Annotated in this window: 49 protein-coding genes (2 of these 49 cut by a window edge); 25 read left to right on the top strand and 24 right to left on the bottom strand. The window is 37.7% G+C overall.

The window, feature by feature from the left end:
• Both ubiE and EGI26_RS08845 read right to left on the bottom strand, forming a co-directional pair.
• Positions 1 to 373, bottom strand: partial view of a bifunctional demethylmenaquinone methyltransferase/2-methoxy-6-polyprenyl-1,4-benzoquinol methylase UbiE gene (gene ubiE, locus EGI26_RS08850; protein ID WP_255077774.1) — the 5' portion only. 353 nt of this gene lie to the left of the window's left edge; 373 of the gene's 726 nt are visible here — the first part of the coding sequence; the start codon lies at positions 371 to 373; the stop codon falls past the left edge of the window.
• Positions 370 to 1,398 carry a quinone-dependent dihydroorotate dehydrogenase gene (locus EGI26_RS08845; RefSeq protein ID WP_255077773.1) on the bottom strand — a complete coding sequence of 343 codons (1,029 nt, stop codon included), beginning with the start codon at positions 1,396 to 1,398 and terminating at the stop codon, positions 370 to 372. The genes ubiE and EGI26_RS08845 overlap by 4 nt, the downstream gene beginning before the upstream one ends.
• 307 nt (positions 1,399 to 1,705) lie before the next feature.
• On the opposite strand from EGI26_RS08845, the gene EGI26_RS08840 reads away from it, so the two are divergent.
• The 5 genes from EGI26_RS08840 (at position 1,706) to EGI26_RS08820 (ending at position 9,207) form a co-directional block, all read left to right on the top strand.
• Complete coding sequence (locus tag EGI26_RS08840; protein ID WP_255077772.1) at positions 1,706 to 2,302, top strand: TetR/AcrR family transcriptional regulator; 597 nt, start codon at positions 1,706 to 1,708, stop codon at positions 2,300 to 2,302.
• Between the two features lie 5 nt (positions 2,303 to 2,307).
• On the top strand, positions 2,308 to 3,648 hold the full coding sequence (locus tag EGI26_RS08835; protein ID WP_255077771.1) for a TolC family protein: 1,341 nt from the start codon (positions 2,308 to 2,310) through the stop codon (positions 3,646 to 3,648).
• A gap of 22 nt (positions 3,649 to 3,670) precedes the next feature.
• The gene (locus EGI26_RS08830) at positions 3,671 to 4,810 is read left to right on the top strand and encodes an efflux RND transporter periplasmic adaptor subunit (RefSeq protein WP_255077770.1); all 1,140 of its coding nucleotides are present in this window, start codon (positions 3,671 to 3,673) and stop codon (positions 4,808 to 4,810) included.
• 152 nt (positions 4,811 to 4,962) lie between these two features.
• Complete coding sequence (locus EGI26_RS08825; protein ID WP_255077878.1) at positions 4,963 to 8,319, top strand: efflux RND transporter permease subunit; 3,357 nt, start codon at positions 4,963 to 4,965, stop codon at positions 8,317 to 8,319.
• Positions 8,320 to 8,658: 339 nt separating this feature from the next.
• The gene (locus EGI26_RS08820) at positions 8,659 to 9,207 is read left to right on the top strand and encodes a pyridoxamine 5'-phosphate oxidase family protein (protein WP_255077769.1); all 549 of its coding nucleotides are present in this window, start codon (positions 8,659 to 8,661) and stop codon (positions 9,205 to 9,207) included.
• A 102-nt stretch (positions 9,208 to 9,309) separates the two neighbouring features.
• On the opposite strand, the gene EGI26_RS08815 is transcribed toward EGI26_RS08820, so the two are convergent.
• Positions 9,310 to 11,115, bottom strand: coding sequence for a MutS-related protein (locus EGI26_RS08815; protein WP_255077768.1), 1,806 nt, complete (start codon positions 11,113 to 11,115; stop codon positions 9,310 to 9,312).
• Positions 11,116 to 11,189: 74 nt separating this feature from the next.
• Between EGI26_RS08815 and recG the strand changes: the two genes are divergently transcribed.
• Together recG and EGI26_RS08805 are read left to right on the top strand one after the other, a co-directional pair.
• Positions 11,190 to 13,286, top strand: a complete 2,097-nt coding sequence (recG, locus tag EGI26_RS08810; RefSeq protein ID WP_255077767.1) for an ATP-dependent DNA helicase RecG — start codon at positions 11,190 to 11,192, stop codon at positions 13,284 to 13,286.
• A 228-nt stretch (positions 13,287 to 13,514) separates the two neighbouring features.
• Entirely contained in the window at positions 13,515 to 14,888 is a 1,374-nt protein-coding gene (locus EGI26_RS08805) for a Gfo/Idh/MocA family oxidoreductase (protein WP_255077766.1), read from the top strand.
• Positions 14,889 to 15,004: 116 nt separating this feature from the next.
• Here EGI26_RS08805 and EGI26_RS08800 read toward each other — a convergent pair whose 3' ends face one another.
• The 5 genes from EGI26_RS08800 to lipB form a co-directional block, all read right to left on the bottom strand.
• A complete protein-coding gene (locus EGI26_RS08800; RefSeq protein WP_255077765.1) occupies positions 15,005 to 17,137 on the bottom strand; it encodes a peptidylprolyl isomerase in 2,133 nt (710 codons plus the stop codon).
• A gap of 132 nt (positions 17,138 to 17,269) precedes the next feature.
• Positions 17,270 to 18,274 carry an SMP-30/gluconolactonase/LRE family protein gene (locus tag EGI26_RS08795; RefSeq protein WP_255077764.1) on the bottom strand — a complete coding sequence of 335 codons (1,005 nt, stop codon included), beginning with the start codon at positions 18,272 to 18,274 and terminating at the stop codon, positions 17,270 to 17,272.
• Between the two features lie 119 nt (positions 18,275 to 18,393).
• The gene (locus tag EGI26_RS08790; RefSeq protein ID WP_255077763.1) at positions 18,394 to 18,885 is read right to left on the bottom strand and encodes an META domain-containing protein; all 492 of its coding nucleotides are present in this window, start codon (positions 18,883 to 18,885) and stop codon (positions 18,394 to 18,396) included.
• 169 nt (positions 18,886 to 19,054) lie between these two features.
• Positions 19,055 to 20,065, bottom strand: coding sequence for a dipeptide epimerase (locus EGI26_RS08785; RefSeq protein WP_255077762.1), 1,011 nt, complete (start codon positions 20,063 to 20,065; stop codon positions 19,055 to 19,057).
• A 4-nt stretch (positions 20,066 to 20,069) separates the two neighbouring features.
• Entirely contained in the window at positions 20,070 to 20,762 is a 693-nt protein-coding gene (gene lipB, locus EGI26_RS08780) for a lipoyl(octanoyl) transferase LipB (protein WP_255077761.1), read from the bottom strand.
• A gap of 101 nt (positions 20,763 to 20,863) precedes the next feature.
• Here lipB and EGI26_RS08775 point away from each other — a divergent pair, with 101 nt between their 5' ends.
• From EGI26_RS08775 to EGI26_RS08760, 4 genes are all read left to right on the top strand, one after another.
• The gene (locus EGI26_RS08775) at positions 20,864 to 21,214 is read left to right on the top strand and encodes a YraN family protein (RefSeq protein ID WP_255077760.1); all 351 of its coding nucleotides are present in this window, start codon (positions 20,864 to 20,866) and stop codon (positions 21,212 to 21,214) included.
• Between the two features lie 93 nt (positions 21,215 to 21,307).
• Positions 21,308 to 23,194, top strand: coding sequence for a DUF1800 family protein (locus tag EGI26_RS08770; protein WP_255077759.1), 1,887 nt, complete (start codon positions 21,308 to 21,310; stop codon positions 23,192 to 23,194).
• A 3-nt stretch (positions 23,195 to 23,197) separates the two neighbouring features.
• Positions 23,198 to 24,712 carry a DUF1501 domain-containing protein gene (locus tag EGI26_RS08765; protein WP_255077758.1) on the top strand — a complete coding sequence of 505 codons (1,515 nt, stop codon included), beginning with the start codon at positions 23,198 to 23,200 and terminating at the stop codon, positions 24,710 to 24,712.
• 5 nt (positions 24,713 to 24,717) lie between these two features.
• Positions 24,718 to 27,081, top strand: a complete 2,364-nt coding sequence (locus tag EGI26_RS08760) for a PA14 domain-containing protein (RefSeq protein ID WP_255077757.1) — start codon at positions 24,718 to 24,720, stop codon at positions 27,079 to 27,081.
• Here the strand turns inward: EGI26_RS08760 and EGI26_RS08755 are convergent.
• Positions 27,078 to 27,347, bottom strand: coding sequence for a hypothetical protein (locus tag EGI26_RS08755; protein ID WP_255077756.1), 270 nt, complete (start codon positions 27,345 to 27,347; stop codon positions 27,078 to 27,080). The genes EGI26_RS08760 and EGI26_RS08755 overlap by 4 nt on opposite strands.
• Positions 27,348 to 27,416: 69 nt before the next feature.
• Complete coding sequence (locus EGI26_RS08750; protein WP_255077755.1) at positions 27,417 to 28,124, bottom strand: 2-phosphosulfolactate phosphatase; 708 nt, start codon at positions 28,122 to 28,124, stop codon at positions 27,417 to 27,419.
• A gap of 124 nt (positions 28,125 to 28,248) precedes the next feature.
• On the opposite strand from EGI26_RS08750, the gene EGI26_RS08745 reads away from it, so the two are divergent.
• A complete protein-coding gene (locus EGI26_RS08745; RefSeq protein ID WP_255077754.1) occupies positions 28,249 to 28,638 on the top strand; it encodes a VOC family protein in 390 nt (129 codons plus the stop codon).
• On the opposite strand, the gene EGI26_RS08740 is transcribed toward EGI26_RS08745, so the two are convergent.
• Positions 28,632 to 30,110: a zinc-binding dehydrogenase gene (locus EGI26_RS08740; RefSeq protein ID WP_255077753.1), complete on the bottom strand. Its 1,479-nt coding sequence runs from the start codon at positions 30,108 to 30,110 to the stop codon at positions 28,632 to 28,634. The two genes, EGI26_RS08745 and EGI26_RS08740, sit on opposite strands and share 7 nt — an antisense overlap.
• A 131-nt stretch (positions 30,111 to 30,241) precedes the next feature.
• Between EGI26_RS08740 and EGI26_RS08735 the strand changes: the two genes are divergently transcribed.
• Complete coding sequence (locus EGI26_RS08735) at positions 30,242 to 30,859, top strand: thioredoxin family protein (protein ID WP_255077752.1); 618 nt, start codon at positions 30,242 to 30,244, stop codon at positions 30,857 to 30,859.
• A 1-nt stretch (position 30,860) separates the two neighbouring features.
• A complete protein-coding gene (mazG, locus tag EGI26_RS08730; protein ID WP_255077751.1) occupies positions 30,861 to 31,676 on the top strand; it encodes a nucleoside triphosphate pyrophosphohydrolase in 816 nt (271 codons plus the stop codon).
• Between the two features lie 62 nt (positions 31,677 to 31,738).
• Here mazG and EGI26_RS08725 read toward each other — a convergent pair whose 3' ends face one another.
• The 5 genes from EGI26_RS08725 to EGI26_RS08705 all read right to left on the bottom strand — a co-directional run bounded on the left by EGI26_RS08725 (position 31,739) and on the right by EGI26_RS08705 (position 34,798).
• Positions 31,739 to 32,104: a DoxX family protein gene (locus EGI26_RS08725; protein ID WP_255077750.1), complete on the bottom strand. Its 366-nt coding sequence runs from the start codon at positions 32,102 to 32,104 to the stop codon at positions 31,739 to 31,741.
• 42 nt (positions 32,105 to 32,146) lie between these two features.
• On the bottom strand, positions 32,147 to 32,515 hold the full coding sequence (locus EGI26_RS08720) for a DoxX family protein (RefSeq protein WP_255077749.1): 369 nt from the start codon (positions 32,513 to 32,515) through the stop codon (positions 32,147 to 32,149).
• Positions 32,516 to 32,564: 49 nt separating this feature from the next.
• On the bottom strand, positions 32,565 to 32,969 hold the full coding sequence (locus tag EGI26_RS08715; RefSeq protein ID WP_255077748.1) for a transcriptional regulator: 405 nt from the start codon (positions 32,967 to 32,969) through the stop codon (positions 32,565 to 32,567).
• A gap of 169 nt (positions 32,970 to 33,138) precedes the next feature.
• Positions 33,139 to 33,801, bottom strand: coding sequence for a hypothetical protein (locus EGI26_RS08710; protein WP_255077747.1), 663 nt, complete (start codon positions 33,799 to 33,801; stop codon positions 33,139 to 33,141).
• A 61-nt stretch (positions 33,802 to 33,862) separates the two neighbouring features.
• The gene (locus EGI26_RS08705) at positions 33,863 to 34,798 is read right to left on the bottom strand and encodes a carbohydrate kinase family protein (RefSeq protein WP_255077746.1); all 936 of its coding nucleotides are present in this window, start codon (positions 34,796 to 34,798) and stop codon (positions 33,863 to 33,865) included.
• 94 nt (positions 34,799 to 34,892) lie between these two features.
• On the opposite strand from EGI26_RS08705, the gene EGI26_RS08700 reads away from it, so the two are divergent.
• A complete protein-coding gene (locus EGI26_RS08700; RefSeq protein WP_255077745.1) occupies positions 34,893 to 35,381 on the top strand; it encodes a GAF domain-containing protein in 489 nt (162 codons plus the stop codon).
• A 158-nt stretch (positions 35,382 to 35,539) separates the two neighbouring features.
• Positions 35,540 to 36,040 carry a hypothetical protein gene (locus tag EGI26_RS08695; RefSeq protein ID WP_255077744.1) on the top strand — a complete coding sequence of 167 codons (501 nt, stop codon included), beginning with the start codon at positions 35,540 to 35,542 and terminating at the stop codon, positions 36,038 to 36,040.
• Positions 36,041 to 36,101: 61 nt separating this feature from the next.
• Here the strand turns inward: EGI26_RS08695 and EGI26_RS08690 are convergent, their stop codons facing one another.
• Together EGI26_RS08690 and EGI26_RS08685 are read right to left on the bottom strand one after the other, a co-directional pair.
• Complete coding sequence (locus EGI26_RS08690) at positions 36,102 to 37,823, bottom strand: M3 family oligoendopeptidase (RefSeq protein ID WP_255077743.1); 1,722 nt, start codon at positions 37,821 to 37,823, stop codon at positions 36,102 to 36,104.
• Between the two features lie 75 nt (positions 37,824 to 37,898).
• Positions 37,899 to 39,101 carry a pepsin/retropepsin-like aspartic protease family protein gene (locus EGI26_RS08685; RefSeq protein ID WP_255077742.1) on the bottom strand — a complete coding sequence of 401 codons (1,203 nt, stop codon included), beginning with the start codon at positions 39,099 to 39,101 and terminating at the stop codon, positions 37,899 to 37,901.
• Between the two features lie 175 nt (positions 39,102 to 39,276).
• Between EGI26_RS08685 and EGI26_RS08680 the strand changes: the two genes are divergently transcribed.
• The 3 genes from EGI26_RS08680 (at position 39,277) to EGI26_RS08670 (ending at position 40,592) form a co-directional block, all read left to right on the top strand.
• A complete protein-coding gene (locus tag EGI26_RS08680; RefSeq protein WP_255077741.1) occupies positions 39,277 to 39,792 on the top strand; it encodes a YceI family protein in 516 nt (171 codons plus the stop codon).
• A gap of 216 nt (positions 39,793 to 40,008) precedes the next feature.
• Complete coding sequence (locus EGI26_RS08675) at positions 40,009 to 40,224, top strand: hypothetical protein (protein ID WP_255077740.1); 216 nt, start codon at positions 40,009 to 40,011, stop codon at positions 40,222 to 40,224.
• Positions 40,209 to 40,592, top strand: a complete 384-nt coding sequence (locus tag EGI26_RS08670; RefSeq protein WP_255077739.1) for a type II toxin-antitoxin system VapC family toxin — start codon at positions 40,209 to 40,211, stop codon at positions 40,590 to 40,592. The genes EGI26_RS08675 and EGI26_RS08670 overlap by 16 nt, the downstream gene beginning before the upstream one ends.
• A 33-nt stretch (positions 40,593 to 40,625) precedes the next feature.
• Here the strand turns inward: EGI26_RS08670 and prfB are convergent.
• A protein-coding gene (prfB, locus tag EGI26_RS08665; RefSeq protein WP_255077738.1) for a peptide chain release factor 2 occupies positions 40,626 to 41,703 on the bottom strand; the annotation gives its coding sequence in 2 pieces (ribosomal slippage) (positions 40,626 to 41,651 and positions 41,653 to 41,703; 1,077 coding nt in all).
• A 321-nt stretch (positions 41,704 to 42,024) separates the two neighbouring features.
• Between prfB and EGI26_RS08660 the strand changes: the two genes are divergently transcribed.
• Together EGI26_RS08660 and EGI26_RS08655 are read left to right on the top strand one after the other, a co-directional pair.
• On the top strand, positions 42,025 to 42,369 hold the full coding sequence (locus tag EGI26_RS08660) for a hypothetical protein (protein ID WP_255077737.1): 345 nt from the start codon (positions 42,025 to 42,027) through the stop codon (positions 42,367 to 42,369).
• A gap of 37 nt (positions 42,370 to 42,406) precedes the next feature.
• A complete protein-coding gene (locus tag EGI26_RS08655) occupies positions 42,407 to 42,691 on the top strand; it encodes a DUF2442 domain-containing protein (RefSeq protein ID WP_255077736.1) in 285 nt (94 codons plus the stop codon).
• A 6-nt stretch (positions 42,692 to 42,697) separates the two neighbouring features.
• Here EGI26_RS08655 and pbpC read toward each other — a convergent pair whose 3' ends face one another.
• From pbpC to EGI26_RS08640, 3 genes are all read right to left on the bottom strand, one after another.
• Positions 42,698 to 44,998, bottom strand: a complete 2,301-nt coding sequence (gene pbpC, locus EGI26_RS08650; protein ID WP_255077735.1) for a penicillin-binding protein 1C — start codon at positions 44,996 to 44,998, stop codon at positions 42,698 to 42,700.
• An 86-nt stretch (positions 44,999 to 45,084) separates the two neighbouring features.
• Positions 45,085 to 50,451 carry an alpha-2-macroglobulin gene (locus tag EGI26_RS08645; RefSeq protein ID WP_255077734.1) on the bottom strand — a complete coding sequence of 1,789 codons (5,367 nt, stop codon included), beginning with the start codon at positions 50,449 to 50,451 and terminating at the stop codon, positions 45,085 to 45,087.
• Positions 50,452 to 50,617: 166 nt separating this feature from the next.
• Complete coding sequence (locus EGI26_RS08640; protein ID WP_255077733.1) at positions 50,618 to 51,409, bottom strand: YegP family protein; 792 nt, start codon at positions 51,407 to 51,409, stop codon at positions 50,618 to 50,620.
• 267 nt (positions 51,410 to 51,676) lie between these two features.
• On the opposite strand from EGI26_RS08640, the gene EGI26_RS08635 reads away from it, so the two are divergent.
• The 4 genes from EGI26_RS08635 to EGI26_RS08620 all read left to right on the top strand — a co-directional run bounded on the left by EGI26_RS08635 (position 51,677) and on the right by EGI26_RS08620 (position 55,637).
• Positions 51,677 to 52,252, top strand: coding sequence for a bifunctional precorrin-2 dehydrogenase/sirohydrochlorin ferrochelatase (locus EGI26_RS08635; RefSeq protein ID WP_255077732.1), 576 nt, complete (start codon positions 51,677 to 51,679; stop codon positions 52,250 to 52,252).
• Positions 52,249 to 54,354, top strand: a complete 2,106-nt coding sequence (locus EGI26_RS08630; RefSeq protein WP_255077731.1) for a PQQ-binding-like beta-propeller repeat protein — start codon at positions 52,249 to 52,251, stop codon at positions 54,352 to 54,354. The genes EGI26_RS08635 and EGI26_RS08630 overlap by 4 nt, the downstream gene beginning before the upstream one ends.
• Positions 54,355 to 54,397: 43 nt before the next feature.
• Entirely contained in the window at positions 54,398 to 55,192 is a 795-nt protein-coding gene (locus tag EGI26_RS08625) for a 2-oxo acid dehydrogenase subunit E2 (RefSeq protein WP_255077730.1), read from the top strand.
• 271 nt (positions 55,193 to 55,463) lie between these two features.
• Positions 55,464 to 55,637 (top strand): hypothetical protein, encoded by a 174-nt coding sequence (locus EGI26_RS08620; protein WP_255077729.1) that lies wholly within the window; start codon positions 55,464 to 55,466, stop codon positions 55,635 to 55,637.
• Between the two features lie 84 nt (positions 55,638 to 55,721).
• On the opposite strand, the gene EGI26_RS08615 is transcribed toward EGI26_RS08620, so the two are convergent.
• Together EGI26_RS08615 and EGI26_RS08610 are read right to left on the bottom strand one after the other, a co-directional pair.
• Entirely contained in the window at positions 55,722 to 56,435 is a 714-nt protein-coding gene (locus EGI26_RS08615; RefSeq protein WP_255077728.1) for a hypothetical protein, read from the bottom strand.
• Between the two features lie 46 nt (positions 56,436 to 56,481).
• A protein-coding gene (locus tag EGI26_RS08610; RefSeq protein WP_255077727.1) for an RNA polymerase sigma factor crosses the window boundary here: on the bottom strand, positions 56,482 to 57,671 show its 3' portion. 49 nt of this gene lie beyond the right edge of the window; 1,190 of the gene's 1,239 nt are visible here — the last part of the coding sequence; its start codon lies off the right edge, out of view; the stop codon is at positions 56,482 to 56,484.

Here is a 57,671-nt window from a genome sequence, read left to right as displayed (position 1 = left end):
AAGTATTGTCGTTGAAGAGCAATTTCTCCGAATCGCCCATCTGAAGTTCTATTTTGTTGCTTAATCCAAGTTTTTTGATTTTCTCTTTGCCAACATTGAGCATTCCTTCAGAAATATCAACCCCAATAATCTTATCAACTTTCAAGATTTTATTGGCTTCAATGGCCAGGTCGCCCGTACCTGTTGCTATGTCCAATACCAAATCGTTTTTTCGGTCTTTTATCATACCGAGGGCCTTTTTTCTCCAATAAATATCAACACCTCCGCTTAGCAGTCTATTCAGAAAATCGTATTTACCAGATATGCTGTCAAACATGTCCGCTACCTGTTCTTTTTTGCTGTCGTTACTATCTTTGTAGGGTACTACACTCATTGTATTAGTTCTTTATTGATATTTTTTGCTATTGCTGGTCCTTCATAAATAAATCCCGAGTATACTTGCACCAGACTTGCACCGGCTTCAAGTTTCTCTTTGGCATCTTCGGCATTGTATATTCCTCCTGCACCAATTATGCCAAACATACCACCGCTTTTTTGGCTTAAATATTTGATTACCTGAGTTGAACGATTTTTTAATGGTTTGCCTGATAATCCCCCAGCTCCAATGTTTTCTACCTCAGTGCTGTCTGTTTTTAAGTTGGCTCTCGACAAAGTGGTATTTGTGGCTATTACGCCGGCAATTCCAGTTTCTGTTACTATTTCCACAATGTCATCGAGTTGAGAATCTGTGAGGTCGGGAGCTATTTTAAGTAAAACTGGTTTTTTGTGCTTTTGGTTTTCTAATTGTAATGCAGCGAGTATTTTCTTTAGCGGTTCTTTTTCTTGTAAATCCCTAAGTCCCGGTGTATTTGGCGAAGAGACATTCACCACAAAATAGTCGACATGATCAGCCAATCCTTTGAAGGCAATCAAATAATCGCTAAGAGCATCTTCGTTTTCGGTCAATTTGTTTTTACCAATATTTCCACCAACAATTATTTTAGAATTTCGCTTTTTCAGATTTTTAACCACTTCTTCCACACCACCATTGTTAAAACCCATACGGTTTATAAGGGCTTCGTCCTTTTTTAGTCTGAATAGTCGCGGTTTTGGGTTGCCATCTTGGGGCTTTGGTGTAACAGTACCTATTTCTATAAATCCAAAGCCTAGACAATCCAATTCGTCTATCCAAAGAGCGTTTTTGTCAAAACCAGCCGCCAATCCTACAGGGTTTTTGAAATCTAAACCTAAAAAATTACGATGTAAACTCGCAGATTTTACTTCTAAATTGCCCTTTAAAATATTTTTTACTCCCGGGATTTTGCAAACAAAACTCAAACAATCCATTGCAAAATAATGAATTCGTTCAGGGTCAAACTTGGTAAGAACAGGAAAAACGAGATTTTTGTAAAGCGACAAGATTTTTGATTGGTTTAATTGACAAAATTAATTCTAAATCGTGGTAATGGCAAATTGACAGATTCTGGATGCTTTTAGGAATGTTATTCTTTAGATAAATTTAATAATATCTTTAAATAGTACCATTTAATAAATATTTGGATAAAATTCTGATTTTGAAACATCAACCATTTACGCCTGAAAATTAGCCTTTTATATATTTCTGATTTCGGATTCAAGATATAGGTATAAAATTGCACGATAATTGTGTCTAAAAAAAATAATAAAAACTTTGAACCTTTTGAAAGTTTCCTAAGTTTTCATCGGTATGCAGCAAAGAATTATTGATACCGCAGAGTCTATGTTTTTTCGTTTCGGAATCCGAAGCGTTACTATGGACGACATTGCCAAGGAGCTGGGTATTTCTAAAAAAACTATTTACCATTATTTTACAGATAAGGACGATTTAGTAGAGAAAGTGACCTCGCATTCTTTAAGCAGCGAAATGTGCAAAACAGAACTCATATACGAGCAATCGCAGAATCCGATAGAAGAGATGATAAACTCTACCAAGATGATGCGAGAAATGCTCCAAAACGTAAACGCTGTACTGTTTTATGACATGAAGAAATACCACCCGAAGTCTTGGGCAAAGTATGTGGAGTTTAAACAAGGTTTTTTGGAAATTGTGAAAAGAAACCTCTCAAACGGCATAAGTCAAAAGCTCTACAGACCTGATATCGACGTAGACATACTTGCCAAACTCAGGGTAGAAATTGTAGATCTGGCATTCAATATAGAATATTTTCCACCTAGTAGTTATAATCTCCTCAATGTACAGCTAGAAAGCATAGACCATTTTATGCGGGGAATCGTTACCACAAAAGGACTAGAAATTTACGAAAAAACACGTTTAGCAATTTAATATTTATGAAAAAAACAAAACTATTACTACTGGCATTTATGGCGATCTTGATTGCAACAAATGCCCAAGCACAGTCTGCCTTTTCGATAGAGGAAGCGGTGGATTATGCTACAAAAAACCACCCGAATGTAAAAAATGCAATAATAGGTACTCAAGATGCTGAGTTGCAGATAAAGGAGATTAAATATGCGGGTATGCCGCAAATCAATGGGCAATTTGGCTATACTTACAATGCAATTGTGCCAACCCAATTGATTGATGCTAAAAACTTCAACCCAGAGGCGGCTCCAGGTGAGGTGGTAAAGTTTAAGTTTGGTGTGCCTTGGGGTGGCCAGGCGGGTATTGGTGTTAATCAGTTGATATTTGATGCAAGCTGGTTGGTTGGTTTAAGAGCTGCGGATACTTACAGATTAATGGCAAGTCAAGATTTAACTAAGTCTAAGGTTACTGTGGCAGAGAATGTCATTAAGGCTTATTATTCAGCTCTGGTAGCTGAGCAAAGGGCTAAGATTTTGGATCTGAATATTTCTAGAATGGACTCGGCCATATATCAGACGGAACAATACCTGAAACAAGGATTTGTGGAGAAAATTGATGTCGACAGATTGAATGTTCAACGAAATAATCTCATCACCGAAAAACAAAAACTCAATAACTTGATAAGCCTGACTTACCAATTGTTGAAGTTTCAGATGTCTTACCCACAAGACGCCCGTATTACTCTCAAAGAAAAACTGAACAACGACGACGTGAAAATCCTCAGAAATCTGGTTGGCGAAGAGGTTAATCCTGAAAATAGGATAGAGTTTTTACAACTCCAGACATCAAAAAAACTGACACTTTTAAATGTAGAAAGAATGCAGAAAGGCGTATTTCCTTCGGTTTCATTTAGTGGTAGTTTGGGTGCTGGTCACAGTAATACCGTTTTTAATCCTTTCGAAAAATGGTTCGGTTCGTCGGCTCTTACGTTGGGAGTTAGAATTCCAATTTATGATTCGGGAGTGAGAAAGGTTCAGATCGAACGTCAAAGATTAAACGTAATCAAAATTGATAATGGAGTTGAGATTCTGAAGGAGTCATTCAAACTTGAGAACGAGCAAGCAAAAATCAATATTAAGAACGGTTTTGAGGCATTGGATATCCAAACACGTAACATGGATTTGGCTGAGGAAGTTGTGAGAGTTACTAAAATCAAATACCAACAAGGCCTAGGAACAAACTTGGAGATTGTAAACGCTGAGTCGGACTTGAAACAAGCTCAAAACAATTATTTCAGTGCATTATATGACGTGCTTATAGCCAAAGTAGATTTGGATAAAGCACACGGAAAATTAATAAAACAATAAAAACTATTATATCGAAAATAAAATGAAAAAAACATTCACTAGCATACTATTAATGAGTCTGATGGTTTTTGTCACCGTTTCTTGTGGCAAAAAAGAAGACAATTCGTTGGCAGGTAAAAAAGCCCAATTGGTAGAACTTCAAAAGCAAGCCACTACACTTACAAGCAAAATACAAGCCTTGCAGAGCGAGCTTGACAAACTTGAGCCAAATAAAGAAGAGAAAATCAAAACGGTATCTGTTACTCCAGTTATTACCCAAAACTTCCAGCATTTTGTGGAGGCTACAGGAAGACTTGAAGCTGAAAATAATGTTTTTGTAAGCCCGCAAACAGGCGGAGCACTTACCAAAGTATTTGTAAAAATTGGAGATTTTGTATCTAAAGGACAAAAAATAGCGACAATTGATAACTCAATACTTAGAAACTCGATGCAAGAAGTGGAGATCCAGCTAGAGACTGCAAAGACTATTTTTGAAAGGCAAAAAAATCTTTGGGATCAGAAAATCGGTACAGAAGTACAATATATACAAGCAAAATCTGCGGTAGAATCTCTTGAAAGGAGAATCAATACCCTTAAATCACAAGATGTGCTAAATGTAGTCGTAGCTCCAATATCTGGAGTTGTGGATGAAGTTAGGTTAAAAGCTGGCGAAATTGCTGCCCCTGGGGTAGGTATATTGAGAATAGTGAACTTCAACGAATTGAAAGTGGTTGCCAATGTGCCAGATACTTATGCAGGAACAATAGCAAAAGGCGATATGGTTAAAATCAAATTCCCTGACCTACAGAAAGAAATCTCAGCTAAACTTTCTTATGTAAGCCAAACTATCAATCAGGTTTCAAGAACTTTTACTGTAGAAGCTAAAGTGCCCATGACAGACAAATCTTTTAAGCCAAATCTTACGGCTTTGGTAACTATAAACGACCAGTCGACAGGCGGAGCAATAGTTATACCTCAAAACTATATTCAGAACACAGAGCAGGGTTCTATAGTGTATATAGCTACAACAGAAGGCAACAAAAAAATAGCGAGAGCCAAAATAGTAAAAACTGGACTATCGTATGATGGTAAAATTGAAATAAAATCAGGCCTAACTGTGGGGGATGCTCTGATAACAGAAGGTTACCAAGAAATAGTAGATGGCCAAGCCATCAATTATTAAGAAAATAATCAAATCCGAATTCAAGGCATCTATCGTTTTGCGAGAGTTTTGGGTGGAGATTTAACAAAATTAAATAATATTTTAAAATGACTGATAACAACAACATGCACGATTCGGATCAACTTCCCGAAGGCAAAGGGTTTATCTATAATATGATTGGAGGTTTGTCCAAAAACAAAACCACTGTCTATTTGATAACATTTTTGGTGACAATTGCAGGATATTTTATATTCAACGGCCTTCCTAAGGAGCAATTTCCAGAAATCGTTGTGCCCCAGATAGTTGTTCAGACTGTTTATGCGGGAACAACTCCAGTAGATATAGAAAACCTAATCAATAAGCCACTTGAAAAACAGCTCAAATCTGAAAAGGGAGTAAAAAGTATAAAATCAAATGCCCTTCAAGATGTATCTGTAATAATTGTCGAGTTTGATACTGATGTAGAAATACCAATTGCTAAAGAACGAGTAAAAAGTGCAATAGATAAGGCAAAGCGTGACTTGCCAGCAGACCTTACCCAAAATCCTACCGCCGCTGAAGTAAATTTCTCGGAGTTTCCTATCATGAATATTAACTTATCGGGCGATTTTCCACTTGATAAATTGAAAAAATATGGTGAGCAGCTGCAAGATAAAATTGAGGCAATGACAGAAATCACACGTGTAGACATAGTGGGAGCACTAAACCGTGAGATTCAAATTAACTTAGATGTAGCCAAAATGAAGTCTTATGGCATAACTTTTTATGACATTCAAGCAGCTATTCAGGGCGAAAACGTGAATATTTCAGGGGGAGAACTGAATGTTGACAATGTTCGTCGATCGTTACGTGTAGCAGGAGAATTTAAGAGTATGGCTCAGATTCAAAACGTAATCATACGCTCAGGTCAGGGAGCTACTGTAAGGTTGGGTGATGTAGCAGAAGTAGTTGATTCTAATGCTGAACGCCAAGATTTTGCAAGATTAGATAACAAGTCAGTTGTTACTTTAAATGTAATTAAGCGTGGTGGAGAGAACTTGGTTATAGCTTCTGAAAAAATAGAAAAAGTATTAGAAGAGTTTAAAAAAGGCGAAATGCCAGAAGGTATAAAAATAGCCATTACAGCAGATCAAAGCGAAAGAACAAAGGGAGATATAAACGACCTAATCAACACGGTGATATTAGGTTTTATATTTGTGGTATTGGTATTGATGTTTTTTATGGGTGTAAAAGACGCCATTTTTGTAGGTTTGTCTGTACCGCTTTCTGCCTTATTAGCTTTCTATCCACTATTGTTGATGGGTTTTACATTAAATACAATGGTACTTTTTGCATTTTTATTGGGTTTAGGTATAGTAGTTGACGACGCCATTGTGGTCATCGAAAACTCACACCGCCTATTTAATAAGCATAAAGAGCTCACCATTGTGGAAGCCGTAAAACTGGCTGCATCTGAGGTTTTTGTGCCAGTTCTTTCGGGTACGCTTACCACTATTGCACCGTTTTTCCCGCTTTTATTTTGGGACGGACTCATAGGTGAGTTTATGAAATACCTGCCTTATACTTTAATATTTACACTAATAGCTTCTTTGATTGTAGCTTATGTAATGAACCCAATCTTCGCCATATCATTTATGAGACGTGAAGAAGAGGAGAAAAAGGAAAAAGTAAACTGGGCAGCTATAAAAATGCCTTTGATAGTATTGGGTGGAATAGCCATTTTGTGTTATTTAATATCTTTTGGTGGGAATACACTTTTCAGAGGAGTTGCCAACTTTACTGTATTTATAATAATACTTTATATTTTTAATCATTTTATTCTTACTCCAAAGGTCATCATCCCTTTTCAAGAAAGACTTTTGCCAGCCCTAAAGAACAATTATAAAAAACTGATTACTTGGCTTATAAAAGGCTGGAGGCCAGCATATGCCGTTTTAAGTATGGTTGGGCTCTTATTCTTCACAGGTTTTATGATGGGCGTAGTTAAACCTGAAGTTATATTTTTCCCTAGTGCTGAGCCAGACTATATATACGTTTACAATGTAATGCCAATCGGAACGGATGCCGTAAAAACCGACCAAGTTACTCGAGAAATTGAAAAGAGAGTTTTTGAAGTTATAAAAGAAAATAAGGCCGAAATAGCTATTAACTCTGTAATTTCTAATGTGGGTAAAAATGCCGGAGACCCGATGTTACCTGACCGCTCAGCTACACCTCACAAGTCTAAAGTGACAGTAGCATTTGTAAGTAAAGGCGAAAGAAATGGTATTTCGTCTCAAGAATTGCTAAACAAAGTTCGTACGAAGCTGGAAGGCATACCTGGCACTGAGATATCTGTACAACGTGAAAACAATGGACCACCAACGGGTAAACCGGTATCAATAGAGATAGTAGGTAAGGAGTTTGACGAAATGCTTAATATCGAAAAGCAAGTTAGAGCCAAAATTGCTGCAGCAGGTATCAAAGGTATTGAAGAGCTAAAGTCTGATTTGGTAACCAACAAACCAGAAATTATAGTAAATGTTGACAGGGAAAAAGCGTCTCGTGAAGGTATAAGCTCATCTCAAGTAGCTATGGCTATTCGTACTGCTTTGTTTGGTACAGAGATTTCTAAGTTCAGGGATTCTGACGAAGAATATCCAATACAACTTCGACTGAAGCAAGAGGATAGAAATCAGGTTGAAAAATTGTTGAGCATGAACATTACTTACCGCGACATGAACATGGGTGGAGTATTGCGAAATGTACCTCTAGCATCAATTGCCGACATAAGCTATACCACTACGTTTTCGCAAATAAATCGCAAGGACAACGAGCGAATCATCACCTTGGGTTCTGATGTTATATCGCCTTTTAACGCTACGGAAGTGAATACTCAGATTTTTGATGCTATAGGTAGCATTGAATTACCTTCTGGCTATACGATCAGACAAGGCGGCGAGCAAGAAGAGCAAGCCAAAACTGGAGCGTTTTTGGTTTCAGCGTTTGGCGTGGCCTTAATCATGATTTACCTCATATTGGCTGCTCAGTTTAACTCTATTATTAAACCAATTATCATATTCGTGACCATTTTGTTGAGCTTAATAGGTGTAATGATAGGCTTCATGATAGCTGGCAAAACGTTTTCTGTACTAATGTCGGGGGTTGGTGTAATCGCACTCGCGGGAATAGTAGTGAAAAACGGCATATTAATCATCGAGTTTACTGACGAGCTACTAGCTAGAGGATATAACCTAAAGGATGCAATTGTTGAAGCAGGAGCTACACGTCTTACTCCTGTATTGCTTACCGCAGCCTCTGCAGTACTTGGTCTTATTCCGTTGGCGTTTGGTCTTACAGTTGATTTCGGAGCCATGTTCGTCGACCTTAACCCAGTAGTACACACAGGTGGAGATAGTGCCGTATTCTGGAATATATTGGCTTGGACTATAATTTATGGCCTTACATTTTCTACTATACTTACCTTGCTTATAGTACCTTGTATGTATTACATCAATGAGCGTTTGAAAGTTAAACTTTGGAAAAAGTAATAGTCAAAATCAATATTATTAGAAAGACCTCTCATCTGAATGGGAGGTCTTTTTGGTTTTCAGGATTCTTTCAGAGTATAAAACACTTTTGAGCTTTCTGAATATTTTTGTTTTGATTTAATTCATTTTCAGTTTATGCTACTTGATATTTACTGCAGAATAATCTTATTATCTTAAGAGAGACAAGCTAGATAGAACTATGATTTCATAGGAATTGAATATTTAAGTTGTTTTTTCTGGATGGAGAAATCTATAAGTTGATTTTTTTAATTTCATTAGCTGCAATAAAGCAAATTTTGTGAAAAACTCTTAAATTGTGTCCTTAACCAATATAAAAGTATGGGCAAATTTCACGAAACAATAAAACCGTCTCACAAGGAGTTCATCGAAAATCAGCATATATTTTTCGTTTCAACAGCTCCTTTGAGCGAAAACGGGAGAGTTAACCTTTCGCCTAAAGGCCTTGATTGTTTTCGGGTTCTGGGAGAAAACAAAGTTGGGTACATGGATTTGATTAGTAGTGGAAATGAAACATCGGCTCATACGCTCGAAAACGGGAGAATTACCTTTATGTTTTGTTCGTTCGACAAGAATCCATTGATAATGAGGCTTTATGGAAAGGCTTTTACAGTTGTGAAGGACTCCGAAAAATGGGAAGAATACGCCCCAAACTTTGAGATTTACCCAAGTACAAGACAAATTATTGTTGCAGAAATAGATTTAGTCCAAACTTCCTGTGGATTTGGTGTGCCGTTTTTCGATTATAAGGGTGAAAGAGATATCCATTTCAAATGGGCTGAACAACAAGGTGAAGATGGGCTAAAGGCTTATATACAAGAAAAGAACTTAGTAAGTTTGGACGGATTACCTACAGACATTAGTTTGTAGTTTTTGAGTTTTTTTTTGCAAAAACATTTCAAGACAGCGGTGCATCGTTGTCAAATTACTTTTAACTTTTAGCTGAATGATACGAATTCTGCAAAAATATGCTTAAGACATTCTCAAACCTATGGCTTCTAAAAGTAAAGATGCATTGAAGCTTTTGCACACACCTTCTTTTATAAGATAATCAAAAATAAGCTCTCCGTTGGCTGTGGAGTATTCAAAATAAAAGTTTTTAACCTTATCGGTATATTTTGCGGAAATTTCCGACAACCTCAAATCATGGGTAGCGAGCAGTGCGATGGCGTTTTCGTTAACAAGTTTTTCAAAGAGAGCCATCGAGCCTTTTAGTTTGTCTTCGGAGTTGGTTCCTCTCAGCATTTCGTCTATCAGAAATATGTGCAGTTTGCCATTATTCAGTGCTGCGAGTACCAGTTTTATACGTTCTATTTCCGCCTTGAAAGTGGAGGCATTTTCGAAGATGGAATCCGTAATTCGCATATAACAAATGGGCTCCATTCCGAGTCGCAAACTTAATTTTCTGGCAAAAACTGGTGCTCCCATATTGGCCAATATCAAGTTTATGCCTCCCGTTCTTAAAAATGTGCTTTTGCCTGACATATTGCTGCCGGTGATCAGGTTTACCCTGTTTTGATCATTGAGTTCAAAATCATTGCAGACGGTTTTGTGACCTTTAATGAGCGGATGGCCTATTTGAGTGGCAGAGATGAAACTTCGGTCTTCTTCATGAAAATCGGGTAAACACCATTCTGGATTATTGAAATGCAAAGTCCCAAGGCTTGCGTAATACTCTAGCATGGCGATGGCCCTAAATATCTCATTAAAAAAATTGGGGTTTCGTTCTATCCATTCGCCCATCTTCAGAGTTTCTATGGGTTCAAAAGGTCTCGCACTTATCAAAAAGAGTGAGGCAATCATGTTTTTACGCATCTCCAAACGCTTCACAATCAACGAAAAGTTTTCTATTGGATTTTTAGATTTCAAGTCAGCCCTTGGAAAATCTTTTAGAGCTTCTTGTAAAATTTTGGAAGTAAATTCTTCATTGGCAATTAGTTCAGCTGCTTTTGAGAAACTCTGCAAAGCTCGACAAGTTACTGATATTTGTTCGAGATAAGGCTCCGTGATTTTCTTATTGAGGCCATTCAGATAAAAATGAAAAAGGACCAAACCCCCAATTCCAAAACCAATTCCTTCGAATTTTAGAAAATAAAAACCCACAAACAAGGCCAGCCAAACCAATGTAACGATTTTGCCATAATATTTCAAAAAAGTACCAAATGTCAATTTTGGCGGAACTGAAATTTTGGATATTTGATGAGAAGAATCAGCCTGTGAAATTGGAATATGAACCAAAGAAGCCAAGAACTTCAGTCGCCAAGTGGTTTTTTCTTTTAATTCTGTTGTCGCTTCTTGTTTTTTTTGCAAAACCTCTCCATCGGATTCTATCTCCAACATGTTTTTTGCCAATAACTCTAATCCCCATCTGGTTTTTGCACGATTTAGGAGCTGAAAAAGTGAGTTCTGGCCAAATAAATCTAAATCTGCAGAAAATATATGATGCGGGTTTGAAAAATCGCTTCCATCTCCATAAACCGAGTTAGCTTCGTTGTTTACAATGCCAATTTCATTCTTAATTAAAGCCTGTTGATTATCATTTAGGAGTAAATCTTCTTCAGTTTTTTCATGATATTTTACCAAATAATAAAATCCACCCAAAAAAACGATTAATGCGATGACGCCCAAATAGGGATTAATGGAAAACGCTTTTATCAAACCAAGCAAGCCGATAATCAGGAAAACCAGACGATAGGAGGAGGTTTTATTATAGGTTTTTTGTAGAACTTCTTTGTTTTCTAATAGTGACTCAAGTTGTGTTTGGTAGAACTGTATCATTGAATAATCGGGTTGAAAAGGCAAAAATAATTGAGAATTAATCAAATAACGGCTCAAATGTCTATTTTTGTTCCATGTCTTCCTTTTTTGAAACCAAAATAGAATCCCTACGAGGCGTTGGCCCACAAAAGGCCGAATGGCTAAACAAAGAGCTGGGAATATTTACCTTCGCTGACTTGCTCGAATATTATCCGTTCAGGCACGAAGACCGCACTGCTTTTCACCGAATAGCCGACATAACAGAGGATATGTTTGCGGCACAAATAGTTGGAAGAATAGCTTCTATTGAACTGATTGGAAGCGGCGTGGGCAAACAACGACTGGTAGCGACTTTCAGAGATTCTACCAGCCACATGGAGTTGGTGTGGTTCCAGAGCATCACGTATTTTCAGAAATATCTCAAAATAAATGCCGAGTACGTGGTGTATGGCAAGCCCGTTTGGTTTGGCGGAAACTACTCCATAACACATCCAGAAATAGAACTTCTCACGCCGAGCAATACTAAAAAAGGCTATTTTCAGGCGATATATTCTCTTACTGAAAAACTCCGTAAAAGATATATTGAAAGCAAGTTGATAAGTATTTGGGTCAAAAATCTTTTGGACATTGCGGATCCATACATCAACGAAACCATTCCAGACTCTTTACTCACAAAATATAGGTTGGTAGCAAAAAAGCACGCTTTGAGGTGGTTGCATGTCCCGAAATCTCAGGCCGAACTGCACCAAGCACAACGTAGATTAAAGTTTGAAGAGCTTTTTTATAATCAGCTGAGACTTATAAAGTTGAGTTTGGTTCGAAAAAACGATTATGCAGGTCAAGTTTTCCAAAAAACGGCTTTAATTACAGAATTTTATAACAATCACTTACCCTTTGATCTTACGGGTGCCCAAAAAAGGGTCATCAAAGAAATATTTCTCGATTTGAAATCGGGCAAACAGATGAATCGTCTGATTCAGGGTGATGTTGGAAGTGGGAAGACTATTGTGGCGTTTATTTCTATGCTTATGGCCATTGACAGCGGTGCACAGGCTTGTATGATGGCTCCAACTGAGATTTTGGCTCAACAACATTACGCCAATTTGAAAAAATATGGCGATTTGTTGGGGGTAAGCATTGAAATCCTGACGGGTTCTTCCAAGAAAAAGGAACGGGCCGTAATTCATGAAGCTTTGTTGAATGGCGAATTGAAAATACTGGTAGGCACTCATGCACTTTTGGAAGACATCGTGCAGTTTAAAAATCTTGGACTTTGTGTTATCGACGAGCAACACCGTTTTGGCGTGGCACAGCGGGCTAAACTTTGGGAGAAAAATAAGAATTTCTATCCCCACATGATGGTCATGACAGCCACGCCGATTCCGAGAACTTTGGCCATGACGCTTTTTGGAGATTTGGATCACTCTGAAATAGACGAAATGCCACCAGGTAGAAAACCGATTATAACGGTGCATCGCTATGATGCCAATAGGCTTAAGGTTTTTGAATTTATGCGAGACGAACTCAAGAAGGGCCGCCAGATTTATATGGTTTTTCCACTCATTGAAGAATCAGAAAAGTTGGATTTAAAGAATCTTTATGATGGTTATGAATCCATAGAACGTGCGTTTCCAGGTGTTCCGTTGAGTATTGTCCATGGCAAAATGAAGCCTAAGGACAAAGAATACGAAATGCAACGCTTCAAAAAAGGAGAAACCAAAATAATGGTGGCCACCACCGTGATAGAAGTTGGAGTTGACGTACCCAATGCCAGCGTGATGGTGATAGAAAGTGCCCAACGATTTGGTTTGTCTCAGTTGCACCAGTTGCGGGGTAGAGTGGGTAGGGGAGCAGATCAATCGTTTTGTATTCTGATGACTGACTATAAACTTTCAAAAGATACCCAAAAACGTTTACAAACCATGGTGCAAACCGAAAACGGTTTTGTGATTTCTCAAGTGGATCTTGAACTCCGTGGACCGGGTGATATGGGAGGAACCCAACAAAGTGGCCTTATAGACCTTAAAATAGCCAACCTAGCCAAAGATGAAGGAATCTTGAAAATAGCTCGTGAGGAGGCATTTAAGATACTCAAAAGCGACCCTGAACTCGAAATGGCAGACCATTTGCCCATTAAACTTCATATTGACAAAATCAAGAACAAAGAATTGAGCTGGAATAGAATTAGTTGAGTTCCAGTTAGGACACGGATTTATACAGATTCGACACGGATTGAATTTTTAATAGACAATTGAATATCAGTTTGAGCTAATAAATTGTTCAAGTTTATTAAATGAGCATTCATTTAAATATTATTAAATAAGTCATTCCCTCTAATTAAACATAATCATTGGTGGCTTAAAACTATTTTTGAAACTATTTTTTCTATATTTACAAACAAAAAATATTCAACCCAATAAATGAAAACTTTCAATATCAATCGCCGCCATTTTCTTAAAGGTGCGGCTGCAACACTTGCTTTGAGCCACTTTGGTGCAAACGCCATGGACATTCTGAATCCCAACAAAACCTACCGTGTGGCATTGATTGGTACAGGTTGGTATGGCAAAAGCGACCTTTTTCGACTTATTCAAGTGGCTTCTGTAGACGTTGTGGCACTTTGTGACGTAGATAAAAACATGCTCAATGCCGCTGCCGACTTGGTTTCTAAAAGACAAAGCTCTGGCAAAAGACCAAAACTTTATGGCGATTATCGTAAGCTTTTGAAAGAGAACGAATTGGACATCGTGCTCATCGGTACACCAGACCATTGGCACTCATTGATGATGATAGATGCTGTGAAAGCTGGAGCTAACGTATATGTCCAAAAGCCTATCAGTGTGGATGTGATGGAGGGCGAAGCAATGGTAGCTGCTGCCCGAAAATACAACAAAGTAGTGCAAGTAGGCACACAACGAAAAAGTACACCTCACCTGATAGAGGCAAAAAAGAATATTATAGACGCTGGAATGTTGGGCAAAATAAAACATGTAGAAATGTGCTGTTATTATTCAATGAGAAACACCTCCAACCCTCCACTGGAACCCGTTCCAGACTTTTTTGACTATGAAATGTGGACAGGGCCTGCTCCATTGCGTCCTTACGACGGCATTCCGCACATACGTTGGTGGAGAACATTTATGGAATATGGCAACGGTATCACGGGGGACATGTGCGTACACATGTACGACACCGCCAGATGGATGTTGGGATTAGGTTGGCCGAAAAAAATAAGTGCAGTTGGAGGAATTTATATGAACAAAGAAGCCAAATCAAACATTGCGGACACACAAACCGCTGTTTTTGAGCATGATGAACTGAATTGTGTTTGGACGCACCGCTCTTGGGGAACTCCTCCTGACCCAGATTATCCTTGGGCATTGTTTATTTACGGCGAAAAAGGTACTCTAAAGGCATCAACCATGCGGTATGATTTTATTCCGAATGGAAAAACCAATGGAGAAAAAATACACAAAGATGTGGTTTTTGAAAAAGAAAAATATCCTGAAGATTTGACCGAAGAAAGAATTGAGCTTAATGCCGCCCCAGCTACTAGGTTACACATGTTGGATTTTCTGGGAGCTATAGAAAACAAAACAAAACCTGTTGCTGATATCTTGGAAGGGCATATATCTACTGCAAGTTGCATTTTGGCCAATATTTCGATGGAACTGGGTCGTCCGGTAGTTTATGACCCTGTAAAGAAGATTATCGTTGGTGATAAAGAAGCAACAGCAAAATTGACTAGAAAGTATCGTCAGCCTTGGGCTCATCCTGATTACAAGAATGTTTAGGATCTCAAATTGTCATTAATAACAGTTGACAACTTTCTAAAAGTTGTCCAACTGTAGGCAAAAAAAATACCTTCGATGCGAATCGAAGGTATTTTTATAAATATTGATTTCAGATTTTAGAACAATTTTGCTCTATTATCTACGATTTTAGCACTTTCTCTGAGTATTTGTTCTCCTATCATGCCCATGCGGCCCATTCCTGTTCTTTGCTCTACTTGGAGTTTAAACGCAGTATAGTCAGAAATGGCTGGTGCTGGTGTTTTTGCTGTAGTTTCCATCACAAACACACCTGACTCACCTGCGAAAACCTTACTTCTTTGCCCTGCTTTCAAACCAAACAATTTGCCCAAAGCTATAGCATCAAAACCTGCACTGTTCAACATTCCGCTAAAGAAGTTTACATCTGTAACTGTTTCTACCAATGCACCTGCACCATATTTTTTAGAAAGAGCTGTTAGGTCACCTTTTCCATCACCTAGTTTGGCAACGATTTTTTCAGTTTTCTTCTCGTTTCTTACTTTTACAGTAATGGCATCTTTGAAATCCATTGCTTCAGGATTTTCTTTGTCGGCAGAAGCTTTTAGAGCAGCTATAACGTAGGTTTCTCCCAAAACAAAAACTCTATCAGAAACGTCTCCATCCTCGGCATCTTTGCTGTATGCCCAGTTAACGATTTCTCTGGCGTTTTGAATCGTATTTACGTTGGTGCTGTTTGGCAATAAGTTTTCAGCATTCAAAAGCGTCAAAGAATTGTCCTTTTTAACGGCCGCTTCTAAATCTTTTATAGTTTTCGCACTTGCTCTAAGGTTTTCAGCTTTTTGGAATATTTCGTTAGCGGCTAATTCGCCTACTTGAAGTTCTTTGTTAATAGAAGCTAATTTGTATTTGGTGTTTGTCTTTGGCTCGGTAACTTTCACGATGTGATATCCGAAGTCTGTAGTAACAAGATTTGGTATAACACCTGTACCAGAAAAAGCAAATATGGCAGACTCAAACGGCTTAACCATAGCTCCATTATTTTGGAAAGAACCCAAATCTCCACCATTTTGTGCTGTACCATCTGTACCATTTTGGCTAGCAAGCGTTGCAAAATCAACTCCTGATTTGGCTTGGTTCAAGATATCTTGAGCTTTTGTTCTTGCTGCTGCTTTTGCACTGTCTGACATTGTAGAGTCAGATCTAATAAGAATATGACTTGCTCTCACTGTATAAAGAGAATCAGTGTCTGTTCCTTCAAATTTATGAATGCTGTAAGTATTACCTTCTTTAAAAGGACCTACCAATCCTCCTACTATGGCTGTAGAAAGGGCAGCTTTTAGGTCTGGGCTAATTTCATTGGCAGATCTTAAGTATGGAGTTCTGATGTCTGTATTTGAGCTTGCATAAGCTTGAGCGTTGGGTGCTGCGGCAAGGCCTTTGGCTAAAGTTCTGATTTCGATATTCAAGGCAGCACTGTCGTCTTTGGTAGGCGACAATTGGTAAGCCACATAGGTTATGCTTCTGCTGTCAAATGGCGTGAACTCGTCTGTGTGTTTGCCATAATAATCTTTAATTTCGCTGTCCTCTACTTTAATTGTGGAGTCCTGAATAGAGTAAAAAGGTACAAACAAGAACTTACCACTTGCTTTTTCGGTGTTGGCTACATATTCTGCTTTGGCTTCTGCTGTAGTTACAAAAGAGGCTTTGTTCAGAAGATTTGAGTATTTTTCTCTCATTCTGATGGTTTTCAACTCTCTTTTGAAATTATCCCACATGGCTTTTTGAGCGGCAGGCATACTTCCACTTGTATATGATCTTATGAACTCAGCATGCTGAGCGGCATTGAAGTTTCCTTGTTGATCAGAGAATTGTTGTTTCACGTAAGGGTGCATGTTTTTTGCACCTTGAATCAATTCTCTCAATTCATCGTCTGATACAGTGATACCCAACTTCTCGAATTCTTCAACATAAACGTTTTCAAAAATTAGTTTTTCCCAAATCTGCTCTCTTATTTGAGCAATTTCCTGCTCGTTAGCAGATCTTCCTGTTGAGCTTTCCATTTGTAATTTTTGTGCTTCAACTAGGGCCACATATTGTTGATAATCGATTTTTGTGCCGTTTATTTCACCTACTTGATTGGCCGATGAACCAAAAAGTCCTCCGCCTTGGTTAGAAAAAATATCTCCACCCACAATGAATAACAATAATGCTACGGCGATAACCGCTACTGCTATTCCTGATCTTTCTCTGATTTTGTTAACTATTGCCATTTTATTTTTTAAAAAATACTGATTTTCAATTCTTTTTTATTGTGAAAATTTTTTGAGGTGCAAAAATAGGAATATTCCCATTGATTATCAAAGTTTTCTAATTTGTTTTATTTTTTACAAAATTAGTGCCACTCAAAAGTTTGCCCCTTTTGTTTTGGTTTTTATTTTTAAGAGGTACATATCGGCAGTTATAAATAGTGTGCTGCCGTTTTCGCCCCAAGCCAAATTGGCAGTGGCAGCACCAGTTTCAATCCTTCCTAAAAGCTTGCCTTCGGGGCTTAGGATGAGCACGCCACCTGGACCAGTTGTGAATATATTTCCATTTTGATCTACTTTTAGGCCGTCAGGAGCTCCTTGAAGTCCCTGTTGGTTCAGATAGGAAGCATCAAAAAGTAGTTTTCCTTTGCCAACACCTCCGTCTGAATTGATGGGATAGCTCATGATATAGGCTTTAACGTCAGACTGAGCCACATAAAGAGTTTTGTGGTCGGCCGAAAGAGCCACGCCATTCGGTCTTGTCAAATCTTTTATTTCGAGCGTAACTTTTCTGTTTGGAGAAACTCTGTAAACACCGAAGTATTCAATTTCGCGGCTTTTGTCGTCCACAAAGTCTGGAAGTCCGTAAGGTGGATCTGTGAAATATATTTGGCCCGATTTGGATTCGACTACGTCATTTGGACTGTTAAAACGCTTTCCTTCCCAAGAATCGGCCAATGTAAATTTTCCTCCCTTTCCTCCTAAAGGCATTTTTGTGACTCTTCTGTCACCATGTTCGCAAGCTATGAGGTGTTTGCCATCGTTACTAATGGTGAGGCCATTGCTACCAGGTTCGTTGCTATAAGGCATTATTCCGGTATAACCCGAGGGATTGAGGAATTCAGTGATTTTTTCACCTTCTTTCCATTTATAGATAATGTTCGTGGGGACATCAGAAAAGAGCAAATAATTACCGTCTTTTATCCAAACTGGCCCTTCGGACCATTCAAAGCCTTCTCCTAACACTTCGAGTTTGTCTTCAATGTTTAAGAGTTTTGCTAGTTCTGGGTCGTTTTGGATAATCTTGCCGATGGTTTTTGTTTGACCAACAGCTGAATAAGTAATAATAGTTGCAGACAAAAGAGACATCAATTTTTTCATTTTTAAGGTTGATTTTTTAAGGTCTTCGAAATCAAAATTAACGTTTTTTTATAGAATTAAAACAAAAATGAGGAATACCAGTGATTGATATTCCTCATTTTACTCGATTCGATTCTATTTTATTTTGCCTTTTCGTAAATAAAATATGTTCCACCATCTCTTGAAGGTGCAGTGTCTTTTTTAAATCTTCCCACATGCAATTGCCCTTCTTGTATTCTAAACTCAGCAGATTCATTGAGCATATTGAAGTACCCCGTTTCGCACTCCATTAGCTCTGGAGCTCCGGCCATTTTAGTGCTTCCAAGTGTACTTATTTTCATAGAACCTATCCCAGTGTTAGTGTCGAAACCCGTGATAGTTAGTCCACCAAAATACATATTTACTGCGGAATTTCCTGTTATTCTTAGCTCATTTACGTCGTTGGATTCAGTATTGTCAGTCACTTCTAGGGTTATATCACGAGCGTTTGTAACGGCATAACCACATGGAGTGTCTATGGCATCGCCAAGAAATCTGTGTTTCAGAACCCATTTGCCTTCTAAGTTAATGGCAATGGCGGTGTCTGCTTGTACTTCTACTTTGGTACAAGAGTCTATTCTTAAAATTGGCATCAAAAGGCAAATTAATAGTGCTTTGTAAATCATGAAAATTGTTATTTTTATTTTAGACCAATATTTACATCAAATGGTTGCAATAAAGAAGAAATAATTATGTTTTTTTAGTAACCAAAAAGTTAGTAACTATTTGGTTACTAAAAATCGGTTACCTAAATCAAGTATTTTACTTCAAATACGCCCCAATTCCATTTCTTTCGCTATAAATTATCCTGCCTTTTTCGAGTTTTACACCTTCGGCGGGGTCGTTGGCTATGAGCATGGCTCCATCCATGTCCACATAGTCAAGCATAGGCAAAAGTTGGGCAATGGCTGAAATGCCGATACTGGATTCGGTCATGCAGCCCATCATTACTTTCATTTTGGCGGTTCGTGCGGCCTTAATCATTCTAAGAGCTGGGGTTATTCCACCACATTTGGCTAGTTTGATATTTATACCTGAAAAATGACCAATACACTTTTCTACATCAGCCTCTACCACACAACTTTCGTCGGCAATTATTGGTAATTTGGTGTGTTTTATAAGCTCTTTGATGCTGTCAAAATCGTCGGCTTTAAGCGGCTGTTCTATAAACTCAACACCCAATTTTACTAGTTCCTCGGAGTTTCTGATGGTTTCTTCCATTCCCCAGCCAGTGTTGGCATCAACTCTAAAAATAGCTTCAGTCTCCTTTCTGAGGGCCTTTACTATTTCTATGTCGTTGGGCGTGCCTAGTTTTATCTTATAAATCGGGAAATCAAATTCCTTCATTTTTTGAATCATCACGGGTATCTCGTCTATACCGATGGTATAATTCGAAAACGGCACTTTCGAATTGTCCAAACCCAGCATTTTGAATACAGGCTTGCCATTTCGTTGTCCCCAAATGTCATAGGCGGCTATGTCTATGGCACACTGCACGAAATGATTATGCCCAATAAATGGATTCAATGCTTCCCAATATTTAGCAGGATTTTCCCAAACTATGTTTTCTATCATTTCGCGGTTTTCGGCAATTACAGCATCCATAACTTCGGGTGTAATGCCATAATATGGAACTGGCGTGGCCTCTCCGAAACCCGTGATTTTTTTGTCCGATAGCTCTACTATAAAAGTATCTGTCTCGTGTCTGACACCGTGAGCGATTCTGAACGGATATTTGCTTTTGAGAGAGATGGTATGGGTTTTTATTTTCATTGAATCAGATGAGTTCCATTTCAAAAAGATTAGCCAAATGATTTTTCAGTTTCTCGGCTACATCTTGCTGATTTATGGGTATTTTCAATTCGTTTTCGAAAGAAGTTACAGCTTTGTCGTCTATTCCACAAGGCACAATGTTGCTAAAATAGGACAAGTCGGTGTTGACATTTAAGGCCAAGCCGTGCATAGTTACCCAGCGGCTAGATTTCACGCCCATAGCACAGAGTTTCCTTGGGTTGTCGTCGTTTATCCAAACGCCTGTTAAGCCATCTATTCTTCCTGCTTTTATACCAAAATCGGCACAAGTCTGTATCACGGCTTCTTCTAAAAAACGCATGTATTTGTGTATGTCAGTAAAAAAATTGTCAAGGTCGAGAATGGGATAAACTACCAACTGCCCTGGCCCATGATAAGTGATATCTCCGCCCCGATTAATTTTGTAAAAACTGGCTTCCTTCTCGTCCAGACCGGCTTCGTCTACCAGAAGATTCTCCATTTTGCCGCTTTTGCCCAAGGTATATACATGTGGATGTTGGCAGAAAATGAGATAATTAGGAGTTGTTTCTTGGGTTTCGTTGGTGCGATTTCGTATTTTTATATCCACTACCTTCTTGAAATATTCTTCTTGAAAATCCCAAGCTTCTTTGTAGTCAATTAATCCTAAATTTATGAATTCTACTTGTTTGTTTTTCATTATAAAATATGAAGTATTATCGGCTCGTAATAAGGCTTTTTTTGCTGTTTTTTTGAAATAAACTGATTATAAAATACCTTTGAGCCAAAGCAAACACAAATATGAGCGAAAAACTCGACAAAGGAAAAGAAGGTGAGGATTACGCCGTAAAATATCTGGCTGACAAAGGCTTTTTAATAAAAGAACGAAATTTTACCTCGCACAATTCCGAGATTGACATTATTTGCTCGAAAGGAGACATGTTGGTATTTGTGGAGGTCAGACTGAAAACGAACGCCGACTACGGATTTCCAGAGGGAACTATGGGAAAAGGTAAACAAAATGCCATAAAGCGAGGAGCAGAGGCGTATTTGCATAAATTTCCTTGGCACGGAGAGGCTCGCTTTGACTTTATTTCTATAATCGAAAAACCGAAGTTCGAAATTCTTCACTTCGAGGATGCGTTTTTTTAAGGTGCTTTTAATATAATTTTAACCTGTTTTTAAAGTGTGGCAACGAAATTGCATATAATCTGAAAGGTTTATTACCCATTATATGCTCTGCCGATGAAAAACAATTTACTCTTAGCAACGCTTTTGCTGTGCTTTCAGACTTCGATTGCCCAATCTACCAAGGTTTTTGGAAAAGGAAATATAAAGGGAGTTACTGTAAATGCCAGCTCCAATGCTTCAAATGGAATAAAAACCCTCATGAGTACGGGCTATATGCCCAATCCCAAAGCCAGTTCACGATTTCTTTCTCAAGCTACCTTAGGTCCAAAATTGTCTGAAATCCAAGGGATTCAGAATCAGGGGATTGAATCTTGGCTGGATAGTCAATTTGCTATGAATCCTAGTTTCAACCTACAGAATTATGTGCAAAACATGCACCAAAGTATGGTGGATTCTTTATATCTAAAAAACCCTACAGGAAATTATACTTTAAGCAATGTATTTATTGATGATTGGGCCTTTGATGTGGCTTGGTTTCAAGCCAACATGGTGTCTTCTGACAGACTTCGCTGGAGAGTAAGTCTGGCTCTAAGTGAGATATTTGTAACTTCTAGAATTTCGGCTTTTGATAATAATCCTTACGCATTGGCGAGCTATTACGATATGCTGAATAAGAATGCTTTTGGAAACTATAGAAGTTTGATTGATAGCGTTACTTATCATCCTGCAATGGCCGTTTACTTAACCTATTTGAATAACCATGCTACGGATACTTTGGGAACAAAACGGGTTTTTCCTGATGAAAATTATGCACGAGAAATTATGCAATTGTTTTCGATCGGTTTATTTGAGATAAATAATAACGGAACAGAAAAGAAAGATATAAACGGAAAGTCAATTCCAACTTATGACAACGATGATATAGGTAACCTTGCAAAAGTTTTTACGGGATTGTCTTGGTCTCATAGCAGATATCTTGGTGATAATAATAATGTTAATGACTGGAGTTATACCAAACGATTGAAGTTTTTTCCTGTAGACTCCAGCGAAAAATATACAAGGTGGTGGGCAAACCCTACCACGTGGAGAATTGTGAATGGTCATGAGCCAGGTTCTAAGACTTTTCTAAATCAAACCATTCCAGCCAGACCATTAGCTGATGGCGAACTTGATATTCGGGATGCTCTAGATATTATTTTTAATCATCCAAATGTTGGTCCTTTTATTGCAAAAAGGCTTATTCAGCATTTGGTAAGTTCAAATCCATCTCCTGAGTTTATAGACAGGGTAGCCGCGATTTTCAATAATAATGGAGCTGGGGCAAGAGGAGACCTGAGGGCCGTTGTGAGAGCAATTTTACTTGACCCCGAGGCCAGAGATTGTTGTGCTGAAAAAGAAAACACAGCCTATGGCCACTTAAGAGAGCCTTTTTTGAGATACATGAATCTTATAAATGGTATGGGATTGACCAATCAAAGCGGGATTTACAGAAACGTAATGGTGGATTTGTATGATAGAATTGAACAAAAGCCACTTTATTCACCTTCCGTATTTAATTTTTATCAGCCAGGGTATGTTCCTGGCGGTCCTTTACAAGCTGCAGGAAAAGTTGGGCCTGAGTTTCAAATGCTCAATTCCTTATCTTTTTCAAATTATATGAATGCTTTGCATAAATGGATAATTTCTAATGATCCGGTAGAATATTGGAGCATTTTTAGCGGCGAATTTTATAAGTCGGATCAAGAACCAAGATTTGATATCACAGCAGACTATATACTCGCTAAAGACAATCGCATTAAAGAATTTTTGGATAAATACAACCTCATTTTAGCACAGGGAAGAATAAAGTCAGAAAACATGTCTATTATACAAAATGTCCTTCTTTCAATGCCAATCACTTTTGATGTAAATGGTGTTCCTGATCCAACTTTAGCAGATAGAAGACTTAGAATGGGGATTTTTCTTATAATGATTGCTCCTGATTACCTAATAAACAAATAATAAATGAACAGAAGAAATTTCATTAAGAATATGGGATGCGGTGCTATGGGGAGTACTACACTTCTTAGTTCATTGACGAGTTTAGGTGCCTTGAATGGACTCACAACATTTAATAAGAATGCTCCGGGAGAGGATTATAAGGCTATAGTTTGCATCCTTTTTTCTGGTGGTATAGATTCTTTTAATATGTTGATGCCTACAGGTACTACTGTTAATGGCGATAATGGTTTTTCTGAATATTTAGCCCTCAGAACAGACCTTGCTGTGGCACAGACGCCTGCAAGTTTTTTAGCACTAAATAATCCACAATGCTCTAGTTTTAGAGGGCAAACGTGTGCTTATACAGCGTTTGGTGTACATCCACAAATGGGTGGCGTTAGAGATTTGTTCAATGCCGGCAAATTGTCTTTTACGTCAAATATTGGTACTTTGATAGAACCTATACTTACACCAAATGAGTACAGGAACTCACTTAAGAAAATTCCATTAGGTATTTATTCTCATTCTGACCAAATAATGCAATGGCAAACATCTGTCCCGCAAAGCCGGGATGCATTAGGAGTTGGAGGAAGAATGGCTGATTTGTTGAATGCCAACAACGCCAACAATGGTATTTCAATGAATATTTCTCTAGCAGGCAAAAATATCTTTCAAAGAGGGCAATCGGTTTCAGAATATTCCATAAGCGATAATGTGGATCCGAATAATGTAGGTTTGCAGTCATTTCCTAGTTGGTGGGGAAACCAAGGCTTGTTGCAAGAAATGCGGACAAATGCTATTGATAGTCTTGTTGGGCAAACGTATTCAAATTTGTTACAAAAAACATATTCTGCCACAGCCAAGGAAAGTATGGCGTCTTTTGAACTTTTCAAAGAGGCACTAAAAAGAGTTCCAACTATTACCACTCCTTTTCCAAATACGTCTTTGGCTAGCGACTTGGCAGCAATTACAAAAGTGATGAGCGTTAGGCAGCAGCTTGGTACAAAACGTCAGATATTCTTTGTAAACTACGGGGGTTGGGATATGCATGATGGCCTGCTTGGAGGGTTAAATAGTAAATTGCCAGTAGTAAGCCAGGCTATGAAAGCCTTTTATGATAGTACTGTGGAGTTAGGGATTTCTGAAAATGTAACAACTTTTACCATTTCAGATTTTGCCCGAACGCTTACGTCAAATGGAAACGGCTCAGATCATGCATGGGGAGGAAATAATATGATAATGGGCGGGGCTGTAAATGGCGGCCGTATTTTTGGAGCATATCCTAAAATGGATTTGAGCAATTTAAATAGTCGAAATATTTCTTATCGTGGAAACTTCATTCCTACTGTTTCTACGGACGAAATGTATGCAGAGTTAGCTCTCTGGTATGGGGTGAGTCCATCTGACTTATGCTATGTTTTACCAAATTTGGGTAATTTTTATTCATATTCAGCAAACAATTATCCTATTGGATTTATGAATTTTAATCAAAGTCCAATATCAACCGTAAATCATCCTTTAGACTGCCTAACATATTGATAATTATGAAAAAAAACATTTATTTTATATTGTTATTTTTTGGTAGTTTTTATGCAAAAAGTCAAAGTTGTATAGGTCCTTCTGGTCAAGTAAAATGGAGTTATTGGTCAGGTTTTACAAGTACACCAGACACAAATTCACTTTATGCAATGGAGTTTTTTCCAGAAACACCCGACGGTTTCCAGATGATCCCCACGCTAAGTACACCTAGCAATTACACAGATTATTATGCTGGAATGGTTCGAGGTTTTATAAAAGTTCCAACCACTGCTACCTATACTTTCAATCTCACAGGCGATGATAGAGCATTGTTTTTTCTGAGCAACGACACAAATCCTCAAAGTAAGACTAAAAGAGCCGAAGTGCCAGGATACACTGGAACTAATGAATATAACAAATACCCGCAACAGACTTCATCTGTGATTACGTTAGTTGGTGGTCAATATTACTATTTTGAAATACTCAACTTTGAGGGAGGATATGGAGATTTTGCTACTTTATTTTGGAAGAAAAACGCGGAAACGGTTTGGACAGTGGTGGATTTTAATTCTATTTATGAATACGCTTGTGGAACAACTTGCCCAACTAGAGGGACTCCTTGTAATGATAATAATGCCCAAACGGTCGGCGACCAACAAGATGGCTTTTGTAACTGCATAGGTACAACTCCTTCCTCTAATGCTTGTATCGGACAAAAGGGATTACTGGAAGCCTATTATTATGAAAATATTCCGGGATCTTATGTAGAAAACGACTTAATAAATGCTCCAAAGTTTCCATTAGTGCCTGATAAAATGGAGAAACTAAAAGGGGCGTATGGGCCATTAAAACAATCAACTTATGATAACTATGGTACTTTAATACAAGGCTATTTGACTGTGCCAGTTACTGGAAACTATGAGTTTAATCTCACAGGAGATAACCAAACGTTCTTTTTTATGAGTAAAAACGATTCTATAGAATATAAGCAAAACCACCAGATGTTTGCATTCTATGGCATTGGAGAGTACGAGCACAATTATTCTGTTTTGCAGAATTCGGGACCAGTATTTCTTGAAAAAGGCAAATACTACTATTTCGAATTTAGACACAAAGAAAACTCTTGGCGTGACCATTTTCATTTGTTTTGGAAAACGCCTTTCCATCCTCAACGAACATGGAAAAAAATCCCTGATTTTTATATTTACGACTACAATTGTGAAGTGTCTTGTATCGCTCAAAATACACTTTGTGATGACGGGAATGTATTTACAAACAATGACAGAATAGATGGAAATTGTAATTGTGTAGGCACGCCATGTTCAGGTCCAGATTGTGACGACTTGGGTGCAAAGTATCAAATGTATGCAGACTGTAGCCCAACGGACAATCTCAATCCGATAGAAGAGGCTTCTTGGACCTCTTGTTCTACTGCACCCAATCCTAACCCAGCTCGAAGTGCAAGTCAACATTGGATAAAGTATGATTTTAATGATATTTATAAATTCAAAGAAGCGAGGGTTTGGAACTATAACGTGTTAAACCAAACCAATAAAGGTTTTAGAGAAGTGGTGATTGATTATTCGATTGATGGAACAAATTGGCTACCGCTTGGAGGTACATATACTTGGCCACAAGCTCCTGGCTTAGTTGACTATTCTGGATTTGTTGGGCCAAACTTTAATGATTCTAAAGCTAAATTCATTTTGATTTCAGCTTTAAACAATCACGGAGACACTACTTGTTCAGGGTTTAGTAAGATTACATTTGATGCTGCACTTTGTAATGCAATAGATACTCCATGCGATGACTTAGACCCATTAACTTCTTACGACAAGTTTGATGGTAATTGCAACTGTAAAGGTGTGGATATAAGCTGCGGTACGGATACGCTAGCTTTAGGCAAAATGAACTTGACAGATTCACTTTTTGCTGCCCAAAAGCGAATAGAATCAATAAGCTTAATTCCAACAAACAAAAATATTTCGTTTACTGCAGGTAATAGTATTGTGCTTTTGCCAGGATTTGAGGTCAAAAATGCAGCGGTCTTTTCTGCAGAGATAGAAAACTGTATTCTGCAACAATTTTCAGCCAATGTAGCTTTAGGTCTGAAACAAATTCAAGAGCAAAACGCAATGAAAGGGTTGATGGTAGATGAAGAAAATACAAATACAAAAAAAGTAATATATAGACTCAACGAACCTGGGGATGTTCTTTTACAATTAAAAACTGCTAAAGGAAACATTGTAGTTACTTTAGTAGATGCTTTTCAAGAAAATCTCGGTACACAGACCAAGCTAGTTCCAACTAACAAACTACAGAAAGGCAAGTATGAAATTATGCTTAAAATCAATAAGAATGTAGTTTCAGAGTTTTTTGAAGTGCCTTAAAAGTAACCTTCTATAACTTCTTGTATTTTCGACATGGGCACGAGCATAGGCTTTTGGTTGATGGTGATGGCAACTTTTGTTTCAGAACCAACTCCCGAAATAACTTTATAGCCACCTTTTACAGAGCCAATGAGGGTTTTTAGTGCAAATGTACCACTGTTTTGGTCACCTGTAAAAATGCCACCCTTTGTTTTGATAGCTTTGGTTGCGTTTACTACAAAATCCGATGCCGAGCCTGGATAGTCGATGTTGAATGAAGATGCCATAGTTTGATTAGAAAATATTTTAAAATAAAATCTGTGTCTAATTTGTGTTAATCCGTGTTCTATACATTCTCAATGAACCACTAATTCGTTTCCTCTCAAAACAGGCAGCACATCGTAAAGGTCTTTCTGCAGACAATAACTGATGTCTTTGTTTATTCCCAAGCCTTGCAACCTACGAATATGTGATGAGTTTGCAAGATAACCCAACATATCATTTTTGGCTTGTTGATAAGTTCGCATGGCCAAAATAGCCGAATCTTCTGACACAAAATATTCGTCTTTCAAAGCTTCTACCACAGCACCCGCAAAGAGCGTGTCTTCAAGGTTAGGGCGGCCTTTCCAGCCAGCACATAGCACCAACACATCATAAGGTTGATTTTTAAGGTGATTTACCACCGCCGCCAAATTCAAAAACGCACCAACAATCACTTTTACGGCATCTGTTTTAGCTTTTGAAATCGATAATGTACCGTTTGTGGTAGTCATCGCTATTTTTCCACCAATTAGTCGCTCATCCATGTAGCTAAATGGTGAGTTATCTAAATCAAATCCTTCAACTTTTTCTGCATTTCTTTCAGCTGCGGCTACATATCCCATGTTTTGGAGGGTTTTACATTCTTCCACTGTGGCTACAGGTATTATGCTTTTTACGCCATAAGCAAAACCAGTTACCATGCACGAAGTGGCTCTAAAAATATCAGTGACAACAACTATAGAATTGTTGATTTTGTGCAAATGCAGAAGGTCAGGAGACAGACAAACGTCTATATTTTTCATTTATGATTTTTAAAAATTAGGCAAAAGTATAAATATGTGAGTTTTTCTGATCAAAATATTTTTAGTTTTTGGAAAATGTAATTTAGAAAAATTGATAACTTTACTTAACAAGAATGTAAAACAAATGAAAGATAACGCCATAAGTTGGTTCGAAATACCAGCAGAAGATTTGGATAGAGCTCAAAAGTTTTATGAGACGATTTTCGAAATTCAGATGATTCCAATGGAATTTCCGGGTTTCCAGATGAGGTTATTTCCCATTTCCAATCCAGCAACTGGCGTTGGTGGAGCACTGGTAAAAACAAGTCCGGGTTTTTATTTTTCCTCAGAAAGCCACGGGCCATTAATTTATCTCAACGCCAATCCTGATGTAGATTCTGTGCTTTCAAAAGTTGAAATGGCTGGAGGCAAGGTTACTATTCCTAAGACCTTAATATCTGAAGACAACGGCTATATGGGTGTTTTTATCGATACCGAAGGAAATAGGATTGGGGTTCATTCGGTTCCTCAATAAATCACGCTCAAAAGCTCTGCCACACATACGGACCGAGGGTTATTTTCGACAAAATAGGTAGCCTCTATTTTCATTTTTAACCCTCCGTTTGGAGCATCAATAGCTTCAAGAAGCTTGGCTACCATTTTTATATTGGAGTTTACTTTTATGGGTTGTAGAAACCGCACTTTGTCTGAGCCATAGTTGATACCCATTTTGGAGTTTTTTACTTCGTAAATGTCTCCCAAAAACTTTGGACTGAGTGACAAGGTTAATAGTCCATGAGCTATGGTACTTCCAAACGGACTTTGAGCTGCTTTTTCAGGATTTACATGTATCCATTGTTCATCAAAGGTTGATTTTGCAAAGTCGTCAATAATTTCTTGCGTAATTTTCAACCACGCACTTTCACCTATTATTTCTCCAACAGTGTTTTTGATTTCTTCAAAACTTTGGAAAATTTTCTTAGTTTTTACGGTTTCAGAAATACTTTCTAATGGTTCATTTACAAGGCTTTTATCACAAACTACAATGGCTTTTCCAACCACTTTTCTCTCTCTAAAATCCACCAAGGTTTGGGCGGAGTCTTCTAAACTATACTTTTTGAAAATGTGAGGCTTTAGTTTTCCTTCTTTAAACCATTGGGCCAGTTCTGTTATGTTCTCAAAGTTTTCTCTAGGTTGAAGTTTTGAGAATTGTCCCCAAAATACGCCAACTACTGAGCACCCTTTTAGCAAAGCCAAATTAAATGGCAGTTTCGGAATTTCTCCTCCAGCAAAACCTACTACCAAGTATCGGCCATTCCAAGCCATGCTTCGCAATGAAGGCTCAGCATATTTGTCTCCTACTGGGTCATAAATTACATCAACACCTTTGCCTTGGGTGTATTCTTTTATTTTTTCTCGGAGGTCTTCGGTTTCATAATTTATTACAAAATCGGCTCCCTTCTCTTTGCAAATGGCCAGCTTTTCGTCAGTCGAAGCAGCAGCTATTACTTTTGCTCCCATCAGTTTTGCAAGTTCTACGGCAGCTAAACCTACTCCACCAGCAGCTCCTAAAACGAGTAGTGTTTCTCCTTTTTGCAAATGTGCTCTGTTCTTAAGTGCATGGTAAGAGGTGCCAAAATTGTACATCAAACTAGCCCCTGATACGTAATCCATGTAGCTAGGCAAAGGAAAAACTCGGTCAGAACTCACACAAACTTGCTCCGCAAAGCCACCCCAGCCGCACAAAGCGAAAACTCTTTGGCCTACGGCCAGAGTTTTTACATTTTCGCCTATTTTCAAAACTACACCCGCCACTTCTCCGCCTGGCGAGAATGGCAATTCAGGTTTGAACTGATATTTGTTTTCAATAATGAGCGTGTCAGGGAAATTGGCACTGCAAGCTGCCACTTTTATCAAAACCTCGTTTTCTTTTGGCTCTGGACTTGGAAGTTCCTGGAAAACGAGATTTTCGGCTGGTCCGAAATGGGTGCAAAGCAAGGCTTTCATAGTCGTTATTTAAGGCTTTTGGAAATATTCGATTCTCAAATCTAAGAAATCTTTGGTTTTATATTAATTTTGATGAAACATTTGAAGCATCATTTAATTGTAAACCTTCGTTTTATTTTAAAAAACCAATTATGCATTTTCGCATTTTAATACTTCTTTCCATTTTGTTTTTGAGTTTTACAGAAAAAGCAAACAAAGTTTCAGCCGTAGCTGCTTATAAAATTGGAGACGAAGTGAAGGATTTTTCACTTAGAAGTATCAACGGAAAGCTATATTCTTTCTCATCATTTCCTTCAGCCAAAGGTTTTATTGTTGTTTTTACGAGCAATTACTGCCCGTTTTCTAAAAGTTATGAAGACAGACTTATAGCCATCGACAAAAAATATACGCTGAAATCGTATCCTGTAATAGCTATAAATCCCAACGACGCAGAAGCTTATGAGGAAGATAAATTGGAAAATATTCAGGCTAGAGCTAAAGAAAAGGGTTTCGTTTTTCCGATTTTAAGAGACGAAAAACAGTCTGTTGCTAAGGTTTTTGGAGCTTTACGGATGCCCCATGCTTTTGTAGTAAAAAAAGAAGGCTTCAAGTATTTTCTTAAATATTCAGGAGCTATAGACGATAACCCGCAGGATCCGAGCGGTATCACTAAAAATTATTTAGAGGACGCCCTACAGAGTCTTTCCGAAAACAAACCCATCATCACCGAACAAACAAAACCTATTGGCTGTGCCATCAGGTGGAAATAATATGTCAGTAAAACTACCGCCCATCATCCCAAAAAATAGATCAAACGAGCTCTTAGCGTTTAATCGACTACTCGATATCATGGACGATCTTCGTGAAAAATGCCCTTGGGATCGAAAACAAACGCTCGAAAGTCTTCGCCATTTGACCATTGAAGAAACCTATGAACTCTCCGATGCCATTCTTGAAAACGACCTTCAGGATATCAAAAAGGAGTTGGGTGATATTATGCTGCACTTGGTTTTTTATGCCAAAATTGGCTCCGAAACTGAGGATTTTGACATAGCTGACGTACTGAACGGCATTTGTGAAAAACTTATCAATCGCCATCCGCATATTTATGGTGATGTGGTGGTAGCTGATGAGGAAGAAGTAAAGAAGAACTGGGAGCAACTCAAGCTCAAAGAAGGAAATAAGTCAGTTTTGGGAGGCGTTCCAAAATCATTGCCAGCCTTGGTAAAAGCCATGAGAATTCAAGAAAAAGCCCGTGGTGTAGGATTCGATTGGGAAGAAAAATCACAGGTTTGGGCCAAAGTAGAGGAAGAAATGGAAGAGTTTAAAGAGCATTTCAATGCCGAAACCCAAGAAACCATTGATAAAGAAAAAGCGGAGGCCGAGTTTGGAGATGTTTTGTTTTCACTTGTAAACTATGCCCGATTTATAGATATTAACCCTGAAACCGCCTTAGAGCGAACCAATAAGAAATTCATCAAAAGATTCCAATATTTAGAATCCAAGGCCTCAGAAATGAACAAAAAGCTATCGGATATGACTTTGGCTGAGATGGACGTTTTTTGGGAAGAAGCGAAGAAGATTTGATGGTTTATAGATTTACAGTTGACAACATCTTAAATGTCGTCAACTGTAATGTTCAAAATGAATTATTTTGCCAATTTGCCTTTGTAAATATACGAAACAGCTAAAATAGCAAAAAACACAACTGGTGCTGCAACTGTTTCGACTTTGATGCCATCAACTGCCACCAAACTTACCAAAGCTGCAATGAAGTCAAATCCAAAACCTGCGTATGCCCACTCTTTGATTTTGTTAGGTATTTGAGGAACCAAAAGAGCAACACCACCCAATATTTTGAAAATATTTAACATTGTACCAAAATATTCGGGATAGCCCAAGTGCTCCATCATTACTTTGCCTTCAGGATTGTTCCACATAACCAATGGCATAAAACCTACCATTACTGCGATAATGGCAGTTGTTGCCCAATAAATAATCTTGTCTTTTTTCATAGTGCTAAGGGGTTAAATTATTGTAAGAAAATATAAAATCTGCTAGTTTTGGTTTCTCAATTTGTGATAATAAATGTAAGAAACAATCATTATCCCGAAAACAACCAAGGGGAAAAATGACATGCCGTTTAGTCCGTCAATTGAGGCATGACCTACAAATGCAGCTATAAATACAATCCCAAATCCCGCATAAGCCCATTCTTTAACTTTTGCCGGAACTTGGGGCAGAATTAGGGCCAAAGCACCTAAAACTTTAAAGATTACGAGCATTACTCCAAAATAAGGTCGATAACCTAAATGTGCAATACCTTCTTTAGCAAGTTCAGTTTGAGAAGTGAGTGCAGGCATAACTCCTTCAAACAAAAAAATGAATCCCGTAGAAATCCAATAAATGATTTTGTCTTTTTTCATATTTATATAGGGTTTATGATTTTTTAAACTCAAAATTTTTCAAATGAGTTCAATCTTTTAATTTCACGAAACACTTCACGTCTGATTCATTAAAATACCATTCTACACAATATCCATCGGGGTCTATTTCGGGATCTCTCCATAAGGTTTGAAAAAGTTGACCGATTTTCGGTATATCTTTCATGAAATCTTCGATAGCAGTACCTCGATATTTCGCTTTTTTGAAATGAAAAATTTCGAGATTAGGAAAAGATTCTCCGTCGAGCAACTCTGCTCCGGCAAGATAAACTATTCCGCCGGACTCATTCATCCACGACATACTCATGAATTTTCGGTCTGTCGAAAAAGGGATATCCGCATGTAATGCTTCAAATGCTTCTTGAACTCCTTCGGGGAACTTGCTGGCTCTTTTACAAGCAAAAAGTATGTTATTTTCAAAAATGTAGTCTTCCATATATCTCAAATTAAATTTTGTCAAAATTAGGGGAGTTATGAGCAAATTGTGGGATGGATTTATGACAGAATATGGGTATTTAGCGACAAATAAGTGTGGTTTTGCTAGAAATACTAAGAATAGGATTTAATATATAGCACATTGAATATTCGTTTTTTGGGTATGAAAACTAATCTTCTATATCCTTTTCGTTTTTAAAATCCTTTTCTGAACCATGATATTCAAGGAAACCATCTCTCCCTCCAAACCATTCTAACAGTTCTGTTTTTTTAAGTTTTGAATTGGTTTCTATCAATATTCTTCGATACGAACTCCATTCATAGGTGGTAAAATCTTTGGTTAATCCATGGAGTTTGGGATTGGCATGAATGTAGTAAACCAACGATTTGAAATATTCGGTTTTTTCTACCAAAGCTCTTTTAAAAGGAGTTTGAAACAGTGTTCCCACTCTATTTTGCTGTTTATTATAAGCCATAGCATACGCTTGGAAGAATTTTTTAAATTGGTGACTTATTATTTCACTTACAGATTTTTCTGAAATCTTGGTTTTAGAAGAGCTTAAAATTCGGTCTGGATTTGCTGTTTGATATTTTAATAAATTCTCTTTTATTGTTTTTTCTGGTAAAACTCTGATCATCAAATGAAAATGGTTGCCCAAAAGACAATAAGAATAGATTTCGACAAAGTCAGTAAGATATTCATCAAGTTTTTTCAGAAAATACAGGTAGTTCCCATGGTTAGCAAAAAGCTTACTTTTATCAACTGTACGGTTGTAAACATGATAAAATGCATTGCTTTCGAATTGTGTAAAATAGTGTTCGGTTTTTGCCATTGAGGATTAAGTTTATTGTTTAGCATACAGTTGACAACTTTTTAAAAGTTGTCAACTGTTGTTATATCTTAATTGAAAACAGACTCTCCAACTTCACCTCATGTTTAATTGGCCCAATGGTGGTCAATTTTATTTTGGCCATATTGGCACCTGCTTGAGCACATTCTTTTGAATTCTTTCCTGAAAGATAAGCCGCCAAAAAACCAGACCAAAACGAGTCGCCTGCACCCGTAGCATCCACAACATTTATGGCTTCAGGTTTCTTGAAAACCAATTCTTTACCGTCAGAAACTACACTTCCTTTACCTCCTAAAGTATAGCAAATAAGTGAGGCTCCCCAACTGTGAAAATCTTTGAATACCTCTTTCATTTCTACCACACGTCCATAAAAGCGTTCGGCGTCGTCTTCACTTAGTTTTATTAAGGCTCCGTTTGATAGAAAATCTTTTATGACGGCGTGGGCTTCTTTTCTATCGGGCCAAACTCTCTCGGCATAGTTCAAATCTGCACTCAACACGCAGCCTGCCTTTTTTGCTCTTTTGGCGGCATCTAAAACCGAAGCTTGTGAAGGCTGCTTACTCAAAGGCCAGCAAGTGGTATGAAAAACCGAGCATTTCTGAAGTAATTCGTCAGGAATATTTTCAGGGTTTATCATCCGATCGGCTGTGCGGTAGGGTATAAAATCAGGCGTCCCTGTGGTTCTCGATACCAAAACTATGCTACTAGGTTCGGTTTTGTCATAGATGACCAAACTTGTATCTACTCCTGCCTCGGTTACTTTTTCTACCAGATATTTTCCCAGATTATCGGTCCCTACTGCACTTATTATGGCCGTTTTAAATCCCAGTCGAGCCATGTTGGAAGCCAAATTGGCCGGGCTACCGCCTTGGAATCTTTCAAATTTTTGGGTATCGTAAAGATTGGTGCTTATTTCGGTTCCGATAAAATCACCTAGTAGCTCACCCACCGCAACTAAGCCGTATTCTCTTTTGTTCATAGGTTTTGTATTTGAAAACAAAAATTGGGAAATTTCTGACCAAAACAAACTTTAAAAGCGGATTTTTGTTAAGCATTTTGAAACAAAACTTCTAATGGCAGAGAATTTATACATTCCAGAAACTACTGAAAGAGCCAAAATTTATGAGGTGGTTATTCCGCAAATAGAGGCACTAATATCTTCAGAAACAGACTTAATCGCCAATTTAGCCAATATTTCGGCGGCCTTAAAACAGGCTTTCGGATTTTACTGGGTGGGTTTTTACATGGATAATCAGGCTGGAGAATTACTTCTTGGACCATTTCAAGGACCTATTGCCTGCACACGTATTCGTTATGACAGAGGCGTATGTGGTCACAGTTTTTCCTCTAAGCAAACCGTAATTGTACCAAACGTAGATGAGTTTCCTGGTCATATTGCCTGTAGTTCGGCCTCAAAATCAGAGATTGTAGTTCCAATGTTCAATCCTAAAGGAGAAATTTGTGGTGTTTTGGACGTAGATTCTGATCTTTTGAATGACTTTTCGGAAGTAGATAAAATTTGGCTAGAGAAACTCTTAAAGGCTTTGGGAACTAAAATTTGAAGTTGTTTTTCGCTATTAACATTTTCCTTAACACTGATTCTAAGCCTTTTATAAAAAGTTTAAAGGCGTTCCTAATTTTTGTGCAAACCAAGGTGGCTTTTCATGCATCTAAGTGATAAATCTCAAAAATAGAATTTTAACATTTAATAATTACGATCATGAAAAAGCTATTAATTTTAGGACTGCTGCTCTCAACTGGATTGTTTCAGTCTTGTACTGTTAACGAAAACCCTCAACCTATTACTAACGAACTTCTAGCTGAAGTTTTTGAAGTAAAAGCCGATTTTACGCCGGCTAACAGCTTCCGAAATTACTATAATCTCAATCCAGTTATTTTTGATTCTGACGTGCTTTTGGTGTATGAATTTGTTGGTTTAGACAAAAATGGAGCCGATATCTGGAAACCGCTTCCGCAAATTTATACCTCTGACAATGGCATTCATCAGTATAATTTTGACTTTACAAAAGTAGACTTTAGTATATTTCTTGATGCCAATTTTGATAGAATGAGACTGAATAATTCTTGGAGATTGGGCAAGACTTTCAGGGTGGTAATTGTTCCGGGAAAATTTGCCAGTATGGTGGATAAAAATAATTTACAGAATGTGATGAACACACTCAAATTGACCGAAAGTTCTGTGGTTGATTTGTCAAAATAAAAAAAATGAATTTTTAAAGAAGTATCTCACTCTATCAAGGTTGAGATACTTCTTTGTTCACTCAAGCCTTCAAAGCAGCCAATTCACCTTTCACAAAATCCATGAGTTCAGCTATATAAGCTTTCGAGAAGTCGAATTTGATGCCTGCGGCTTCGTATATTTCTTTGATAGTTTTGGTATAACCCAATTTTAGAGCAGCCAAATAGCCATCTAGTCCAGCTTTTGGGTCTTTTTTGTAATTTCTCCAAACACTAATGGCACCTAGCTGAGCCATACCGTATTCTATATAATAAAATGGCACCTCATAAATGTGCAGTTGGCGTTGCCACGAATATTCCCTGAAATGCTCAAAACCAGACCAATCGGTAACAGTATCTGAAAACGCTCCGTTTATTTGCATCCAAGCAGACTTTCTTTCGTCCTCGGTGTGTGTCGGGTTTTCGTAAATCCAATGTTGAAATTTGTCCACCGTCGCTATCCAAGGCAATGCAGCCAAAATATCTTCGAGATGCTCTATTTTGGCTCTTTTCAGGTCTTTTTCATTTTCGAAAAACGTATCCCAATGCTCCATCGATATCAGTTCCATACTCATAGAAGCCAGCTCGGCTACTTCCATGGTTGGATTTCGGAATGCGTTGATAGGTAGGTTTCTCACCTCAAAGGAATGAATCGCATGACCGCCTTCGTGTACCATCGTCACTAAATCCCTCACACTATCTGTAGCATTCATGAATATAAAAGGAACTCCAATCTCTTCCAAGGGATAATTATAACCGCCCGGAGCTTTTCCTTTGCGAGATTCTACATCAAAATGCCCCATTTCACGCATGATTTTGATGTATTCCGAAAGTTTAAGGTCAATTTTTTCAAAACAAACTTCGGTTTTGTCCAACAGCTCTTTTCCGTTTTGAAACGGCTTAAGAGCCGATCTGCCTTCGGCATCCACTTTCAAATCCCACGGTTTTAGCTCTCCAAGTCCAAGCTTTTCTTTGCGTTCTGTTGTCATTTCATTAACTATCGGCACTACAGTTTCGGCCACTGCCTCATGAAAAGCAAAGCAATCGGCAGGTGTGTAATCAAACCTACCCATGGCCGCAAACATGTAATCTCTGAAGTTTTTAAAGTCAGCATTGAGAGCTTCTTGATGACGCAAATCTCTCAATTCGTTAAATATCACGTCTAATTTGTCTTTTTCACTGTATCGCCTTTCGGATATTTTCAACCAAGCTTCCGCTCTAGTGCTACGTTTTACAGCCTGCAAAAACGTTCCGGCTTTGGGCATGGTCACTTCTTCTCCATCAATCTCAACGGTCATGCCTCCTGTAATTCCCTGATATTCGGTTTGTTTTAGCTGGATTTTAGTGTCTAATTCAATATTGGCTTCTCTGAAAATCTCAACAGACTTTCTCAAGCCACGCAACATTATATCGTATCCTTCACCCGATAAATTGTATCTTTCGGCCAGAGCCAATGACTTTTTATTCAGTTCATCTGAATAAACTGCAGTATTGGGCGAAATTTCCTCTACAAAAAACTGGTATGCTTTCTGATTTTCCTGATCTGAAGTATCACAGGTCATTTTAATATAACGCCAAGCCATATTTTCAGATAAATATGACTCTAATTCACTTCTGTCTCTCAGCCATTTTACAAATTCTTCCTTAGAATTTATTTCTCTGGTTTTGAGGTTTTCATAAAATGGTTTTACCAAATCCCACGATTCCAATTTAAAATCTTCCCCTAAAAATTGTCTTTTTCTACGCTCTAATATTCTGTTGCTCATCAAAAATCTTATTTTTTACAAATTTATAAACCACTTTATGATAATGTGTCTTTATCTTACATAAATCGCTTGGAATTAATCAATAAAACTTCTTTTTAAAGTTATTTTTTTACCATTCAGCTTTTCAATGATCATTTGGTTTTCTTTGAATAAATAAAACCAAAGAAGAAATTCACACTCACCATCAAAATCAGTAACTTTTTTGCCATTTAAGGTCAATACCTCTTCATTCATTTCGAGCTCACTTGATGATGAATTTTCTCCAAGGGTTTTAGCAATTATTATAAACTTCCCTTCTTTTATTGTTATTTTGGCATCTAGCATGCTTCGTTCGATCTTAGGTTGAGGTTTCAAATCCAACAAAATACTGTTGGTGCTAAAATTAATAGTTAGGGTTCTACACAAATCACTAAAAAACTTTAAGCCGACTTTGTTGTCTGTTTCTGGGTTTATAATTATGGGTACATCCTTAAATAAAGTATTGCCAATTTTTATACTGTCCATCCTAAACTCCTTTGTAAGACTTGGTTTGCCAAAACCCATTAATCCCATTGTCGACGCCATAACTTGGTATCCCTGTCCAATATTTTGTTTTTGCAAAAAAGCATTTTTAACAGCGGAGTAAGTCGAATCTAGCTCCAATACACTTGTAAATCCAGTATCGACCAATAAGTTTTTAAATATTTTTCCCCCAAGTTCAAAATTCACATGAGGTCTATTCCCTTTGTAACTCGTTATTGGCCAGTTTATAGAATTTTGATTTTCTTTGAACGGCGATTTTGAAATGTATACCAACATTTTTTCAAAGTCAAACTGCCAATTTAGCTTTTTTATTACTGTCTGGCCTAGCAGATAAAGGTTAGCACAATATAAATAAGGCATATCTATGTTGTGATCTTTGATTTTAGAAAAATGAAAACCCGCAATCTCGAAATCTTTAATTTCGATATCGCCGATTTTCTTTTTGACCTGATTCGAGTCAGTGATTTTTGTTCCTTTGCCTAGTGTCTTAATTTGAGCTTTTGCAACGTTTTTAGAATTTGCAACACCGCTTTGTGCCCCAGTATCAAAGGCAAAATCTATATCTACTCCATTTATTTTTCCTTTAAAAATAATAAGTTTCTTGTCTAAACTAAAAGGAATTGTATCTATTTTACTTTCCTGAGCACTCGCTTGATTTACCAGAACAAAAAGAAGTGTTGAAATAAAAAACAGGTTTATGGCTTTTTTGAAGACAAATAGCATAAGTATGAACTTAATTGTTTTGATTTTTCTCAAAAATAGGATTTAATTTTTTGTCTTTTCGAAAATGTATTCTTTAATTTTTGCTCGGTTACCTAAAGGACTAATCTTCAATATATTTTTATTTTTTTCAAAATTTGAAACCATTTTTTTAAAATGTTGTTTATTGATGTATATACATATATTGTAATAACATTAAATAATTTATAAAATGGCAACCTGGAAAATCGATCCTATGCACTCAGAAGTGCAATTCAAAGTAAAACACTTAATGATCAGCACCGTAACTGGTGACTTCAAGGCTTACGACGCTACCGTAGAAACGGCTGATGATGATTCATTTGAAAATGCTCAAATCAGCTTTACAGCACAAATCGACTCTATTTCAACAGGAAATGAGCAACGCGACGGACACTTAAAATCAGGTGAGTTTTTTGATGCTGAAGCATTCCCGACATTGACTTTTGTTTCAACCTCTTATGCAAATGAAGTTTTGAAGGGTAATTTGACCATTAAAGACGTAACGAAATCGGTTGAATTAGACGCAGAATTCGGCGGTTTAATGACCGATTTCTACGGACAAACCAAAGCTGGATTCGAAATTTCTGGTAAAATAAACCGCAAAGATTTCGGTTTGACTTGGTCAGCAGTAACGGAAGCTGGTGGTGTAGTAGTAAGTGACGACGTGAAATTGATTTTGAACGTACAATTGACAAAGCAAGCGTAAGCTTATTTTAGATTTACGATTTTAGTGAAATATTGAAAAGGCACCTTCTGAGGTTCAGGGAGTGTCTTTTTTTTAACCGTAATAACTTTTTAAAACTTAAAATTAACGAAATTTAGAATTTTAATATTCCTAAATTGTCTCATTTAATAAACTTTGGTAATTATATTAGCGTTGTGATTATTCGTGGTATTCTGTTTTATTTAAAACTCATTCATTATGGAAAATACTGTCTTAATAGAGATAACTAATCAGAAAGCAAGAGGGTTATTACATGAACTTGAAGAATTACATTTGATAAAAGTTCTAAAGGAAAATATTACTCCCTCAAAAATTAAACTTTCTGAAAAATATAAGGGTGTTTTTTCTAAGGAGGATGCTGTAAGTTTTGAGATGCATACAAAAAAAATGCGTGGTGAATGGGAAAATACCTGATTGATAACAATGTGATTTCCAACTACTTTTCTGGTTTGTATTCGCAGAAAGCGACAGAGTTTTTGGAAGAAGTAATGGATGAAATCCCAAATATTTCTATAATTACTCAAATCGAAGCACTCTCTTGGGTTAACAGTGACAAAAGCAAAGAGGCAATTATTAAGGAATTTATAACTGATTCTAATGTTATTGGTTTAGATTCTTTTGTAGTAAATCGTTGTGTAAAAATAAGAAGAAGTCGAAAAATAAAAACCCCAGATGCTATAATTGCTGCATCTGCCATCGAAAATAATCTCACCCTCATAACAAGTGATGCCGACTTTGCAAATATTCCAGCCTTAAAAGTATTAGATCCCAAAAAGATGTAAAAAAAGGCGACCCTCTCGAGTCTCCTTTTCCTATCAATCCAACATCAAATAAGCTTTTATAAAATCATCTAAATCTCCGTCCATTACCGACTGAATATCGGATGTTTCGTGGCCTGAGCGTGCGTCTTTCACGAGCTTGTATGGGTGAAAAACGTAGTTTCGAATTTGCGAACCCCACTCAATGTTTTTCTTCGAAGCTTCTATATCACTACGAGCAGCGTTCCGTTTTTCGACTTCAATCTGGTACAATCGTGACTTTAGCATGTTCATGGCGTGTTCTTTGTTGGCCAACTGGCTCCGCTCAATTTGGCAAACAATCACAATTCCCGAAGGTTTGTGCGTCAGTTGCACCTTGGTTTCTACCTTGTTTACGTTTTGTCCACCCGCACCACCTGAGCGTGAAGTATGAAACTCTATATCGCCCGGATTTACATCTATCTCTATAGTGTCGTCCACCAAAGGATACGCATAAACCGACGCAAACGATGTATGACGACGAGCGTTGGAGTCGAAAGGAGAAATACGCACCAAACGGTGAACACCATTCTCAGATTTCAAAAATCCGTAAGCCATAGGGCCGTCAATCTGCATCGAAGCCGATTTTATACCTGCACCATCACCGTCTTGCCAGTCGATTTGGGTTACTTTGTATTTGTGTTTTTGAGCCCACATGAGGTACATACGGTAGAGCATACTTGCCCAGTCTTGGCTTTCTGTACCGCCTGCACCCGAGTTGATTTCTACCACCGCCGAAAACTGGTCTTCCTCGTTCGAAAGCATTTTCTTCAGTTCAAGCTCCTCTATGATGGCCAGCGTTTTTTTGCCTTCTTCCTTGATTTCTTCCTCTGTCACTTCGTCCATTTGGTAGAATTCGTGGAGGGTTTCAAGGTCGCCGATAGAAGTTTCGGCTTCTTCGTAGTACTCTGTCCAGTTTTTAAGGGTCTGGATTTCCTTTACAATTTTTTGTGCATGATCGGAGTCGTTCCAGAACTCCGGTTGGGCTTGTTGATTTTCTAAATCCCCGAGCTTCTCTTTCCGGTTATCGTAGTCAAAGATACCTCCTCAAAGCCGACACCCTGGCTCTCAAATCTTTCAACGCGTCTGTTGTCATGATTTCCTTAAATGGTTAAAAATTAATTAAAAAGTCTGCAAAGGTAGGTAGAATTGAGAGAAAATGGAAGTTTGGATTTGAAGAAATCTGGAAATTGGGGATTTCTTCCTAAATTTATTTTTTCAAATCAAATATGGAAAACAAGAAAAGAAAGAAAACCAAAAAAGAACAGAAAGAATGAAGCTCATCGAATACAGAGGCAAAGTTAATTTGGATATCGATTTGGATATTTTGAGGGATAGGAATGGGGTAAAGTTTTAAAAATCAGAAAATGAAACTTTCAAATAAAAATAGCTAAACAGTTCTAATTATTTAATCCAAATGGACAAAAAAACCAACCAATTTTCAATAATTTCAACTTTTTTATTTATTATTCTTTACTTTGGTTATAAACATTTTAAAGAGGAAAATATTAATAGTGAGATATTAGGACAATGGGAAAGTGAAGAATCCAAAGGAGACAATTTTATTTTCAATTTTTTAAAAAATGACTCAATGATAATGAAAAAAGAAAATTCTCTTATTAAATTAAAATATGAGGTTTCAGAAAATAACCTAAGGCTCATTGAAGAAGGAATAAGTGCAAATGAATACAAATTTACTCTCAATGATAAGAAATTGATTTTAATCCAAAATAAAGACTCTCTTGTTTTTTACAAAAAATAAAGAAAAATTACACTAAAAATTAATCCATCGCAGTAACATGTTGAAAATAAAAAAGATAATCAATATTGAGCCATTCCAAATTACTGGAAAGTTTAATGATGGGCAAATCAAAAAGTTAGATGTTTTTCCTATAATTCAAAATCATATTCATCTAAAAGGTGTTGAGAATCTATTAAATGTATCCGTTTTTAATAAAGCACAATTAGGCGTTTTTGGTGAAATATATTGGCCAAAAATCGTTAAATCAAAAGCTAATGACATGATGGATTATGATATTTCTCCGGAATATTTTTATTACAACGGAGTAGTAGTTGGTAATTAAACATCCTCACAACCCCCTCGCCTCAAACCACACATTCACACTTTTGCCATTTTCATCGGTGCAGGTAATGGTATTTTTACCTAATGCTGGTTTTATGAAAACACTTTTGTGTGCTTCAAATTTGCCCATTAGCTGGTTGTTGTGATACCAAAATACGTTTTGGGTGCCAACCGAAACACTTGCTTTCAGTTCGATTTCCTGTGGATTCCGCTTTTCGATATAATACAAGCCTTTGTCTCTGGGTGAAACGATACTAAGCGTTTGTGATTTTGTAGTGTGCGTACAATTGGGATTATGCGGCGGCGGAGAGGTGTAGGGCAAGCCATTGCTTTGCAGAAAAGACAAATATTCTGGTGGATAATTGATGTATTCTTTCTGAACGGCCATGTTTCTATCCAGACAAAAACCGCAATAACTTATAGTTTCAGACGCATTTACCCATGCTTTTTTCAAATGTTGACATTTCTTTTTGTAAAAAACATTACCCACAAAAAGATCCATTTGGGTGTCTTTACAAAAGTCGTTTTTGGGTAAACCAGTAACCGAACAGACTTCTCTGTAAACCAAACTTTCGGGCTTTTTAAACCACGGTTTGTTTTTCTCGATGGTGTTGAAAATCCGAAAAAGTAATGGTGTCGCCACCGCTGCACCGCTCAGTTGCGGTATACTTTCACCCGAAAAATTACCCAACCAAACTCCCACTGTATAATCAGGATTGTATCCTATTGCCCAGGCGTCACGTTTACCAAAGGAAGTACCGGTTTTCCAAGCGATTTTGGGTAGACGAAAAGTGAAATCAAAATTGTTAGGAAAGTCAGGTCGCTGAATGCCGCTCAAAATGTCAGAAATAATGTAACATGAGGCTGGGTCTAGTAGCGATTTTGGTGATTTTTTTGGTAAATTATTGTTAGATGTAAAGTTGAGCTCTTGGAAAAAACCACCATTGGCAAATGTGGCATAAAGCCGCACCATTTCCTCCATCGTTACGCCACAACCACCCAAAATGGCAGAAAGGCCGAGTTTGTCTTCGTTTTTTTTGATGCTTTTGAAGTCGGCTTTTTTCATTTCTATCAGAAAATCGCCAAGTCCGTACTCGTCCAAGGTCTTTACAGCCGGAATGTTAAGCGATTGTTGTAAGGAGTTTTGCATGCTCACTTGTCCTTGAAAAGTATTGTCAAAGTTTTCGGGCTTAAAACCTCCAAAATCTGTAGGAATATCATACAAAATGGCTTTTGGATTGATAATTCCCTTTTCCAAGGCTAGGGCATACAAATAAGGTTTCAATGCACTGCCAGGCGAACGAACCGAAGAAATACCATCCACTTGTCCGCCATCCATGCGGTTTTTGTAGTCTGCAGAGCCGCAATACACCAGCACTTTCATGGTTTTGTTGTCCACCACCATAGCCATGCCGTTTTTCACGCCGATGGTTTCGAGCCTTTGGAGATAAGCAGACAGCTGTTTTTCGACCTGCAACTGATAGCCAGCATGTATTGATGAGCGAATGTATGGCGAAGTAGATTCAGCCGACAATCGATCTGAAATATGTGGGGCTCGCTTCGTGAATGTGCTTCTTTTCAGATTTACGGTTTCGTTTTGTGCTAAAGCGATTTCGTTTTTGTTGAAAATCTCCTGTTTTTTAAAAAGCTTCAGCCATTTGTCTTTGAAAAACTCCAATTGCGAATTGTTTTCGCCAGAAAGCAAAAGACTGGGCTTGTTGGGTACCAAACTCAAAACCATAGCCTGAGCCAAACTCAGCTGTGAAGGATGTTTTTGCAGATACACATACGAGGCAGCCTTGATGCCCTCCACATTCGAGCCGAAAGGAATAAGATTGAGATACAAAGCCAGTATTTCCTTTTTAGAATAATGCAATTCGAGTTGAACTGCCCTAATTATTTCAGTGATTTTGTTGAAATATGTGCGGTCGTTTGGATGAATCATCCTCACAACCTGCATCGTGATGGTTGAGGCACCCGAAACCCGCTTTTTCTTTTGGATATTAGAAACCAAAGCCCGAAAAATAGCCACTGGATTTACTCCAGGATGATAATAAAAGTATTTGTCTTCTTTCTCAATAATGGCCTTCAAAAAAAAAGGCGAAACCTCCTCCACATTGGTTTTGAGCCGCCATTTGTCTTCATTGTTGAGATATGCACTCAGTATTCGCCCCTCGTCATCGAGCACTACGGTAGAGTAATTGTCTGGGACTTTTACTGGAAATACCAAATCTAACACCAAAAGTAAAACCATTATGGCCAAGGTGTATTTTACTTTGGGGAGCTCAATAAAAAGGAGAAAGGCCAATTTTTTCAATACGTCACTTAGTAATCTTTTACAGTTGACAACTTTCCAAAAGTTGTCAACTGTTTAATTTTTCAAATTCAAACTCATCAATTCACCACCACAGTACCACCACCCCAATAGCTACGCAGGTTGTTGTTGTACATGGCATCGGCTGAAACTGGGCCTTGTACGAACGTGCCTCTTGAGACTGCTCGGGCAAGGTAATAATAGTGTCGCTCGGCGTTATCCACGTTTACGAAATAGTTAATTCTGTCGTCTCGGATATCAAAATAGGTGGCATTGGATGCGTTTTTGATCCAAGGCATGTCGCGGTCTTCCACCAATCTTGGGTTTTCTATTTCTAGTCCTGCTGGCAGCATATCGGTCAACACTACGTTATCCACATTGTACATCAAACCAGCTTGAGCACTTACGGTCAGTCGAACAACCACCAATTGGTTTTGTTTGAAAACTGGGCTTTTTATAACTTCGCCCGTGCGGGTAAAGTAGGTGCGGCGGGCTTTCAAAAACTTGTCCTCTGCTATAAATTTATTGTCCTTTCTGATGCCTTCTGACTCAAAATAATAGTACAGATTGTCGTTGATCGACTTCACGCTGATGCCTTTTGGATATTTGGATAAATCTATCCATTGCCCGCTTCCTTCAATCGTTCTTATCAGTTTTCCCTCGGAATATATCTCCGCTTTTCCAGTCGATTTTTTTGTTTTCAGGATTTTGCCCATGGCCAGCATCGAAAACGAAAGCTCTTGGGTATTGAGGTAAAGCGATTTGTTACTCAAAACACCATTTAGTGACTGTGTCAAACTCGCAATCTGCGGGTTCAGGGGGTCTGTTTCTACCAAAGTGTTTAGCACCAAAGCAATGTTTCGGATTGGAGAAGAAAAACTATCGTGCAGCATACGGTCGTAAACTTCTTTTACAAAAGTTTTGGGAAGAAGTTTTGAATACGAAGCATCGTCGCCCATTTGTTTGAACGCACAAGCTACCAAAAACTGCTGATCAGAAGAGAGCGTTGCAAAATTTGCTTTCAGCTGGTTCATTGTCGCTATATTCGGCTCGTCGGTAAGCGAGAGCACGTAAAGCGAATAGACAATTTCGGTTTTCAAGCGTTCTTTTTTCTTGTAAACTCCGTTTATGGAAGTCCAAATGGTCTCTTTGGTTTGTTCCTCATTGGTGCGTTGAGTAAGGTAATTTACCAATTGTGTAATTACGGGCTTGGAAACTTCAAATCCAGATTTTTGAGCTTCCAACAGGAAATGCAAAGCATAAGCCGTTCCCCACCAATATTCCTCCTGCGAACCCGGCCAATAACTAACAGAACCATTGTACAACTGCATAGCTTCAATTTTTTGAATGGCTGCGTTGACATTGTATTGCGGATTCAGTTCTGATTGTCCCGACTCCGAAATCTCTAGTTTTCCATTGATTTGCTGAATCAAATCGTCCAAATAAAGTTGTGGAAATGCCTTAGAAATAATTTGCTCCACACAGCCATGCGGATAGGCCAAAAGTGTCTCAAGACGATTACCAAACTGCATCATGGGTGTGTTGCCGATGTATATTTTAGAAGAAAAAGTGCCCGGAATGTAGCCAGTTGGTGCAGCAAAAGCCAAATCTGTATTTTTGGCCAAAATGCCCGAAGTACCAGATTTTTGCAATGAACCTGCTGGACGCACACTTATTTCAGTGGTTTTGGAGAAAGTTTCTTTGTCAGATTTTGCCAAAACTTTTAGTTTCCCTAAGCCCATTTTATCTTTTCCTGCCACTTCTAAGTCCAAGTGTTTTTCCTTACCCGGCTCTATCGTAATGTTATTTTCTGCGAAATTGCCCACAGAAATCTGCCCTTCAGTTTGGGTTGAAAGTTTTACAGTTTGAGGAATTTCGGTGGTATTGAAAAAAGTTATCGGTACTTTAACTTTATCAGTTGGATTCAAAAACAATGGCATGCCCACGCTGATACTTACAGGGTCAGAAACCGTTATTTTTTGTTCTGCAGAGCCAAATTTCTCGTCGTCATAAGCTACCACCATTATTCTTAGGCTTCCCAAAAACTCAGGAATATCAAACTCGAAGCTGGCTCTACCTGAGGCATCTGATTTTATTTGACCGCTCCATTTAGCTACCAATTCTGCCCGACCATTGGCCAAAGGATTTATACGCTTGCCCATGCCGCCATCACCACCGGTACTGCTTTTACCGTTCAGCTGAATTTCTGGCAAAAGCAATGGATACAAGTCAAATGAACGAACGCCCAAAGCTCTTTTTTGATAAAAATATTTGTTGATTTTGGGTGTTTCAGTGTTTTTCAATTGCAAAATACCCTCATCAACAACTGCAATCGTCAGTTCGGTATTCGGAGTAGTTTTTACCGAAACCGTTTGTTTTGTTTTTGATCTTGATTTTTCTACAGCAGTTATTTCTATCGGAATCCTACGTTTTGGGTCATCTACTTTTATGGTTTTCATACCATGGGCCGACATCAACGGCAATTCTGGCTGGTTCATCGCCCTTATCAAAGTCGCAGTTATATAGACATTTGGCAAGTGATTTGTGCCTAAATCAATCGAAATCTCCGCCGATTTGTTCTCAGTTTGCACAAATTTATGCTCCAAAATTCCAGCATTTTCTATCGTTATTAGTAATTTTCCATCAAAAGGAGTTTTGAAAATCGCCTTGGCTTTCTCACCCAAAAGATAATTTTCTTGGTTGGTTTCTATCTGTACTTCGCCGTCGGTATCCACTTCAAAAGAAGCCTTTGAACCATAGCCATAAGCATAAAAGTTGGTACTCACATAGCTTTCGGCATCTGTTGGTTTTACCCTGATTTCGTATTCACCAGATATTTTTGGAACAAAATTTTGAATCAAATTTTTGCCTCCAAATTTCAATTCTTGGCTTTTGATGAGTTTCTCTTTTTTCTTCGAAACATACCGGAGACCTTCGTCGGTTTTCTCCAAAACTGTTTGGTATTCAAGTAGATAAATTTCCATTGTGCCGTTTGCCATCACACTAGCTCCAGCAGAGTTTAGAGCGGCTAATTCGATGGGGAATGTAGCGTTTGTTCCCACAAAATAAGCAGGGATTTTTACCCCAAAGAATTGTTTTTGGGTATAAATCTCAAAGGTTTTCTGACGGTGAACAGGTCTGCCCGTTTCGTCAAAAACCGAAACCAGTACTTTTCCTTCTAATAATCCTTTGTTGGCCAATTTATCAGAAATGTCAAAAACTTGTAGTCCCTCACCTTTGGAGTTTGTAATACCGTTTCGGAGTTCGTTCTCAAACTTTGTTGGGTCGTCTATACCAAAAGTAAAGTCCTCATAGCCTTTTGGCTCAAAAGTTTTGCGTTTGATAGAAAAATCGAGTTCGTATTTGTTGTCTGCCGCTGGCGGACCAAAAAGATTGTTGGCTTGCAGTTTAATATTCGCTTTTTGGCCAATCTCCATTTTTTCAGGAGCATCAATATTGACCTTTATGCGGTCGGGCATAAAGTCTTCCACCGAAATGCTCTTAGAGCCAATGAGTACATTATTGCCCGTAAAGACATCCACATTATAGAAACCAGTCAGAGCCGAACGCTCCAGTTTTACAGAATGACTGATTGCTCCTGAAGCGTTTGTTTGAGTCATTAACGAGCTGACTTCCTTACCATTGGGCTGTTTTACTTGTATTTTTATTGGAATATTGTTTGGTGTTTGCCAATCGTTGTTTCTGATTACGGCGTTAAAATTGATGGTTTCGCCTGGGCGATAAATCTCTCTGTCTCCATAAATGAAGGCATCCAAGCCAGCCTCATTGAAGTTTTTGCCAGTGATGTCAAACTTCGAAGTTTGGATTTCGGTGTCGTCAAAAAGCAAATAATTGAAGTCTTCTTTTGAAGTGGCCGTTACCATGGCCACTGTAAAATTCGGGTTGCTTTTCTTTAGATTTTTGAAAACCACCATTCCGTTGGCATCGGTTGTGCCTTTGGTTATTTCTTGATTGTTATTGCTAATCAATTTGATTTCCAAGCCAGAAATCGGCGTGGTCTGCATGATAGAATTGGCCAGAACTATCACATCTTCCTGGTTTTGAGACATTTTAGTAATCAAACCAATGTCTGAAATCGAGACTATTTTTTGGATTTTTCGATAATATTCGTCCTCAGATTCTATAGAAATAAAATAAATGCCTCGTTTATCGGTTTGGTCTGGCAGGGGAAGGTTTAAAACAGAAACCCCTTGTTTGACAGGTAAATCTGCAGTCTCAATTTTCCTGGATGATACGATATTTCCATACAAATCGGCCTCTGAAGAATAATAGTATTCTTGTTCTTCGTCGCCATAATAGCTCCTTCGAACGCCTTTTAGAAACGGCAGAATGTTGTTTTCATACACTTTCGAAATTGAAACGTTGACTTTTGGAATATTTACGATGTTGATGCCGATGTTTTTGTTGCCTACATTCGACATATATTGGGCATTTTTATTTGTGAATTCCAAGTACGGATTCACCCTTCCGAAAAACGCTTCGCCCTCATAGTCTTCGTCCATTTTGCCACCTAAAACCCCGATTAGGTTTTTATTTAGCGTGATTTTGTATAAATCGTCCTGATTAAAATCTCCTTTTATAGTAAAACCTTGGTCGGCAGCTTCTACCATAAACCTCACTGCAGGCTCAATTTTGATCTGTTTTTCTACTTGGCTGATGTCAATCTGCTGTGTGGTTTTGATGTAAACATAACCTTTGAGTTTTTTGAAACTCGTCTGCATTTTCAATATTTCTAACTTATCGGCTGGCAAATAATCTAAGTCTATTTTTTCTGCAGTTCTGAATTTTTGTGGATTGTCAGCATTGGCTGCTATTTTGGCTGTTATTTCTCCTTTTTTGGTATCGGGAAATTCCGCCAAAGCTAAAACCAAATTCGTGGAATTTTCCGCCGGAACCACTTTGTAGTCCAGTTGCTTTTCTCCGTCCAAAATCACAATTTCGTCCTTGATATTGTGGGCGTCGTATTTGCCATTGAGTTCTAAAAGTACCCTTGCCTCTTTCTGATTTTGTTTGCTTTTGGCAAAATATACTTGAGAGTCTTTTACTTTAAGATAAGGCGTATGAAACTTGATGGTTTCGTTTTTGTCTATACCCATTTTCCCTTTTTTACGTTTCAAAAGGTTCTCTGAGAGTTTTGCTTTGTATTCGTTGGCAAACTTTAGCGGCTTTGAAGGAGAAAAAATCAGTTCTTTCTTTCCAATCCATTTGAACTTTCCCTCAATTTTTGGCTCAAAATCCATATATGGTGTACTTTCCCATTTGTTGAGGTCGCCGTCGAACACGAGTTCTTCATCAAACTCAAAGAAAAGGTTTTGTAAAACTTCGATTTCATCACCGAAACCAAGTGTTTTTATGCCGACCTCGGGGAGGTGATTGCATGAATTGAAAAAGAAAACGAGGAGGAAGAAAAGAATACTGCGTTTCATGTTTTAGGCTGGTTTTTAAATTTTGAGACTAACGGCAATTGATGCTATAAATTGAAGCAAGTTAGTGGTTTTTTTGATAGGGTGAAATATTTAAAACCTAAGACTTTATTCCAACAAAAAAACCTCCCATTTCTGAGAGGTTTCTGTATTTTTCCGTCAAGTAAAATCAATACATGGTCCCGATAGTTTCCTTCGGTCTTCCACCTGGTGTTGTAACAAAGGCCTCTATGAACGAACTAAAATCTGGAGAAATGGCCAAAATTTCATTCTCTTCGAAAAGAATTGCATAATACTTACCTCCAAGGTTTTCTATTTTGTAGTTTTCTTCCAAAAGTATGGTACTTTCCATCAGGTCAAAAGCATTGTCTCGGTCGTCTTCTGAAGCAAAACCAACAGATCGCAAATAAAGACTTGCATCGGGATTGTAAACCCCAAAGTAGTATTTGTTATCTTCTTCTTGAAATTTCACAAAGCCCGTAATGCCATAAGAATCCCAGATTCTGGCCTTGTCAAGGTAGTTGCTAACTGCCAAATAGCCGTTGAGGTTGGTCAGTATATTGGTTGATAAAGAGGTGTTAATTGCTTCTGAAGCAGATTCCTTATCAACTATTTTTTCAATCGCATTTTTTGCTTCTAATTCCGATGAAAAATCGCATGAGCGAGCTATTTCCTTATTATTTCCTGCTTTCAACACTACAAAAAACTTCTTTTTGTCTTTTTCTACCGAAAGTCTACCTGCTACTTCCTTGTTTTTTATTACCGTTGCAATACCATTTTTTCTAGATTTTACATCTACATATCCTTCACTTTTCAACAACACATTTCCATCACTATCTACAAAAGAAAAATAATATTTCTCGGTTTTTTTATCTTGAAATATTGTAAATCCGGCGTTTTTAGGGTCGGCTTCTTGTCCGGCATAAGATTTACAAGGGAGGTAATCGTCATTTAATGCCATAGAATTATTGTTTATGTTATATTTTTAAATAGAAAGAAATTCTTTATTTCAAAGTTCGTAAAATTTACAATTATTCTTTTAAAATTAACAAGTTTATTAATCCATTTTTTCTTCAAACGTGCTTACTTTCAATTTTTTATAGAAATTGTTAAATTTTTGAATGGAAACTGTAACAGTAGTTTAGAATTCATTTTTGCTGAATTTTGGGTTTCTATTTCTCGAATATTAACATTTTTAGGTTACTTTCGTAAAAAAAGTTTTTACGATATGAACACCTTGTTTCCAGTATTTTTGAAAGCCGAACAAATGACAATTCTGATTGTCGGGGGCGGAAATGTGGGCTTAGAAAAACTAGAAGCATTGCTAAAAAACGCTCCGCTGACCAACATTGTTTTGGTGGCACCAGAAATTAAAAGTGAGATTGTCGAACTTAAGAAAACACATAAAATAGAACTTATTTATGAGCCATATCGGTTGGGTTTTTTAGAAAATAAAAACATTGTGATAGTGGGCACTGATAAACCCGAAGTAAACAAGCAAGTACAAATAGACTGTAAAAACAAAGGGATTTTGGTCAACGTGGCTGATACACCTGATTTGTGCGACTTTTATTTGGGTTCAGTAGTAACAAAAGGCGACTTGAAAATTGGAATATCTACCAATGGCAAATCACCAACTTTTGCCAAAAGAATACGAGAAATGCTACAAGAAATTATTCCTGATAACATTCAAGAAACTTTGGATAATTTACAAAAAATAAGAAATAGTCTAAAGGGCGATTTTGAATATAAAGTAAAGAAAATGAACGAGATAACAACCGTTGTGAAAGATAAAGAGGTATGAAAAAAATTGCTTTATTGTTGGTCGTAATTCTTTGTTTGGGATTTGTGAAATTCCAAATTATAGATAATAGTTTTGGTTCTAATGAAAACTGGTCGGAATACTTGGGTGGAGCCGACCGCAATCATTATTCTAAGTTGGAGCAAATCAACATCCAAAATGTAAAAAATCTTAAAGTGGCTTGGGAATATGCCACACCAGATTCTGGACAAATGCAGGTAAACCCTTTGATTGTTGATGGTGTTTTGTATGGTGTAACATCATCTGTGCAAGCGTTCGCATTAGATGCTACCACAGGAAAGGAAATTTGGCGATTCGGAGATCCGCTTAAAAACTGGGCCAGCACGAGCCGTGGCGTGTCTTTTTGGAAAAAAGGAAACGATAAACGGATTCTTTATACTGCAGGACCAAACCTTTGGGCATTGGATGCCAATACTGGAAAGCCGATTGAATCCTTTGGCGATAAGGGGAAAGTGGATTTGCACACAGGTTTGCCAGAAATCGCCAAAGACAAATTTATAATTTCAAATACGCCTGGGACTATTTTTGAGAACTTGATTTATATGCCACTTCGATTGTCGGAAGATGCCGATGCAGCTCCAGGAGATATCCGTGCTTTTGATGTGATTTCAGGGAAATTGGTTTGGACATTTCATACCATCCCCTATCCAGGAGAAAAAGGCTATGAGACTTTCCCAAAAGATGCCTACAAAAATGATGGAATTGGAGCAGTAAATAATTGGGCTGGAATGGCTGTGGATAAGGCCAGAGGTATTTTGTATGTACCAACTGGCTCAGCGGCTTATGATTTTTATGGTGGAAACAGACCTGGAAAGAATCTTTTCAGTAATTGCCTGTTGGCTTTGGATGCCCGAACTGGGAAACTAAAATGGCATTATCAGTTTGTGCATCATGATATTTGGGACAGAGATTTGCCCGCACCGCCAAACTTGGTTACGCTCAACAAAAACGGAAAAGCTGTTGACGCTGTGGCTCAAGTAACGAAACAAGGTTATGTGTTTGTTTTTGATAGAGTTACGGGCAAATCTTTGTTCCAGATAAATGAAATTCCGGTGCCGAAGTCTAAATTGAAGGGAGAAATAACATGGCCAACACAACCTGTTCCAGTCTTGCCAAAACCTTATGCAAGAGAGGCTTACAAACTTACTGAAAAAGACATTTCGCCTTATGCCCAAAACAGAGACGAGCTTGTAAAAGCTTTCAGAACCTACAAAAAAGGGCTTTTTGACCCACCGAGTGAACAAGGAACCATCATTTTTCCAGGTTATGACGGCGGTGCTGAATGGGGTGGAAGTGCAGTTGATCCTAATGGCGTAATCTACATCAACGCCAACGAAATGGCTTGGATACAAACCATGAAACCTACTCAGAACACGAGTGGAGTGCCAATGGGAGAAAAAATATACATGAATTACTGCCAAAGTTGCCACCAACCCGACCGTGAAGGCAACGTAAAAAGTGGTTATCCTTCGTTGGTAGAAATTGGCAAAAAACATGACAACGCAGCACTTTTGAATCTGATAAATGGAGGAAAGGGTATGATGCCGGGTTTTGGATTTATAAAACCAGAGGAAAAACAAGCCTTGATAGCTTTCTTAAAAAATGAAGAGAAAAAGGAAGTGCAAAGCAAAGACAATCAGCTGAGCCAAAAAGCTGGAATAGCCTATAAAATGACGGGCTACAACAAATTTCTGGACAACAGAGGTTTGCCAGCTATTGCTCCACCTTGGGGCACTCTGAATGCCATAGACCTGAATTCTGGAAAACAATTGTGGAGAATTCCCCTTGGGAACGAGCCTATTTTGCAAAAGGAAGGTATTACGGGCACTGGTACCGAAAACTACGGTGGGCCAGTAATTACCAAAACTGGATTACTTTTTATAGCAGCTACGAAAGATGCAACATTGAGAGCCTTTGAGGCCAAAACTGGCAAATTGGTCTGGGAACATCCACTGCCAGCAGCGGCTTTTGCTACACCGTCGATGTATTCTAAAAACGGGAAACAGTATCTTGTAATAGCTTGTGGAGGCACAAAGTTAGGAACTCCAAAAGGGAACAAATATGTAGCTTTTGCATTGGAGTAGAATAAATATAGTTTTTATTATTTTTGCATAAATTTTTAACCGATTGACCGAAAACCTCAATACTGCTTGGCGACAAATAGCCTCTACGATTTACAAAAAACCAAATGATTCTAAAATTTTTGGTTCGGTAGAAATTGATGTGACAGACTTGGAGATTTATATTGAAAAAAAGAGAAAGGAAGGGTTAAAAATCACCCTGACCCACTTCTTTTTGTTGGCTACATCTCGGGCCATAAGCAACGACATTCCTGAACTGAATTCTTACTCTAAACGAGGGGATATTTATTCGTTTCCGTCTATTAATGTGGCAGTTAGCGTACTGAAAGCTGATGGAGAAATGTCTTCTGTAATAGTAAAAAACGCTGACCAACTGACCTATGCGGAGTCTGTAGAAGTGCTTAATCATGAGATTCAAAAGTCGAGAAAAGGCTCTGAAAGTAATACGATGCAGTTAAAAGACACCATGTCGGCCATACCGTATCCATTCAGAAACTGGATAGTGGGCATCATCAAAAAGCTATTTATCGATTGGGGAATTTCATTGCCATTTCTAGACCTCAAACCACAAACCTTTGGCTCATTTATGCTTTCCAATATCGGTACTTTAGGGTTAGACATTGGTTTTCCAGCACTTTTTCCTTTTGCCAACATCTCTTTTGTGATGATAATGGGAGGTGTAAAATCCAAAGCATGGGTGGTTAATAATGAGGTGATTCCACGGAGAATCATTACCCTCGGAGCCGCTCTCGACCATAGAGTGGTGGACGCTTCACATGCTGGCAAGTTATTTAAATACCTGAAGTATGCCGTTAAGAATCCTGAGGTTTTAGAAAGCTGATTTTTAGATGTTATGGTTATTTAGATTGGCCGTTTTTAGTATCTTCCATTCAAAAAATATCAGAAAAAGTAGTACAAACAATTCTCCCGAAAAGTAAATCTGCTCTAAAAAGGTTAGTTGATTAAAAAAGGAAAATACCAATACAACTGTCAGAATGCAATAAAAACTGTTAGATAAGACAATAATTTTAAGAAAAAACCGCCATTTTTCTTTTGCAAAAAAACTACATAAAAACGAATAAACACTAAAACTTGCCGCAACAAATGCCAATATGAAAAGAGTTTTGGGAGGTATTCCTAATTGGAGTTTAGAGTTCAACAAAATCATATTACTCAAAAACAAAGTGCTTAAAAAAGCTCCAAAAGCATCCATTAAAAATATTTTACTTGGTTTTTTTGCTATCCTTTGTATAATCGACTTAAAAATCATAATATCTGTACTTTAGAAAACAAGCAATTTACATAAAGTAACTAGTTAGGTTAAGAACTTCCCAGCTTTTTCAAAGTTCTATTGGAAAGAACTATTTGAATTAAGAGATAACATTCTGAGGTTTTTTGCTCAAAATACGAATGGATGCTAAATGTCCAAAAAGAACAATAGGAACAATAAAAGTAGGTAGCCAGCTGATTGGAAAACTTAATATAGCTACGTTTGGTTGTTCAAAACCAAATTTCTGAAAAGGCGAAGGGGTGGAAAATATGGCCGTAAAAACTATATTGACTAACAAAATAAGGGCTGCAAAATGCCAAGCCAAAAGTAGTTTTGGGCTTAGCCCTTTTTTGTAAAAAAATACAATTATAGGAGCTGTAAGTCCTGCCAAAATATCGAAATTTCTTCCTTCAAAAGTCATAATTTCAGGTATCGTTTTGTTTAGAAATAACACATACAACGCTATTTCTACTGGTATTCTTATTATATTCAAATACAAAAGAGAAGTTATTGATAATGAATCAATTATTTTTCTGGTTTGTGGTAAAATGAATAGAATAATCATGAAAACCAACATGGGAAAAACACCAAAAATTATAATTCTGGGTGGAAAAACATCTGAGTTATTCATATAAACACTTTTTAGGGTAATGATGGCTTGAAGGATTATCCATGCCACAAATCCAACACAAATGCCTAATGCTCTCTTGCGTGTCTGCAAAGAAGATGTCAGAACATTATAGACTAAAAATAAACAAAAAAGGGTGGTTAATCCAAAAAATAGGGTAATCGAAAGTGAGATGTTTGGTAGCATATAAATGATGTTTAAAAAGACAAATAAAAAATGACTACGTTTCTTTTCATATCAAAAGTCTAAGATTGTCGATTTTTTCCAAAAATAGACTTTTATCTTGTTTATTTTTAGACAGCTCTATGGCTTTCTGATATTCTTCAATCGCCATTTTCGGATTTCTTTCTTCCTGCAAATGAGCCACCAATGAATGATAAAAATTATTTCCTTGTAGATTTATTTTTTGTGCTTCCAGCAACGCAACATCTTTGCCGTTGGCACGAGATAATGCATAAGTGCGATTCAGAGCAGCAATGGGCGAATATTCTATTTGTAACAACAGATTATAATTTTGTAATATTTTCTCCCATTTGTCTTTGGTTTCCGTTTTTGTGCTATGCCAATAGGCAATAGAAGCTTCTAGATGATATTTGGTGAGTTCTTGCCCTTTGGCACTTGCTATCAAGTAATAATTGGCTTTGGCAATGAGTTCTTCGTCCCACAAATCTCTGTTTTGGTCTTCGTAAAGTATATTTTTCCCAAAATCATCTACTCTGGCATCTAATCGTGACGCCTGAAAACACATCAAAGCCATGAGAGCATTTACTTTTGGGAGATTTGTGCTGGTGTTTTCAATCAAAAAATAACACAAACGCATAGCTTCCAAACAAAATTCTTTCCTGAGTCCCTGATTTGAAGTGGAGGAATAATATCCTTCATTAAAAACCAAATATATTGTGGTCAGTACAGCATCTAGTCTTTTTTCAATCTCTAATGGGCTAGTAATGGTTAAATCGGGGTTTTCGGTTTTTAGTTTTTCTTTTGCTCTAAAAAGACGCTTGTTAATGGTTTCCTTGTTGCTAAGAAAAGCCTCCGCTATTTCTTCAATACCAAACCCGCACAAAATTCTTAGTGCCAAACCTACTTGTGCCTCTACCGGAATGGAAGGATTACAAACTGCAAAAATCATCGAAAGTTGGCTGTCTTGAATGTTTTGCGGCGATAAATCTGGCTCAAATTCGTCAAAGTTATTTTGATGATAACCCATCTGGTTTTCTATTTTTTCTGAAAACACTTTATTATGCTTCAAAAAATCTTTGGTTTTGTTTTTGGCAACAGTGTATAGCCAAGCAGTTGGGTTTTCGGGAACGCCCTTTTGCATCCAAGTTTCGGTGGCTAATAAAAATGTGTCGTTGGTGAGATCTTCCGCTATCTCGATGTGTTTTAGTCCAAAACCACGACAGAGTACAGAAACTATTT

This window comes from Lacihabitans sp. CCS-44 (genome assembly GCF_024343735.1).
In the GTDB taxonomy this organism is placed as follows: domain Bacteria; phylum Bacteroidota; class Bacteroidia; order Cytophagales; family Spirosomataceae; genus Leadbetterella.
This window is presented reverse-complemented; position numbering and strand designations above follow the sequence as displayed.

Excerpts from the sequence above, each read along its gene's own strand:
- recG (WP_255077767.1), top strand. The coding sequence starts at position 11,190 with ATGTCTTCCTTTTTTGAAACCAAAATAGAATCCCTACGAGGCGTTGGC.
- EGI26_RS08775 (WP_255077760.1), top strand. The coding sequence starts at position 20,864 with ATGAGCGAAAAACTCGACAAAGGAAAAGAAGGTGAGGATTACGCCGTA.
- EGI26_RS08735 (WP_255077752.1), top strand. The coding sequence starts at position 30,242 with ATGCATTTTCGCATTTTAATACTTCTTTCCATTTTGTTTTTGAGTTTT.
- EGI26_RS08835 (WP_255077771.1), top strand. The coding sequence starts at position 2,308 with ATGAAAAAAACAAAACTATTACTACTGGCATTTATGGCGATCTTGATT.
- EGI26_RS08700 (WP_255077745.1), top strand. The coding sequence starts at position 34,893 with ATGGCAGAGAATTTATACATTCCAGAAACTACTGAAAGAGCCAAAATT.
- EGI26_RS08740 (WP_255077753.1), bottom strand. The coding sequence starts at position 30,110 with ATGAAAGCCTTGCTTTGCACCCATTTCGGACCAGCCGAAAATCTCGTT.
- EGI26_RS08695 (WP_255077744.1), top strand. The coding sequence starts at position 35,540 with ATGAAAAAGCTATTAATTTTAGGACTGCTGCTCTCAACTGGATTGTTT.
- EGI26_RS08820 (WP_255077769.1), top strand. The coding sequence starts at position 8,659 with ATGGGCAAATTTCACGAAACAATAAAACCGTCTCACAAGGAGTTCATC.
- EGI26_RS08800 (WP_255077765.1), bottom strand. The coding sequence starts at position 17,137 with ATGGCAATAGTTAACAAAATCAGAGAAAGATCAGGAATAGCAGTAGCG.
- EGI26_RS08745 (WP_255077754.1), top strand. The coding sequence starts at position 28,249 with ATGAAAGATAACGCCATAAGTTGGTTCGAAATACCAGCAGAAGATTTG.
- lipB (WP_255077761.1), bottom strand. The coding sequence starts at position 20,762 with ATGAAAAACAAACAAGTAGAATTCATAAATTTAGGATTAATTGACTAC.
- EGI26_RS08765 (WP_255077758.1), top strand. The coding sequence starts at position 23,198 with ATGAACAGAAGAAATTTCATTAAGAATATGGGATGCGGTGCTATGGGG.
- mazG (WP_255077751.1), top strand. The coding sequence starts at position 30,861 with ATGTCAGTAAAACTACCGCCCATCATCCCAAAAAATAGATCAAACGAG.
- EGI26_RS08630 (WP_255077731.1), top strand. The coding sequence starts at position 52,249 with ATGAAAAAAATTGCTTTATTGTTGGTCGTAATTCTTTGTTTGGGATTT.
- EGI26_RS08680 (WP_255077741.1), top strand. The coding sequence starts at position 39,277 with ATGGCAACCTGGAAAATCGATCCTATGCACTCAGAAGTGCAATTCAAA.
- EGI26_RS08690 (WP_255077743.1), bottom strand. The coding sequence starts at position 37,823 with ATGAGCAACAGAATATTAGAGCGTAGAAAAAGACAATTTTTAGGGGAA.
- EGI26_RS08640 (WP_255077733.1), bottom strand. The coding sequence starts at position 51,409 with ATGGCATTAAATGACGATTACCTCCCTTGTAAATCTTATGCCGGACAA.
- EGI26_RS08655 (WP_255077736.1), top strand. The coding sequence starts at position 42,407 with ATGTTGAAAATAAAAAAGATAATCAATATTGAGCCATTCCAAATTACT.
- EGI26_RS08785 (WP_255077762.1), bottom strand. The coding sequence starts at position 20,065 with ATGAAAATAAAAACCCATACCATCTCTCTCAAAAGCAAATATCCGTTC.
- EGI26_RS08620 (WP_255077729.1), top strand. The coding sequence starts at position 55,464 with ATGAAAAGAGTTTTGGGAGGTATTCCTAATTGGAGTTTAGAGTTCAAC.
- EGI26_RS08645 (WP_255077734.1), bottom strand. The coding sequence starts at position 50,451 with ATGAAACGCAGTATTCTTTTCTTCCTCCTCGTTTTCTTTTTCAATTCA.
- EGI26_RS08805 (WP_255077766.1), top strand. The coding sequence starts at position 13,515 with ATGAAAACTTTCAATATCAATCGCCGCCATTTTCTTAAAGGTGCGGCT.
- EGI26_RS08830 (WP_255077770.1), top strand. The coding sequence starts at position 3,671 with ATGAAAAAAACATTCACTAGCATACTATTAATGAGTCTGATGGTTTTT.
- EGI26_RS08635 (WP_255077732.1), top strand. The coding sequence starts at position 51,677 with ATGAACACCTTGTTTCCAGTATTTTTGAAAGCCGAACAAATGACAATT.
- EGI26_RS08755 (WP_255077756.1), bottom strand. The coding sequence starts at position 27,347 with ATGGCATCTTCATTCAACATCGACTATCCAGGCTCGGCATCGGATTTT.
- EGI26_RS08750 (WP_255077755.1), bottom strand. The coding sequence starts at position 28,124 with ATGAAAAATATAGACGTTTGTCTGTCTCCTGACCTTCTGCATTTGCAC.
- EGI26_RS08790 (WP_255077763.1), bottom strand. The coding sequence starts at position 18,885 with ATGCCAATTTTAAGAATAGACTCTTGTACCAAAGTAGAAGTACAAGCA.
- EGI26_RS08815 (WP_255077768.1), bottom strand. The coding sequence starts at position 11,115 with ATGATACAGTTCTACCAAACACAACTTGAGTCACTATTAGAAAACAAA.
- EGI26_RS08725 (WP_255077750.1), bottom strand. The coding sequence starts at position 32,104 with ATGAAAAAAGACAAGATTATTTATTGGGCAACAACTGCCATTATCGCA.
- EGI26_RS08615 (WP_255077728.1), bottom strand. The coding sequence starts at position 56,435 with ATGCTACCAAACATCTCACTTTCGATTACCCTATTTTTTGGATTAACC.
- EGI26_RS08825 (WP_255077878.1), top strand. The coding sequence starts at position 4,963 with ATGATTGGAGGTTTGTCCAAAAACAAAACCACTGTCTATTTGATAACA.
- EGI26_RS08760 (WP_255077757.1), top strand. The coding sequence starts at position 24,718 with ATGAAAAAAAACATTTATTTTATATTGTTATTTTTTGGTAGTTTTTAT.
- EGI26_RS08795 (WP_255077764.1), bottom strand. The coding sequence starts at position 18,274 with ATGAAAAAATTGATGTCTCTTTTGTCTGCAACTATTATTACTTATTCA.
- EGI26_RS08715 (WP_255077748.1), bottom strand. The coding sequence starts at position 32,969 with ATGGAAGACTACATTTTTGAAAATAACATACTTTTTGCTTGTAAAAGA.
- EGI26_RS08660 (WP_255077737.1), top strand. The coding sequence starts at position 42,025 with ATGGACAAAAAAACCAACCAATTTTCAATAATTTCAACTTTTTTATTT.
- EGI26_RS08675 (WP_255077740.1), top strand. The coding sequence starts at position 40,009 with ATGGAAAATACTGTCTTAATAGAGATAACTAATCAGAAAGCAAGAGGG.
- EGI26_RS08670 (WP_255077739.1), top strand. The coding sequence starts at position 40,209 with ATGGGAAAATACCTGATTGATAACAATGTGATTTCCAACTACTTTTCT.
- EGI26_RS08840 (WP_255077772.1), top strand. The coding sequence starts at position 1,706 with ATGCAGCAAAGAATTATTGATACCGCAGAGTCTATGTTTTTTCGTTTC.
- EGI26_RS08705 (WP_255077746.1), bottom strand. The coding sequence starts at position 34,798 with ATGAACAAAAGAGAATACGGCTTAGTTGCGGTGGGTGAGCTACTAGGT.
- EGI26_RS08770 (WP_255077759.1), top strand. The coding sequence starts at position 21,308 with ATGAAAAACAATTTACTCTTAGCAACGCTTTTGCTGTGCTTTCAGACT.
- EGI26_RS08720 (WP_255077749.1), bottom strand. The coding sequence starts at position 32,515 with ATGAAAAAAGACAAAATCATTTATTGGATTTCTACGGGATTCATTTTT.
- EGI26_RS08710 (WP_255077747.1), bottom strand. The coding sequence starts at position 33,801 with ATGGCAAAAACCGAACACTATTTTACACAATTCGAAAGCAATGCATTT.